Raw genomic sequence first — 56,569 nt, 5'->3', positions numbered from 1 at the left:
TCGAGCAGGGCCCGCCGGCCGAGGTCCTGGACCACCCGCGGCACGAGCGCACCCGGGCCTTCCTGGCCAAGGTGCTCTGACCCGCCGCATCGCCACCACCCCCGTTACTGCCGAAATCCCTTTCACCGAGCAGGAGTTCCGCCATGTCCCTACCCCGTCGCGCCCTGGTGGCCGCCGCCGGCGCGTTCGCCGCCGCCCTCGCCCTGGCCGCCTGCGGCGGCGCGTCCTCGGGAGCCTCGGCGGGACTCGCCCCGGCCAAGGGCACCACGGCGCCGAACGGCACCGCGGTGAACCTGACGCCTCATCAGAACCGGGTGACCACGCCCAAGGTCGACGCGATCGCGGCGCTCGTCCCGGAGGAGATCAGAAGGAGGGGGACGCTGACCGTCGTCGACTCCCTCGGCACCACCCCGCCGCTGGACTTCTACGCCGACGACGACAGGACCATCATCGGCGTCGAGCCGGACCTCGCCTCCCTGGTCGGCAACGTCCTCGGCCTCAAGGTCGAGTTCAACCCGGTCTCCTGGGAGAACATCTTCGTCGGCCTGGACAGCGGCAAGTACGACGTCGGGATCTCCAACATCACCGTCACCGAGGCCCGCAAGGAGAAGTACGACTTCGCCACCTACCGGCTGGACGTCCTCGGCTTCGAGGCGAAGAAGGGCAGCGGCCTCAAGGTCGCCGGCGCCAGGGACCTCGCCGGCCGGTCGGTCGGCGTCGCCTCCGGCACCAACCAGGAGAAGCTGCTGATCTCCTGGAGCGAGGACAACGTCAGGAACGGCCTCGAGCCGATCGACATCAAGTACTTCCAGGGCACCGAGTTCTACCTGGCGCTCTCCTCCGGCCGGATCGACGCCTACGTCGGCCCCAACCCGAGCCTGGCCTTCCACGTCGCGCAGACCGGCGAGACCGAGGTGGTCGGCACCTATTCGGGCGGCGGTGCGGACGTCCTCGGCAAGATCGCCGCGACCACCCGGAAGGACAACGGGCTGGTCCAGGCGCTCAACGGGGCGCTGAACGAGGTGATCGGGAACGGCGCGTACGGCCAGGTGCTCAAGCGCTGGGGCCTGGACAACGAGGCCGTGACGACCTCCGAGATCAACCCGCCCGGGCTGCCCAAGCCGAAGCCCTGATCCGTTCACCCGTTCGCCTCCCCCCGCCGCTATGGTGACCCCGCCGACGGCGAACGCCGTCCGGACGACCTGGAGTTGGGGGAGGACATGCGGCAGGGGGAGGTGCTCGACGGCCGCTACCGGCTGGACGAGTTGCTGGGCCGGGGCGGATTCGGCGTGGTCTGGAAGGCCACCGACCTGCGGCTCGACCGCGAGGTCGCGGTCAAGGTGCTGCTGGAGGAGCACGCCACCGACCGGGAGGCCATCGGACGGTTCGTCCGCGAGGCCCGGACGGCCGGCGGCCTGTCCAACCCGCACATCGTGACCGTGCACGACTACGGCCGGGTCGCGACCGGCGCCGGGGAGACCCACTACCTGGTCCTGGAACTGGTCCGCGGCCGGGCCCTGTCCGCGGTCCTCAAGGACGGCGTCCCGGACCAGGAGGTCGCGCTGAAGTGGATGCGCCAGGTCTGCAAGGCGCTGGACGCCGCACACCGCTCGGGCATCGTCCACCGCGACATCAAGCCCGAGAACGTGATGATCGACGACGGCGGCAAGGCCAAGGTGCTGGACTTCGGCATCGCCCGGCTGCTCACCCAGTCCGCCGTGCTCACCTCCACCGGCAACGTGGTCGGCACCGTCCCCTACCTGGCGCCCGAGTGCTGGTCCGGCGCCGCCGTGGACGGCCGGGCCGACCTCTACGCGCTCGGCGTCATGCTGTACGAACTCTGCGCCGGGCGGCGGCCGTTCCGCGCCACCTCGGCCGCCGAGTACATGTACAAGCACCTGGAGGAGACCCCGCCCCGGGTCCGCAGCACCGACCCGGCGCTGGCCGACCTGGTCGCCGGGCTGCTCGCCAAGCGGCCGGCGGACCGGCCCGCCACCGCCGTCGAGGTGCTGGAGCGGCTGCGCCGGATCCGGCCCGGGGTGCTGCGCCCGGACGACCCCAGCCCGGAGCAGCTGCGCCGCCGGGCCGACCAGGCCTGGCAGCGCGGCGCGCAGGGCGCCCCCGCGGAGGCCGTCGGGATGCTCACCGCGCTCATCCCCGACCTCGCCCGGATCTGCGGCCCGGCCGACCCGCGGACCCTGCGCACCTGCCACGACCTGGCCCTCTGGCTGGCCCGGGACGGCAGCCCGGGCGCCGCCGTCGCGCTGCTGCGCGACCTGGCCGCGGTGGCGGCCGCCGAGCCGGACGCCCGGGCCGACGTGCTGCGCGACCTCGACCGCTGGCACCGGGAGGTCGCCCGGACCGGCCCGGGCCTGCCGCGGGCGCTAAGCCTGGCCGGCCTGCTCGGCGGCGGCCCGCAGGGCGGCTGAGGCGCCCGCGGCGATCGGGTCGCCGTGCCCGAACACCACGGTCTCCACCGGCAGTGCGGCCAGCCGCCGGAAGGCGGCCCGCGCCCGGGCCGGATCGGTGTTGAACACCCCGCACCTGGTCTGCCCCCGGACGTTGGAGACCGCGTCGCCGGTGAACAGCACGCCCGGTCCGGGCAGGTGCAGCGCGATGCTGCCGTCGGTGTGCCCCGGCACGTGGACGACCACCGCGCCGCCGCCGATGTCCAGCACGTCCCCGTCCTCGACCTCGCGGTGCACCGGGCAGGGCTCGGCGGGCGGGATCGGCGGCAGGCCGTCCCACAGCTCCTGCTCGAACGGGCTCAGGACCGGCGGCGCCGCCGGCTGCTCGCGCCGGACGACCGGCGCCTCCAGCCGGTGCGCGACCACCTCGGCGCCCCGGCGCCGGGCGAGCTCGGCGGCCGAGCCGGTGTGGTCCTCGTGGTGGTGGGTGAGCACGATCCGGCGCAGCGCGGACGGCTCCAGACCGACCTTGCGGATGCCCTCCTCGATGCCGTCCGCCGATCCGGCGATGCCGGTGTCGACCAGGGTCAGCCCGTGCTCGTCCCGCCACAGGTAGGCGGTGCCGAACTCCAGTGTGATCATGTGCAACTCGTCGCGTACCCGGGTGATCTCCATGCCCCGGATCCTGCGCGGTCGGCGCCCGCCGTACGCCCGCGTTCGCCGTGGGCGTTCGCGCGTTCGCCCACGGCGGAGCCGCCGTGTTCCCGCCCTCGGCCCGGCCCGGCAGGCTGTCAACCGTGCGGGCCGCCGATTCGGGGCTCCCGGCGGCTGTGGGAATTGATAGGAATTCGCCGCCCGGAACTGTCTGGTTCGCCGACCGGTGGCGTTGATATACCTCGTTGCCGGAGTCGGGTGCGGTGTCCTGCGCCGCCCCGGCGAGCTGCGACGAAAGGCTGGTGACGGATCGATGAAGCTCCTCCGCGTCGGACCCCCGGGCGCCGAGCGCCCGGTCGTGCTGGGCCAGGACGGCACCGGGTACGACCTCTCCGGGCGTGCCCGGGACATCGACGGGGCCTTCCTGGCCGGGTTGGACACCGCCGTGCTGGCACGGGACGTGGCCGCCGGCGTCCTGCCCCGGGTGGACCTCGCCGGGCAGCGGGTGGGCGCGCCGGTCGCCCGTCCGGGCAAGGTGGTCGGCATCGGGCTCAACTACCGCGACCACGCCGCCGAGGCCGGGGCCGCGATCCCGGACGAGCCGGTGATCTTCCTCAAGCCGAGCTACACCGTGGTCGGCCCGTACGACGAGGTGCTGGTGCCGCGCGGCGGCGAGAAGACCGACTACGAGGCCGAACTGGCCATCGTGATCGGCCGCACCGCCCGCTACCTGGCCGGGCACGAGGAGGCCGCGGAGGTGATCGCCGGCTACACGATCGCCAACGACGTCACCGAGCGGGCCTTCCAGTTCGAGCGCGGCGGCCAGTGGGACAAGGGCAAGTCGGCGGAGACCTTCACCCCGCTGGGGCCCTGGCTGGTCACCGCCGACGAGGTGGCCGACCCGCAGCAGCTGCCGTTGCGGCTCTGGGTCAACGGCGAACTGCGGCAGGACGGCAACACCGGGAAGATGGTTTTCCCGGTGCTCGAACTGGTCCGCTACGTCAGCCAGTTCATGGTCCTGGAGCCCGGCGACGTGATCGTCACCGGCACTCCGGCGGGCGTCACCCTGGGCCACCCCGGCACGCCGTTCCTGGCTCCGGGCGACGTCGTCGAGATCGAGGTCGACGGCCTCGGCCGCCAGCGCCAGGTACTCGGGAAGGCCTGACCCTCCCGCGGCGCCGGCCGCCCCGACCCCGACCCCGGGCACGGGGGTCGGGTCACCGGGCCGCCAGCACCTCGCGCAGCCGCTCGGCCCGGGTCGCCTGCGGCCCCTCCAGCGCGAGCAGCGCCGACAGCACCTGCGCGGTCTGCGGATCGTGCAGCGCGGTGGCCGCCGCCATCGCCGTGAACTGGTCCACCAGCCAGTCTCGCAGCTCGCCCACCGGCAGCGCGCGCCCCTCGTCCAGCCAGCTCAGCGACGCGCCCTCGACCACCGAGATCCACGAGCGCACCAGCAGCGTCAGCCGCGCCCCGGCCTCCCGCACGCCGAGGTGCCGCAGGGTCCGCTTGAGCGCCGCCCGCCGGACGTCGTCGACGATCGCCGAGGTGCGGGTCGTCTCCACCACCGAACCGCCGCGCAGCAGCGCCGAGTACCCGGCGTCGTGCTCGGCCACGAAGGCGAAGTAGCCGTCCAGGACGGCCGCCAGCTGCTCGGACGGGGTCCCCGCCAGCGGGACGGCGAAGCGGCTGGTCAGCTCGTCGGCCGCGCTGCGCAGCGCCGCCTCGTACAACTGCTGCTTGCCGCCCGCGAAGTAGCGGTAGACCAGTGGGCGGGAGGCCCCGGCGGCCTCGGCGACGTCGTCCAGGCTCACCTCCTCGGGCGGCCGGGCGGCGAACAGTTCCAGGGCGACCGCGATCAGCTGCTCACGCCGCTGCTGCACCGGCAGTCGCCGGTATCCGGTGCGGCGCGGGCGGACGGGTGCGGCCGGGGCGGGCACCGGGTCGGTTGCCGTGGCGGGGCGGGCTTCCATGGCGGTCAGCGTAATGGGCGCCGGCCCGATCCGGTCCTGTCGCGCGCGGCGGTTTCCCGAACGCGTGTTTGTGAGGTTCCCGCTCGGGGTGCGTCCGTCGGACGCGCCCTGGCCGGGATTCGGCCGGTGCATGTCACCGATCGCCGGTAAAGGCTTGCATTCGGCCCGTGCCACGCCATGATGTCCGAATGGTTGAAGAACTGATCACCTCCGATGCCACCACCCCGCGCCGCATCGCCGACGACTACGTCCGGGCCCTGGCCGAACTCGACCCGCTGACCGCGGTCTACCTGGGGCTCAATCCCGAGGACGACCGACTGCCCGACCTCTCGCCGACCGGCGCCGAGGCGATCGCCGACCTCGGCCGCCGCACCCTGGCGGCCCTCGCCGAGGCCGAACGGGCCGGCGCCGCCGAGGACGAGGCCGAGCGCCGCTGCGCCCGCCTGCTGCGCGAGCGGCTGACCGCCGAACTCGCCGTCCACGAGGCCGGGGAGCACTTCCGCGCGGTCCGCAACCTGGGCTCCCCGGTGCACGACGTCCGTGACGTCTTCACCCTGATGGCGACCGACACCGAGGCCGAGTGGCAGATCGTCGGCCGCCGGCTGGCCCGCATCCCGCTCGCGCTGGAGCAGTACCGCGAGACGCTGGCCGCCGGCATCGACCGCGGCCTGCTGTCCGGCCCGCGCCAGGTGACCACCGTGGTCGGGCAGTTCGGCGAGTGGCTGGCGGGGGACGTGCCCGGTGGCTGGTTCGGCGAGTTCGTCCAGGGCGCGCCGGAGGGCGTGCGCGCCGGGCTGTCCGAGCACGCGGTGGCCGCCGCCGAGGCGCTGGCCGCCCTGCGCGACTGGCTGCGCGACGTCTACGGCCCGGCCGCCGCCGACACCCCCGACACCACCGGCCGGGAGCGCTACCGCCGGTTCGTCCGCTTCTGGACCGGCTCCGACCTGGACCTGGACGAGGCCTACGTGTGGGCCTGGGGCGAGTTCCACGACCTGCTCGCGCAGATGGAGGCCGAGGCCGAGAAGGTCCGCCCGGGCACCGACCCGATGGCCGCGATGAAGTGGCTGGAGGCGGAGGGCCCGGCGGTCGAGGGCGCCGAGGCCACCCGGGCGTACCTCCAGGAGCTGATGGACCAGGCGATCAGGGACCTCCAGGGCACCCACTTCGACCTGGCCGAGCCGGTCACCCGGGTCGAGTCGAAGATCGCCCCGCCCGGCAGCGCGGCCGCGCCGTACTACTCCGCGCCCTCGCTGGACTTCAGCCGCCCCGGGCGGACCTGGCTGCCGACGCTCGGCCGGGAGCGCTTCCCGGTCTGGGACCTGGTCTCCACCTGGTACCACGAGGGCGTCCCGGGCCACCACCTGCAGCTCGCGCAGTGGAACTACGTCGCCGACCGACTCTCCACCTACCAGGTCAGCCTCGGCGGGGTGAGTGCCAACCTGGAGGGCTGGGCGCTGTACGCCGAGCGCCTGATGGACGAGCTCGGCTACCTCACCGATCCGGGCCACCGCCTCGGCTACCTCAACGCGCAGATGATGCGCGCGCTGCGGGTGATCGTCGACATCGGCATGCACGCGGGCCTGGACTTCCCGGCCGACTCCCCGTACCAGCCGGGCCGGCCGGTCAGCCCGGAGGCCGCCCGGGAGTTCTTCGGCCGGTACTGCGGCCTGTCCGCCGACTTCCTGGACAGCGAACTGGTCCGCTACCTGGGCATGCCCGGCCAGGCGATCGGCTACAAGCTGGGCGAGCGCGCCTGGCTGCGCGGCCGGGCGGCGGCGCGGGCGGCGCACGAGGCGCGCGGTGAGGAGTTCGACCTCAAGGCCTGGCACATGGCGGCGCTCTCGCAGGGCTCGCTGGGGCTGGACGACCTGGTCGCGGAGCTCTCCGCGCTGTAGGAACCTCTCCTGCTCCGGGAACCCCTCGGCGACCAGGGCCCCGGGACTCGTCCGCGAGTCCCGGGGCCCTGGTCCGCTGGTCCCGGAAAGGTCGATTCGGCGAGGTTTTGCCTTGCGGTTCGTCCGCGCGGGGGTTTCGCTTGAAGGCGAGTGCGTGACCTCTCCGTACCCTCCGGAAGGCTCGACCAGTGCCTGTGCATCCCGCCACCGTTCATGAGAACGCGGACAGCCGCCGCTGGTGGGTGCTGGCCGTCATCGCCATCGCCCAGCTCATGATCGTCCTCGACGTGACCATCGTGAACATCGCGTTGCCATCGGCCCAGCGGGACCTGGGCATCTCCGACGCCGGCCGGCAGTGGGTGATCACCGCCTACACGCTCGCCTTCGGCGGCCTGCTGCTGCTCGGCGGCCGGCTCGGCGACCTCTTCGGCCGCAAGCGCGTCTTCACCGTCGGCCTGCTGGGCTTCGCCCTCGCCTCCGCCCTCGGCGGCGCGGCGGTCGGCCCGGCCATGCTCTTCGGCTCCCGCGCCCTCCAGGGCGCGTTCGCCGCCCTGCTCGCCCCCTCCGCGCTGGGGCTGCTCTCCACCACCTTCACCAAGCCGAAGGAACGCGGTACGGCCTTCGGCGTCTTCGGCGCGATCGCCGGCGGCGGCTCCGCGATGGGCCTGATCCTGGGCGGTCTGCTGACGGAGTACCTGGACTGGCGCTGGTGCCTGTTCGTGAACGTTCCGATCGCCGCCGCGGCGGCCCTCGCGGCCTTCTCCATCCTGGACCGCGACCACATCGGCAGGGGGCGCCGGGTCAAGCTCGACCTGCCCGGCGCGCTGCTCGGCTGCGGCGGCCTGCTGGCGATCGTCTTCGGCACCTCCGAGGCCGTCACCCGCACCTGGGGCGACCGGCTGGTGCTCGGCTCGCTGGCCCTCGGCGCGGCGCTGATCGCGTCGTTCGTCCTGGTCGAGAAGCGCACCGCGCACCCGCTGCTGCCCCTGCACGTCGTCGCCCAGCGCAACCGCGTCGGCGCCGCCCTCTCGGTCGGCCTGGCGATGATCGGCATGTTCGGCCTGTTCCTGTTCCTCACCTACTACCTGCAGGTCATCAAGCACTTCTCACCGGTGCTGTCCGGCCTCTCCTTCCTGCCCATGACGGCCGTCGTCGTGATCAGTTCGACGGGCTTCGCGGCCCGGCTGATGACCAGGGTGCCGTCGCGCAACCTGATCGGGCCCGGACTGCTGCTCGCCGCGGCCGGCATGGCCTGGCTGACCCAGATGAAGGTGGACAGCCCGTGGGCGGGCCTGGTGCTGCCCGCCGAGTTGCTGCTCGGCATCGGCATGGGCCTGGTCTTCATGCCGTCGATGAGCCTGGCCACCCTCGGGGTCGGCCCGCGCGAGGCGGGCGCGGCCGCGGCCACCCTGAACTCGTCCCAGCAGGTGGGCGGTTCGATCGGCGTGGCGCTGCTCAACACGGTCGCGGCCAGCGCCACGGCGGGGTTCCTCGCCACCCGGATCGCCACCGACCCGGTGGTCCGGGCCCAGGGCACGGTGCACGGCTACGTGGTCGCGACCTGGGTGTCGACGGGCATCCTGCTGCTGGCCGCGCTGATCGCCGTCCTGGTGATCGACCACCGGCCGGCGTCCGGCGCGGCGGCCGTCGCGCGCCCCGCCGAGGTGCTCCCCGTCGATGACCGGCCCGTCGAGGCGCACTCCGTCGACGGTCGGTCCGTCGAGGCCAGGCCCGTCGAGGCGCACTCCGTCGACGGTCGGTCCGTCGAGGCCAGGCCCGCCGAGGTCAGGTCCGGCGACGGCCGGTCGGGCGCCGGGGCGCACGCGGCCGCCCCGGCGGAGTACAGACGGGAAACCTGAAATTTTCAGCAAGGTCTTGCAGTCAACCTCCGGCGCCTGCTTGACTCCTGGCCACCGTCCAGGGATCAAGGAGGCGCCGTCATGCCGCCCGAGTTCGACCTGCTCGTCGTCGGCGGCGCCGGCGTGGACACCATCGTCCGGGTGGACCGGCTGGAGATCCCGCCCGGCGACTCGCAGTTCGTCGAACCCGTCCGCGACTACGTCGGCCACACCGGCAGCGGCGTCGCCCTCGGCGCCCACCACCTCGGCCTGCGCACCGCCTTCCTCGACTTCCTCGGCGACGACCCGCAGGGCGGCCTGGTCCGCGCCGCCTTCGAGCGCCACGGCCTGCACTTCGCGCACCTGGTGAGCCCGCACGGCACCCCGCGCGGGGTCAACCTGGTGGACGCCGCCGGCCGCCGGTTCTCCTTCTACGACGGCCGCCACCCCGCCGACCTGCGGCTGCCGCGCGAGTTCTACCTGCCGTACGCGCGACGCAGCCGGCACGTCCACCTCTCCATCACCGGCGTCAACCGGGACATGTACGCCGACCTCCACCGGCTCGGCCGCACCACCTCCACCGACCTGCACGACTGGGACGGCGCCAACCCGCACCACCGCGACTACGCGCTCGGCTCCGACCTGGTGTTCCTCTCGGTGGCCGGCTGCCGGGGCCGCCACGAACAGGTGATGCGCGCGATCCTCGCCGAGGGCCGCGCCGCCGTCGTCACCGCCACCGCGGGCGCCGACGGCTGCTACCTGCTCACCCGGGACGACGCGCAGGTGCACCACCTCCCGGCGGTCGACCCGGGCCGCCCGGTGGTGGACACCAACGGCGCCGGGGACGCCTTCGTCGTCGGCTTCCTGTCCGCCTGGTTCCGGGGCCGCGCGCCGCTGGACTGCGCCCGGGCCGGTTCGGTCGCCGGCGCCTTCGCCTGCACCACCGCCGGGACGCACACCGCCTTCGTCCAGGCCGGGGAGCTGGGACCGACCGGTCTGAACCGCTTACTCGACGCCGGGTGAGCTTTTTCTCATCGAGATCCCAGCCATCGGTAACGACCTTTCCAGGCTGAGACGGCATAGTCGGTGATCGCACGCCACCACCGAACGAGCCGTCGACGACTGGCAGGAGAGACAGGCATGGGTCAGCACCGCCGCCGGCCGCCGCGCCGCCGCAGCCTTCTGGGTCCGACCCTGCTCGCCGCGCTCTCGGCGGTCCTGGTGGCCGCCGTGGTGACCGGCACGCACGGGCTGAGCCTGTCCGACGCGACGGCCGCCGGGAAGGCGGCGCGCAGCCCCCGGGCCGCCGTCGCGCCGGCCGAGACCACGGCCACGCCCGAGGCGCCCGCCTCACCCGCGCCGGTCGACGCCCCCGCGCCGACCGACGGCCCGTCCGCCGCGCCGACCGACGGCCCGACCACCGACCCCGCCGCCGCGCCGGGCGGCGCCCCGTCGGCCGCCCCGACGCCCTCCGCGGCGGCGACCCCCGCCACCCGCGGCGCCCTCCCCGGCACCACCGCCACCGCCGCCGCCACGCCCGAAGCCGCCACCGTCGGCGCGCTGTTCAGCGGCGCCGTGGCGGCCGGCAACCACTTCTGCACCGCCAGCGTGCTGCACAGCCCGGGCGGCAACCTGCTGCTGACCGCCGCGCACTGCCTCAGCAGCACCGCCGGCGTCACCTTCGTCCCCGGCTACCGCGACGGCTCCGCCCCGTACGGCAGCTGGCAGGTCACCGCCGTCCACACCACCACCGGTTGGTCCCAGAAGGGCGACCAGGACGAGGACTTCGCCATCCTGGAGACGGCGCCGAGCAACGGCCGCAAGGTCGAGGACGTGGTCGGCGGCAACCGGCTCGGCCCCGACGAGCCCTTCGGCGCCACCGTCCGCCTCTACGGCTACCCGGGCGACGCCGAGGAGCCCGTCCTCTGCACCGACACCACCGGCCAGCAGAGCGCCTACCAGCGCGTCATCGCGTGCCCGGCCTACCCGTCCGGCACCAGTGGCGGCCCCTGGATCGACACCGCCACCGGCGACGTGGTCGGCGCCATCGGCGGCTACCAGCAGGGCGGCGACACCGACGACATCTCCTACAGCGCCTACTTCGACCACACCGTCGCCGGGCTCGTCTCCCAGGTCGAGGCCGCCGCCTCCTGAGCCCGGGGCCGGGGGTGCTCCCCGCCCGTCCCGCTCCCCGACCACCCGGCCCACGGCCGACCGTCCGGGGCCGGACATGACGAAGGCCCAGATCCGTGGATCAACTCCACTGATCTGGGCCTCTGTTGCACTTCCTGCGAAGTGCCCCCGGTAGGATTCGAACCTACGCACCCGCCTCCGGAGGGCGGTGCTCTATCCCCTGAGCTACGGGGGCCTGGCTGGTGTCATCGGCGCTTCGGCCTCCGACGTGAAGAACACTACCAGGCTCCGGGCGTGGTCCGTGCACGGGTTTGCGCGACGGCGCCGGAGCCGGACGGGCGCCGGGCGGCGAGGGGCCGGTGGAAGTGCCCAAAGGCCGGACGGGGCGGCGGGGGCGCCGATACCCTCGGTGAGGTGTCGGGAGTGTCCGGGCGGGTCCTCGTGGTGGACGACAGCGAGGTGATCCGCCAGCTGATCAGGGTCAACCTGGAGCTTGAGGGCTTCGAGGTGGTGACCGCCGCCGACGGCGCCGAGTGCCTGGAGGTGGTCCGCCGGGTGAAGCCGGACGTGGTCACGCTGGACGTGGTGATGCCGCGTCTGGACGGCTTGCGGACGGCGGCCCGGCTGCGCGCGACCCCGGGGACCAGCCGGCTGCCGATCGCGATCGTGAGCGCCTGCAGCCCGGCCGATCTGGACCTGGGGGAGGCGGTCGGCGTGGACGGCTACCTCGGCAAGCCCTTCGATCCGGCCGATCTGGTGGCGCTGGTGCGGCGGCTGATGGCCGCCGGGCGGGTCTGACGGGTCCCGCCCCGAGGGTTTCGCCCTGAGCGAACAGGGCGCACGGATCGGGGCCGACACCCCGGTCGGGACGGCGTGGCGGTGTCTCAACCGGCAAACCGGGTGGCGGGCGGGTACCCCGTCTCGCCTACCCTTGGCGTCGTGACACCCGCAGAGCTTTCCCAGGCAGTCCAGGCCGCAGTGAGCGCCGCCGTCGAGGCGGGCGAGCTGACCGTCGCCGTGCCCGAGCACGTGACGGTCGAGCGGCCCAAGAACAGGGACCACGGCGACTACGCGACCAACGTGGCCCTCCAGCTCGCCAAGGCGGCCGGCCGGCCGCCGCGAGCCGTGGCCGAACTGCTCGCCGACCGCCTGCGAGGGATCACCGGCGTCGCCAAGGTCGACATCGCCGGGCCGGGCTTCCTGAACATCACCCTGGACACCGCCACCGCCGGTGCGCTGGCGCGCACCATCGTCGAGGCGGGCGAGGCCTACGGCCGCAACCGGGACCTCGCGGGCCTGAAGATCAACCTGGAGTTCGTCTCCGCCAACCCGACCGGCCCGATCCACATCGGCGGCGTCCGCTGGGCCGCCGTCGGCGACTCGCTGGCGCGCGTGCTGCGGGCCTGCGGCGCCGACGTCACCACCGAGTACTACCTGAACGACGCCGGCGTGCAGATCACCAAGTTCGCCGCCTCGCTGCAGGCCGTCGCGAACGGCCACGAGGCGCCCGAGGGCGGCTACGTCGGCGAGTACATCGCCGATATCGCCAAGGCGATCACCGACGCCGTCCCGGGCGTGCTCGACCTGCCCGAGGCCGAGCAGCTGCAGGTCTTCCGCACCGAGGGCCTGAAGCTCATGGTGGGCGAGATCAAGCGCTCCATGGACGAGTTCGGCACCCACTTCGACGTGTGGTTCTCCGAGAAGTCGCTGCACGACTCCGGCGCCGTCGAGCAGGCCACCAGCCGGCTGCGCGAGCAGGGCCACGTCTTCGAGCAGGACGGCGCGGTCTTCCTGCGCACCACCGACTTCGGCGACGACAAGGACCGCGTCCTGATCAAGGCCGACGGCGACACCACCTACTTCGCCGCCGACGCCGCCTACTACCTGTCCAAGCGCGACCGCGGTACCGAGGTCGCGCTCTACATGCTGGGCGCCGACCACCACGGGTACGTCAACCGCCTGAAGGCCATCGCGGCCTGCGCGGGCGACGACATGAACCACAACATCGAGGTGAAGATCGGCCAGTTCGTGAAGATGCTTCGCGACGGCGAGGAGGTCCGCATGTCCAAGCGGGCCGGCAACATCATCACGATCGACGACGTGGTCGAGTGGATCGGCGTGGACGCCGCCCGCTACACCCTGGCGCGGTCCTCCACGGACTCCACCATCACGCTCGACATCAACATCCTGACCAGCCAGACCAACGAGAACCGGGTCTACTACGTCCAGTACGCCCACTCCCGGATGTGCGCCGTCCAGCGCAACGCCGACGAGCACGGCATCTCGCGCGGTGCGGCCGAGGACTTCAAACCGGAGCTGCTGGCCACCGAGTGGGAGTCCGACCTGCTCGGCCACCTCGGTGAGTTCCCGCGCGTGCTGGCCTCGGCCGGCGAGCTGCGCGAGCCGCACCGGGTCGCCACGTACCTGGAGGAGCTGGCGGCCAAGTACCACCGCTTCTACGACAACTGCCGCATCCTGCCGCGCGGTGACGAGGAGGTCACGGACCTCACGCGCGCCCGGCTGTGGCTGGCCGACGCGACGCGCACGGTCGTCGCCAACGGCCTGACGCTCCTGGGCGTCACGGCGCCCGAGCGGATGTAGGCACCCCCCAAGCGCACAGCGGGGGCGGCTGACGGTCAACGAGGACCGTCGCCGCCCCTCGCCATAGGTCAAGGAACGAGGGACATGAGTCGCTCTGCACACCCCGCAGGCCCCCGTCACGGCGACGTGTTGCCCGAGGGCCACTACCAGGCCCCGCCGGCCGACCTGAACGCGCTCGACCCCAAGGTCTGGTCACGCACCGTCGCCCGCAACGCCGAGGGCGTGGCCACCGTCGGCGGGATCGACGTCACGGCGCTGGCGGCCGAGTTCGGCACGCCGGCCTACGTGCTCGACGAGGAGGACTTCCGGAGCCGGGCGCGCGCCTGGCGGGACGCCTTCGGCACCGACGCGGACGTCTACTACGCCGGCAAGGCGTTCCTCTCCAAGGCGATCGTGCGCTGGCTGCACGAGGAGGGCCTGAACCTCGACGTGTGCAGCTCCGGCGAGCTGGCGGTGGCGCTGGCCGCCGGGATGCCGCCGGCGCGGATCGCGCTGCACGGCAACAACAAGTCGGCGGACGAGCTGGAACACGCGGTGAAGACCGGCGTCGGGCACATCGTGGTCGACTCCTACGAGGAGATCGAGCGCCTGGCCGCGATCACCGCCCGCCAGGGCGTCCGCCAGCAGGTGCTGATCCGGATCACGGTCGGCGTCGAGGCGCACACCCACGAGTTCATCGCCACCGCGCACGAGGACCAGAAGTTCGGGCTGTCGCTGACCGGGGGAGCGGCCGCCGAGGCGGTGCGCCGGGTGCTCGGCCACGACGGCCTGGAACTGCGCGGCATCCACTCGCACATCGGCTCGCAGATCTTCGACACCGCCGGGTTCGAGGTGGCCGCCCGCCGGGTGGTCGGCCTGCTGGCCGAGATCCGCGACGAGCACGGCGTCGAGCTGCCCGAGATCGACCTGGGCGGCGGCCTGGGCATCGCGTACACCAGCGACGACGACCCGCGCGAGCCGGCCGAGATCGCGGCCGCGCTGGCCGAGATCGTGCGCCGCGAGTGCGCCGCCGCGAACCTGAAGGCCCCCCGGCTGAGCGTGGAGCCGGGCCGGGCGATCGTCGGCCCGACGGCGTTCACGCTGTACGAGGTCGGCACCGTCAAGTCGCTGGAGGGCCTGCGCACCTACGTCAGCGTGGACGGCGGGATGTCCGACAACATCCGGACCGCGCTGTACGACGCCGACTACTCGGTCGCCCTGGTGTCGCGCCGCAGCGACGCGGAGCCGATGCTGGTCCGCGTGGTCGGCAAGCACTGCGAGTCCGGCGACATCGTGGTCCGGGACGCCTTCCTGCCGGCCGACCTGGCCCCCGGCGACCTGATCGCGGTGCCCGCCACCGGCGCGTACTGCCGCTCGATGGCGAGCAATTACAACCACGCCCTGAAGCCTCCCGTGCTCGCCGTCAAGGACGGTGCCGCGCGGGTGATCGTCCGGCGCGAGACGGAGGAGGATCTCCTGCGTCTCGATATCGGATGACGGAATTCTTGTCTCAGATCATGGAACGACCGTAGATCCGTCCGGGAAGTCCCCGAGACTGGTACGGACCGAAGTTCCCGGCGGCCCCGAGAATCCCGCCGGAATTACCGAAGCACGATGAATGCAGAGCGGAGTCGGATGATGCGTACGCGCCCGCTGAAGGTGGCGTTGCTGGGTTGTGGTGTGGTGGGCTCCGAGGTGGCGCGCATCATGACGACGACGGCCGACGACCTCGCCGCGCGCATCGGTGCCCCGGTCGAGCTCGCCGGGATCGCGGTCCGCCGGGCCGGCCGGGTCCGCCCGGGCGTGCCCGAGCACCTGATCACCACCGACGCCGAGGCCCTGGTCAACCGGGGCGACATCGACGTGGTGGTCGAGGTCGTGGGCGGCATCGAGCCGTCCAAACACCTCATCCTGTCGGCGTTCGAGCAGGGCGCCTCGGTGGTCAGCGCCAACAAGGCGCTGCTCGCCAAGGACGGCACCGAACTGCACGCCGCGGCCGCCGCCGCCGGGGTGGACCTGTACTACGAGGCCGCGGTGGCGGGCGCGATCCCGCTGCTGCGCCCGCTGCGCGAGTCCCTCGCGGGGGACAAGGTCAACCGGGTGCTGGGCATCGTCAACGGCACCACCAACTTCATCCTCGACAAGATGGACACCACCGGCGCCGGATACTCGGAGGCACTGGAGGAGGCCACCGCGCTGGGCTACGCCGAGGCCGACCCGACGGCCGACGTCGAGGGCTTCGACGCCGCCGCCAAGGCCGCGATCCTGGCCGGCATCGCCTTCCACACCGAGGTCACCGCGGCGGACGTCTACCGCGAGGGCATCACCGAGGTGACCGCCGCCGACATCGCCTCCGCCAAGGAGATGGGCTGCGTGGTCAAGCTGCTCGCGATCTGCGAGCGGGCGGCGGACGGCGAGTCCGTCACCGCGCGGGTCCACCCGGCGATGATCCCGCTGTCGCACCCGCTGGCCTCCGTCCGCGAGGCGTACAACGCCGTGTTCGTCGAGGCCGAGGCGGCCGGCCGGCTGATGTTCTACGGCCCGGGCGCGGGCGGCTCGCCGACCGCCTCCGCGGTGCTCGGCGACCTGGTCGCGGTCTGCCGCAACAAGCTGGCCGGCGCGACCGGTCCCGGTGACTCGGTGTACACGCAGCTGCCCGCCAAGCCGATGGACGAGGTGGTCACCCGCTACCACGTCAGCCTGGACGTGGACGACCGTGCGGGCGTGCTCGCCCAGGTCGCGTCCGTCTTCGCCGAGCACGGCGTCTCCATCGACACCGTGCGCCAGCAGGGCCGCGAGGGCGACGCCTCGCTCGTCGTGGTCACTCACCGTGCCACCGACGCCGCGCTGTCGGCGACGGTCGACAAGCTCCGCGCGCTGGACAGCGTGCGGGACGTGGCCAGCATCATGCGGGTCGAAGGGGAGTAAGGAACAGCCATGAACGCCGTTGCCGAGAACGTCGTCCGAGGCGCGCACACCCACCAGTGGCGCGGCCTGATCGAGGAGTACCGGGATCGCCTGCCGGTCACCGCGGCCACGCCGGTGGTCACCCTGCTGGAGGGCGGCACCCCGCTGGTCCCGGCCCAGGTGCTCTCCGAGCGCACCGGCTGCGAGGTCTACCTCAAGGTCGAGGGCGCCAACCCGACCGGATCCTTCAAGGACCGCGGGATGACGATGGCCATCTCCAAGGCCAAGGAGGACGGCGCGCAGGCCGTCATCTGCGCCTCCACCGGCAACACCTCGGCCTCCGCCGCCGCGTACGCGGTGCGGGCCGGGATGGTCTGCGCGGTGCTCGTCCCGCAGGGCAAGATCGCCCTCGGCAAGATGGGCCAGGCGCTGGTGCACGGCGCCAAGATCCTGCAGGTGGACGGGAACTTCGACGACTGCCTCACCCTCGCGCGTGAACTGTCCGAGAAGTACCCGGTGGCGCTGGTCAACTCGGTCAACCCGGTGCGCATCGAGGGCCAGAAGACGGCGGCCTTCGAGATCGTCGACATGCTCGGCGACGCCCCGGACATCCACGTCCTGCCGGTCGGCAACGCGGGCAACATCACCGCGTACTGGAAGGGCTACCGCGAGTACGCCACCGACGGCCTCGCCGCCCGCACCCCGCGGATGTGGGGCTTCCAGGCCTCCGGCTCGGCCCCGATCGTGGACGGCGCGCCGGTGCTCAAGCCGCAGACCATCGCCACCGCGATCCGGATCGGCAACCCGGCCTCCTGGGACTTCGCGCTCGCCGCGCGGGACGAGTCGGGCGGCCTCATCGACAAGGTGACCGACCGTCAGATCCTGTCCGCCTACCGGCTGTTGGCCGCTCAGGAGGGCGTCTTCGTGGAGCCCGCCTCGGCTGCCTCGGTGGCCGGTCTGCTGGCCAAGGCGGAGGCCGGCCTGGTCGACCCGGGCCAGCGGATCGTCTGCACCGTGACCGGCAACGGCCTCAAGGACCCGGACTGGGCGGTGGCCGGAGCGCCGCAGCCGCAGATCGTCCCGATCGACCCGGAGGCGGCCGCGCAGCGCCTGGGCCTGCTCGACTGACCTCGCGCCGGGCCGCCCACGGCACCTGACGCCCCGACGGGCCGCCCCTTCAGGGGTCGGCCCGTCGGCGTTCTCCGCTGACACTTTTGTGTCAATTACGGCGCGCATTCCGATCCGATTCCGGTACGCATTCCGGCCAGAAGCGGCAACACACCAGATCGAAGGACCACGGGGTGTACCACTGGGGAACCTCTCTTCGATACTCTGGGTTCGGCCGTGTGGCACATGCCCCGGGCCCGGTCTTCTCCAGACCGCGCCGACGACTGTGACCGCCCGCCCCGGAGGGGGCCCGCGGCCCCTTCCCCGCCCTTCGCACCGACGACGCGCTCCGCGCCGCCCGATTTCCCCAGGAGAGTCCACCGCATGGCCGGTCCCGCGTTCCGTGCCGCCGCCGTCCGGGTCCGGGTTCCCGCGACCAGTGCCAATCTCGGCCCAGGCTTCGACGCCTTCGGACTCGCGCTGGGTCTGTACGACGACGTGGTCGTCCGGGTCGCCGACTCCGGCCTCTCCGTCGACATCGCCGGCGAGGGTGCCGACACGCTGCCCCGCGACGAACGCCACCTGCTGGTCCGCTCGATGCGCGCCGCCTTCGACCGCCTCGGCGGCCAGCCGCGCGGCCTCGAAGTGGTCTGCGCCAACCGGATACCGCACGGCCGCGGCCTGGGCTCGTCCTCGGCCGCCATCTGCGCCGGCATCGTGGCCGCCCGCGCCGTCACCATCGGCGGCCCGTCCGCACTGGACGACGACGCGTTGCTGGCCCTCGCCTCCGAGTTGGAGGGCCACCCGGACAACGTCGCGGCCTGCCTGCGCGGCAACTTCACCATCGCCTGGACCGACGAGGAGTCGGCCAAGGCGGTCACCCTGGAGCCCTCCGACCAGGTCGTCCCGGTGGTCTTCGTCCCTGCCGACGAGGTGCTCACCGAGACCGCCCGCGGCCTGCTGCCGAAGACCGTCCCGCTGACCGACGCCGCCGTCAACGCGGGCCGCGCCGCGCTGCTGGTCGAGGCGCTGACCCGGCGGCCCGAGCTGCTGCTCGCCGCCACCGAGGACCGCCTGCACCAGGACTACCGTTCCTCCGCCATGCCGGACAGCGCCGCGCTGGTGGGCGCGCTGCGCGCGGAGGGCGTCCCCGCGGTGATCTCGGGGGCCGGTCCGACCGTCCTCGCGCTCACCGACGAGGCGGGCGCCGACAAGGTGCTCTCCTTCGCCGGGCACCACGGCCACGGCGGCGACCCGGCGTTCGCCGCACACCGCCTGGAGCTCGACCGGATCGGGGCCACCGTGCTCCCGCTGGACGTCTGAGCGGCCCGTTCGGGCCGCTCGTCGGGCCCGGCTCGGCCCCGTGCCGAGCCGGGCCGTCCGGACACGATTGGCAAGCGCAAGGCTGGGGAATGTCTGAGGGGGTCGGTAGTGTTAACCTCATTGCTGCACCAGGTGCCCTCCGGGGCTCGGTGCGCCGCGTCCCGATCCCAGCACTCCACTGCCGTGGAGTCGCGGCGATGTACGGGGCGACGATTCTCCGGGAGCCCACCGCAGCGCGTACGCAGCCTGCCTGCGCGACACGCGGCCGCATCCCGAAGCCGTGACGGCACCTGACTCCCACCCGCGGCCTCCCACCTTGAGGCCAGGACGGGCTGAGCGCGGGCCACCGTCACGCGACGGGGGCCCGGGATTCGCAGGCAGCGTGGGGGTACGCCCGGTCGGCACACGACCGGCCCGCCGCGCCACTCAGCACCACCGTGCTTCATGCACCGCACCTCGCAGCTCTCCCTCGACCGGCTTCCGCCTTTCGAGGGATCACCGCCTCGGACCGACGCAGTCGAGCGTTGGTCAGGACAGCACAACCGGTCGCCGAGCCAGACAGGCCGACGTCCGCTCCAGGGAAGGACCCTTAGTGAGCGACTCCACCGATCTGATGGGCGCGCGCCCGGACGCCGAGGCGTCGGACGCAGCCGCCGCCCCCGCGGCCCCGGCGCGGCGCCGCCGTACCGCCGCCGCGGGCCTGGACGGCATGGTCCTGGCCGAGCTGCAGAAGCTCGCCGCGGACCTGGGCATCACCGGTACCGGACGCATGCGCAAGAGCCAGCTGATCGAGACCATCAAGGAGAAGAGCGGCGGCGACCCGCTGCTCGCCGCCGGTGGTGCCCCGGCTGCCGCCAAGCGCACCGCCGCCAAGGCGGACGCCGAGGCCCCGGCCGAGAAGCCCGCCCGCCGCACCAAGGCCGCCGCCGCCAAGGCCGCCGCCGAGGCTCCGGCCGCCGCCGAGTCGCAGGCCCAGATCGAGATCCCGGTCCAGGCCGCCGCCGAGACCGCCGCGCCGGCCCGCGCCGAGCGCACCCGCCGCCGTGCCACCTCCGCCGCCGGCGCCCCGGTCGCCGAGGTCGCGGCCGAGGCCGCCGTGGTCGTGGCCGAGCCCAAGCAGGCCGAGACCCGCCAGGCCGAGACCCGCGGCTTCGAGGGCCGCGAGGAGGGTCGCCCCGAGACCCGCCGCGACCGCCGGGACCGCCGGGACCGCCGCGACGGCGGCGAGCGCACCGAGCGCACCGAGCGCCAGGACGGCGGCGAGGCCCAGGCCGGTCAGGACGGCGACTCGCGCGAGTCGCGCCGCGACCGCCGCAACCGCCGTGAGCGCACCGACCGCCAGCCCCAGCAGGGCGGCGGCCAGCAGCAGGGCGGCCAGGGCGACGGCCAGCAGGGCCGCCAGGGCGGCCAGCAGACCCAGCAGCCGCAGGCCCAGCAGGGCGGCTACGACGACGACGAGTTCGGCGACGGTCGCCGGGGCCGCCGCGGCCGCTACCGCGACCGTCGGGGCCGCGGCAGCCGCCGCGAGGGCTTCGAGGTCGGCCCCGCCGAGCCGCAGGTCGGCGACGACGACGTCCTGATCCCGGTCGCGGGCATCCTCGACATCCTCGACAACTACGCGTTCGTGCGCACCTCCGGCTACCTGCCGGGCCAGAACGACGTGTACGTCTCGCTCGCCCAGGTCCGCAAGAACGGCCTGCGTAAGGGCGACGCCATCACCGGCGCGGTGCGCCAGCCCCGCGAGGGCGAGCGCCGCGAGAAGTTCAACGCGATGGTGCGGCTGGACTCCGTCAACGGCATGGACCCGGAGAGCGGCCGTGGCCGCCCCGAGTTCAACAAGCTGACCCCGCTCTACCCGCAGGACCGGCTGCGCCTGGAGACCGACCCGGGCGTGCTGACCACCCGGATCATCGACCTGGTGTCGCCGATCGGCAAGGGCCAGCGCGGTCTGATCGTCGCGCCGCCGAAGACCGGTAAGACGATGGTGCTGCAGGCGGTCGCCAACGCGATCACCCACAACAACCCCGAGTGCCACCTGATGGTCGTCCTGGTCGACGAGCGTCCGGAGGAGGTCACCGACATGCAGCGGTCGGTGAAGGGCGAGGTCATCTCCTCGACCTTCGACCGCCCGGCCGAGGACCACACCACCGTCGCCGAGCTGGCCATCGAGCGCGCCAAGCGCCTGGTGGAGCTGGGCCACGACGTGGTCATCCTGCTGGACTCGATCACCCGCCTCGGCCGCGCCTACAACCTGGCGGCGCCGGCCTCCGGCCGCATCCTGTCCGGTGGTGTCGACTCGACCGCGCTGTACCCGCCGAAGAAGTTCTTCGGTGCCGCGCGCAACATCGAGAACGGCGGCTCGCTGACCATCCTGGCCACCGCGCTGGTCGAGACTGGCTCGCGCATGGACGAGGTGATCTTCGAGGAGTTCAAGGGCACCGGCAACATGGAGCTCAAGCTCGACCGGAAGCTCTCGGACAAGCGCATCTTCCCGGCCGTCGACGTGGACGCCTCCAGCACCCGCAAGGAGGAGATCCTGCTCGGCAGCGAGGAGTTGGCCATCGTCTGGAAGCTGCGCCGGGTGCTGCACGCGCTCGACTCGCAGCAGGCCATCGAGCTGCTCCTGGACAAGATGAAGCAGACCAAGAGCAACGCCGAGTTCCTGATGCAGATCGCCAAGACCACCCCCGGCTCCGGCGACTGACCGTAGCCGGACGGCTGTCGGCCACGGAACCCCGGATCGCGCGAGCGGTCCGGGGTTCCGTGCGTCCACTCCGGCTTTGTTCCAGAGTTGGGACATCTGGGGTCCTTTGGATCATCTTGTCCGATTTACTCTGGACCGTATGGCCGAGCACAAGAGGGTCCTGACCCGCCGCCGCAAGATCCTGCGCGTGGCCGCCTGCGCGTTCGCCGCACTCGTCGTCCTCGGCGCCGGAGCGGCCGGGTACGCGTACGTCAAGCTCAACGGGAACATCAAGAGCGTCGACATCAACGCCCGCCTCGGCGACGCCCGGCCCCCGGCCGCCACCAACGGCTCGTTCAACATCCTGGTGCTGGGCTCCGACTCGCGGAACGGCGAGAACGGCGACCTGGCCGGCGGCGACACCGGCGACACCGCCCGCTCGGACACCGCGATGGTGGTGCACGTCAACCAGGACCACTCGAACGCCGAGGTCGTCTCGATCCCGCGCGACACCCTGGTCACCCGGCCCGACTGCACCGACGCGGGCGGCAAGACGGTGCCCGGCGCCAAGCACGCGATGTACAACAGCGCCTTCGAGAGCGGCGGCGCGGCCTGCGCGGTCAAGACCACCGAGCAGTTCACCGGGCTGCGGATGGACCACTACGTGCAGATCGACTTCGCCGGCTTCGCCCGGGTCGTGGACTCCATAGGCGGGGCCACCGTGAGCACCACGGTGGCCATCCACGACAAGGACAGCGGGCTCGACCTGGCAGCGGGCGAGCACCACCTCGACGGGCAGCAGGCGCTGGCCTTCGTCCGCACCCGGCACGGCGTCGGCGACGGCAGCGACCTCGGCCGGATCGAACTCCAGAAGCAGATGGTGAAGTCGCTGCTCCAGCAGGCCGGCGGGATCGGGCTGTTCTCCAACCCGGTCAAGCTCTGGTCGATCGGCGACACCATGACCCGCAGCATCACCACCGACTCCGCGCTGGGCTCGGTGAACTCCCTGGTGGGGCTCGTCCAGGAGCTCCAGGGGATCGGGCCGGACCAGCTCGGCATGGTGACCCTGCCGGTGGTGACCGCGCCCAGCGACCCCAACCGGGTGGTCGAGCAGCAGCCGCAGGCCGGGCAGGTCTGGGCGGCGCTCAAGGCCGACCAGCCGGTCCCGCAGTCCGTCGTCTCGGCGCAGCCGGAGAACCCCGCCCAGGCCGCCCCCACGGCCTCTGCGACGGCCCCGGCGAAGGCCCCCGCCAGGCGCTGAGCGGCGCCCGGAATATCCCGGAACACGACCCGGTTTGGGAAGATGCGGCCGGTCCTGGCAGACTGGTCCGTCGGTCCCGGTTCACGTGCGGCGCTCCAGCCGCCGACCCGGTGCCCTCCCGAAAACTAGGAGAACCCCTTGAAGCCCAACGTTCACCCCGAGTACGTGGTCACCCGTGTGACCTGCACCTGCGGTGCCGAGTTCACCACCCGCTCGACCGAGACCAGCGGCGAGATCCGCGCCGAGGTCTGCTCGCAGTGCCACCCGTTCTACACCGGCAAGCAGAAGATCCTCGACACCGGTGGCCGCGTGGCCCGCTTCGAGGCCCGCTTCGGCAAGCAGCACAGCGCGAAGGCCTAGCGCTCCCTCGGCGCCGGTTCCCGGTGCCCCCGTACTCGTTCCGGGGGCGCTGGGGGCCGGCGCCGTTCGCGTCCCCGGCGTTCGCGCGCCACACCGCCGGTCCGTACGGCCGAACGGTTCTCAACGGTTCTCACGGGAAGAAGGCCCACCCATGTTCGAGGCAGTCGAAGAGCTCCTCGTCGAGCACGCCGACCTCGAGAAGAGGCTGGCCGACCCGTCCGTCCACGCCGACCAGGCCAACGCCCGCAAGCTGGCCAAGCGGTACGCCGAGCTGACTCCGATCACCCGGGTCTACCGGCAGTGGCGACAGGCCGGCGAGGACATCGAGGCCGCGCGTGAACTCGCCGCCGAGGAGCCGGAGTTCCTCGCCGAGGTGAAGGACGGCGAGCAGCGCCGCGAGGGGCTGACCGAGGAACTGCGGCTGCTGCTCGTGCCGCGCGACCCGAGCGACGAGAAGGACGTCATCCTGGAGATCAAGGCGGGTGAGGGCGGCGAGGAGTCCGCACTGTTCGCCGGCGACCTGCTCCGGATGTACCTGCGCTTCGCCGAGCGGATCGGCTGGAAGACCGAGATCATCGACGCCAACGAGTCCGACCTCGGCGGCTACAAGGACGTCTCGGTGGCCGTGAAGACCAAGGGCAACGCCGAGCCCGGCCAGGGCGTCTGGGCCCGGCTGAAGTACGAGGGCGGCGTGCACCGCGTGCAGCGCGTCCCCGCCACCGAGTCCCAGGGCCGCATCCACACCTCCGCGGCGGGCGTGCTGGTCACCCCCGAGGCGGAGGAGGTCGAGGTCGAGATCCTCGCCAACGACCTGCGGATCGACGTCTACCGCTCCTCCGGCCCCGGCGGCCAGTCGGTCAACACCACCGACTCGGCGGTCCGGATCACCCACCTGCCGACCGGTATCGTGGCGTCCTGCCAGAACGAGAAGAGCCAGCTGCAGAACAAGGAGCAGGCGATGCGCATCCTGCGGTCGCGGCTGCTGGCCGCCGCGCAGGAGGAGGCCGAGCGCGAGGCCTCGGACGCGCGTCGCAGCCAGGTCCGTACGGTGGACCGCTCCGAGCGGATCCGGACGTACAACTACCCCGAGAACCGCATCTCGGACCACCGCACGGGGTTCAAGTCGTACAACCTGGACCAGGTCCTGGACGGCGAACTGAACGCGGTGATCCAGTCCTGCGTCGACGCGGACGCGGCGGCCAAGCTCGCCTCGGCCCAACAGAACTGAGACCGGCGCGCCCCAGCCCGAGCGACGGCGCGAGCCGGAGTGCAGAAACAAGAGGTCGTACGGATGAACCTGCTGCTCGCCGAGGTGGCCCAGGCCACCCAGCGGTTGGCCGCGGCCGGCGTGCCGTCGCCGCGCTTCGACGCGGAGGAACTCGCCGCCTACGTCCACAACGTCAAGCGCAGCCAGCTGCACACGGTGCAGGATGCCGACTTCGACGCCCGCTACTGGGAGGCCGTCTCCCGCCGCGAGGCGCGCGAGCCACTCCAGCACATCACCGGGCGGGCGTTCTTCCGCTACCTCGAACTGGAGGTCGGCCCCGGGGTGTTCGTGCCCCGGCCGGAGACCGAGACGGTCGTCGAGTGGGCCATAGACGCCGTCCGCGACATGGACGTGGCCGAGCCGCTGGTCGTCGACCTGTGCTCCGGCTCCGGCGCCATCGCGCTCGCCCTGGCCCAGGAGCTGCCGCGCTCGACCGTGCACGCCTTCGAACTCGACGAGGGCGCGCTGCAGTACACCCGGCGCAACATCGAGGCCAGTCCCGACCGCGCCCGGGTCACCCTGCACGCCGGCGACGCCACCCGGGCCTTCGCCGACGACCGCTCCTGGGACGGCCGCTTCGACCTGGTGATCTCCAACCCGCCGTACATCCCGCTCACCGAGTGGGAGTACGTCGCACCGGAGGCCCGCGACCACGACCCGCAGATGTCGCTGTTCTCCGGCGAGGACGGCCTGGACACCATCCGCGGCATCGAGCGGGTGGCCGCCCGGCTGCTGCGCCCCGGTGGCGCGGTGGTGATCGAGCACGCCGACCAGCAGGGCGGGCAGGTCCCGTGGATCTTCAACGAGGAACGCGGCTGGACGGACACCGCCGACCACCGTGACCTCAACAACCGGCCGCGTTTCACCACCGCCCGCAGGGCGTCGTTGTGAACGGGCGAGCGCACGACCGCCGCTCGCCGGGCCGCACCGTGACGACCGTGCTGTGAACGCTGTGATGAGCCATTCCGGAAGGGGACCGCACCGATGAGCCGCCGCTACGACTGTGCCGACACCGGGGACCGTGCCACCGGCCTGCGCGAGGCCGCCTCGGCCATCCGCCGCGGCGAACTCGTCGTGCTGCCCACCGACACCCTGTACGGGGTCGGCGCGGACGCCTTCTCCCCGGAGGCCGTCGGCGACCTGCTGGCCGCCAAGGGCCGCGGCCGCAACATGCCCTCGCCCGTCCTGGTCGGCTCGCCGACCACCCTGCACGGCCTGGTCACCGACTTCTCCGAGCAGGCCTGGGAGCTGGTCGACGCGTTCTGGCCCGGCGGGCTCACCCTGGTCGCCAAGCACCAGCCCTCGCTGCGCTGGGACCTCGGCGAGACCCGCGGCACCGTCGCCGTCCGGATGCCGCTGCACCCGGTCGCCATCGAGCTGCTGAACGCCACCGGCCCGCTCGCCGTCTCCAGCGCCAACCGGACCGGCGGCCCGTCCCCGTCCACCTGCGACGAGGCGCAGGCGCAGCTCGGCGACGCCATCTCGGTCTACCTGGACGGCGGGCAGGCGGAGCACGCGACCGCCTCGTCCATCGTCGACGTCACGGGCAAGGTCCCGGTCCTGCTGCGGGCTGGCGCGATCAGCGTCGAGCAGCTGAGGGAGGTCGTCCCCGACCTGGAGGCCGGCAGTTGACGCCCACCGCCTCGCTCCATGCCGGGCCCGGCATAGCGCCGTACCTGAGCGTGGGCCCCAGGCCGCTGGACCACTTCCGGATCCTGTTCGTCTGCACCGGCAACATCTGCCGCTCGCCGATAGCCGAGCGGCTCACCCGGCGTGAGCTGGACACCCGGCTCAGCCCCCGGGTCGCCGGACGGATCCTGGTGGAGAGCGCCGGCACCTGGGGCCACGTGGGCGCGCCGATGGAGGACCACGCGGCGACCGTGCTGAACGAGTACGGCGCCGACAGCGGGGGCTTCACCGGCCGTGAGCTGCTGGACGAGCACGTGGTCGAGGCCGACCTGGTGCTCACCGCGACCCTGGACCACCGCGCCCAGGTCATCTCGATGGGCCACGAGGCGGGCCTGCGCACCTTCACGCTGAAGGAGTTCACCCGCCTGGTGCGGACGATCGACCCGGGCACCCTGCCCGACCCGCGCCGCGGCGCCGACGTCACCGAGCGTGCCCGCGCCCTGGTCCGGGCGGCCGCCGCGCTGCGCGGCTGGCTGCTCGCCGCCACCCCGGAGTCCGACGAGCTGGACGACCCGTACGGGGCGCCGATCGGCATGTTCCGCAACTGCGGCGAGGAGATATTCCACGCGGTCGACCCGGTGGTCACCGCGCTCACCGGCGTGCCCGCGCTGCGCTGACCGCTCGCGCCGCGCTGATCCGCCCGCGGCGTGAGCGCGCCGCCGGTCGCCCGCCGCCCCGTCCGCCCCGCCGCCCCGTCCGCCCCGGCGGGCGAACGCCGAATGGCCCCGCGTCGGCGAGCCCCCCGCCCCGGCCGGTCCTACGCTGGAGGAACCGACCCTTCCCGGCCCCCACGCCGGGAGGCGCCCCCACGCCGCCCCGGAGCCCGCCATGACCGTCATCGACGTCCCGACCGTCCCGACCGGCCCGCCCGCGACCAGGGGTCGCCCGTGGGCCTCCGAGGCGCTGCGCCGGGCGGATCCGCAGGTGGCCGACCTGCTGGCGGCCGAGGCCGAGCGGCGGGCCGAGACGATCCAACTGCTGGCGGGGGAGAACCTGACCTCCCCGGCCGTCCTGGCGGCGCTGTCCGGCCCGCTGATCGACAAGTACGCCGAGGGCTACCCGGGCCGCCGGCACCACACCGGCTGCGCCCTCGCGGACGCCGCTGAGCTGCTGGCGATCGACCGGGCCCGCGAGCTGTTCTCCGCCCCGCACGCCAACGTCCAGCCCCGGTCGGCGACTTCGGCGATGCTGGCGGTGTACGCGGCGCTGCTGCGGCCCGGTGACGGGGTACTGGCGATGTCGCTGGAGCACGGCGGCCACCTCAGCTGCGGGTCGCGGGCGAACTTCTCCGGCCGCTGGTTCACCTTCACCGGCTACGGGGTGCGCGAGGGCGACGGTCTGATCGACCTGGACCAGGTGCGCGACCTGGCCCGCACGCACCGTCCGAAGGCGATCGTGGCGGGCTCGATCTCCCACCCCCGGCACCCGGACTGGGCCGCGTTCCGGGAGATCGCCGACGAGGTGGACGCCTATCTGATCGCCTCGATCGCGCAGACCACCGGTCTGGTCGCGGCCGGGGTGGCGCCCTCCCCGGTGCCCTACGCGGACGTCACCGTGGCGGCCACCCACAAGCTGCTGCGCGGCCCGCGCGGGGGCCTGCTGCTGTCCACCGCGGAGCTGGCCGAGCGGATCGACCGGGCGGTGTTCCCGTTCAGCCAGGGCGGGGCGGCGATGAACGAGGTGGCGGGCAAGGCGGTGGCGCTGGCCGAGGCCCGTACGCCCGGCTACCGGGCCTACGCGCAGCGGACGGTGGCGGGGGCACGGGTGCTGGCGGCGGGGCTCGCGGAGGCCGGGATGCGCCCGTCGACCGGCGGTACCGACACCCACCTGGTGACGGCGGACGTGCGCCCGCTGGGCGTCACCGGCGCGGAGGCCGAGCGGCGCTGCGCTGCGGCCGGGCTGCTGCTCGGCAAGTGCGCACTGCCGTACGACCCGGCGCCGGCGGCCGAGGCCTCCGGGATCCGGCTGGGGACCGGCACGGTGACCAGCCAGGGGATGGGCGAGGCGGAACTGGCCGAGATCGCCGGGCTGATCGCGCAGGTGCTCGCCGGGGGTACGGGCGCGCGGGTGGGGGAGCGGGTCCGGGAGCTGGCCCTGGCCTTCGCCGACCAGCGGTGACTCACACCCGGCCACGGGTAACCGAATCTCCTACCCGGGAGAGCGAACCGCGATGCACGCCTTGGGCGTCCGACTCAATAAGGTGTGAGGCGTGGCGACGCACCTCGAACCCCGGGAAGGCAGGGGAGTACCTTCGGTACCTCCCCGTTGGACAGTGACCCAGGAGGCCGGTGGTGCGTGAGTATCTGCTGGTGCTGTTCTGCACCGCCGCCGTCACGTACCTGCTGACCGGCCCGGTCCGGAAGTTCGCCATCGCGGCCGGCGCCATGCCGCCGGTCCGCGCCCGGGACGTGCACCGCGAACCGACACCCCGGCTCGGCGGGATCGCCATGTTCGGCGGGCTGTGCGCGGGCATCCTGGTCGCCTCGCAGCTGGACAACCTGAGCAAGGTGTTCTCCCAGGGCACCGACATCCGCGCGCTGCTGTCCGGCGCCGGGATCATGTGGCTGCTCGGGGTGCTCGACGACAAGTGGGGCGTGGACGCGCTGGTGAAGCTCGGCGGCCAGATGATCGCCGCCGGTGTGATGGTCTGGCAGGGCGTCACGGTGATCACCCTCCCGGTGCCCGGTGTCGGCGCGGTCGCGGTGAGCCCCACCCAGGGCATGGTCATCTCGGTCACCCTGGTCGTCGTCATGGTCAACGCGGTGAACTTCATCGACGGCCTGGACGGCCTGGCGGGCGGCATGGTCTGCATCGCCGCGATGGCGTTCTTCCTGTACAGCTACCGGCTCTGGTACGGCTACACGATCACCGACGCGGCGCCCGCGGTGCTGTTCAGCGTGCTGCTGATCGGGATGTGCCTGGGCTTCCTGGCGCACAACATGCACCCCGCGCGGATCTTCATGGGCGACTCCGGCTCGATGATGCTGGGCCTGATGCTCGCCGTCGCCGCGATCTCCATCACCGGCCGCGTCGACCCGGACCTGATCACCAGCGAGACCGGTTCGCAGACCGCGACCGTGCACGCCCTGGTGCCGATCTACATCCCGCTGCTGCTGCCGCTGACGGTCATCGCTCTGCCGCTGGCGGACCTGCTGCTCGCGGTGGTGCGCCGCACCTGGGCCGGCCAGTCGCCGTTCGCCGCGGACAAGCGCCACCTGCACCACCGGCTGCTCCAGGTCGGGCACTCGCACAGCCGGGCCGTGCTGATCATGTACTTCTGGGCCGCGCTGATCGCCTTCGGCACGGTGGCCTTCTCGGTGACCAACACCGGCCGCACGGTGGTGCTGACGCTCGCCGGGCTCTGCCTGGTCGGCCTGGTGGTGCTGCTGACGCCGCGCTTCCGGCCGCGCGCGCCGAGGGCGGTGCAGTCCTTCGTCCCGCCGCGCTACCGCCGCCAGCAGTCCGCGCCGATGGCTGAACTGTCGGCGAAGGACAAGGAACTTCTGGGTGAAGCCGGTCGGGGGTCCTCGGCGCTCGGCGATCACCACGGTCGAGCCACCGGCCGCCGGTAGCAAGGCAGTTGATCTTCCGTCAAATGGCCTCACCCGTTCGGCTGTACCGTTGCGCCGTCGGTGTGACAGGTGCCACACATTCATGGTAAAGCTCTCATCAAATAGTTTGTGATACCGTTCACGAGTACCGAGAACACGCCGAAAGACCTGACAGGTGGAGGACTTCCGTCCCTGGTCGGTCTCCCTCGACGGGCCCGCCGCTCCAGCGGGCGGCCCGGGCGGCGGCCTCTCGGTCCGGTGTCACCCACCACCTTCTGTGCCCCGTCCCCCGCCACATCGACATGCCGCCGGAGCTGCCGACATGCCGTCCACCGACGCCCGGATCCTCCGAGGCGCCGCGATTCCCACTGCGGTAGCCGGGATTATCGCCATGGCGATCTCGTTCGCCGTCGCCGGTGGGAAGGGGCTGCTCGGCGCCCTCTTCGGCGCACTGCTGGTGATGGCCTTCTTCAGTTCCGGCCAGTTCGCGCTCGACCGCCTGACCAGGTCGAACCCGCAGATCATGATGGCTGCGGCGCTCCTGGTGTACACCACCCAGATCCTGTTGGTCGGCATCGTCCTGGCCGTCTTCAAGGACACCGAACTCTTCAACCGGCAGGCCTTCGCCTTCACGCTGCTCGGCTGCGCGCTGATCTGGACGGGGTTCCAGGTGCGTGGTGCGCTGAAGGCCAAGACCTTCTACGTGGACCCCGACGCCTCGGAAAAGAAGGGCGACAAGCCCTCCGACTCGGGGCGTCAACAGTGACGAGGCCTGACTGTCCCCCCAACGAGGGGGGCGGTGTTTATGCCGCACTGACGGACTGCTATCGTCCGTCGCAACAACGGAGTACGGGAAGAGGCCAGGTCTGTCCGAACAGCGGACGGATCGCCCCCCGGATCCGCGCAGTCTTCGATGATCCCGCTGTGGTGCGGCGCACCGTCGCGCGGGATCGGCGAGAAACCCATCAAGTTCCAGTGCCGCTCCGTGGTCGCAGGCCACGCCGACACACCGAGGTTGCCGTAACCATGCGTCACGACGAAGGAGTCCGTGGTGAGTGCTGATCAGCTCACGTTCCTCGCCTCAGGCAGTTGCCACTTCGGGGACGCTGGCTGCGGCTTCCCGGCCCCGGGTCTGAACGAGTTCCAGTTCAAGCCGATCTTCTCGATCGGCAGCATCGAGTTCAACAAGCCGATGCTGCTGTCGATCATCGTCGCGCTGCTGGTCGTCGTCTTCTTCTGGGCCGCCTTCGCCAAGCCGCGCCTGGTCCCCGGCAAGCTGCAGCTGGTCGGCGAGATCGGCTACGACTTCGTCAAGCGCTCCATCGTGCTGGAGACGATCGGCAAGAAGGGCGAGAAGTACGTCCCGATGCTCGTCTCGATGTTCTTCTTCATCTGGTTGATGAACATCATGTCGATCATCCCGTTCGCACAGTTCCCCGTGTCGGCGGCGATCGCGTTCCCGGCCGGCCTCGCGGCGGTCGTGTGGATCACCTACATGACGCTGACCTTCAAGAAGCACGGCTTCGTCGGCGGTCTCAAGAACCTCTGCTGGCCCTCGGGCATCCCCGGCTGGGTCATGTTCATCCTGGTGCCGATCGAGTTCTTCTCGAACATCTTCGTGCGCCCCTTCACGCTCGCGGTCCGAGCCTTCGCGAACATGTTCGCCGGCCACCTGCTGATCGTGATGTTCTCCATCGCCTCCTGGTACCTGCTCAGCCCGTCCCTGGGCGCGCTCTACGGTTCGGCCTCGTTCGTCGTCGCCGTCGCGCTGACCGCCTTCGAGCTGCTGGTCCAGTTCCTGCAGGCCTACATCTTCGTGATGCTGGCCAGCAGCTACATCGCCGGTGCCCTCGAAGAGGCGCACTGAGCCAGGGGGCCTCGGCCCTCCCTGAACCAACCTCCCGGATCGCCCGGTGGCCAATCACCACCGGATCACCACCCCTGCAAAGGACAACGTCAATGAGCATCCTCGCTGAGGGCACTGTCTACGGTTCCGTCGCCTCCATCGGCTACGGCCTCGCCGCCATCGGCCCCGGCATCGGCGTCGGTCTCATCTTCGGTAACGGTGTCCAGGCCATGGCCCGTCAGCCCGAGGCCGCTGGTCTCATCCGCTCCAACATGTTCATCGGCTTCGCGCTGACCGAGGCGCTCGCCCTCATCGGCATCGTCATGCCGTTCGTCTTCGGCAACAAGTAACCCGCCGTAGACCCATTCGAGGAAGGTCCAGATATGAGCATCGCGGCTTCGCTCGCGGCCGAGGAGAAGATGAACCCTCTCCTCCCCGCGTGGCCCGAGATCATCATCGGCCTGCTCTGCTTCTTCATCGTCTTCGGTCTGCTCGGCAAGAAGCTCCTCCCCAGCATCGAGAAGGTGCTGTCGGAGCGTCGGGACGCCATCGAGGGCGGCATGGAGCGGGCCGAGGCTGCCCAGGCCGAGGCCCAGGCCCTGCTTGAGCAGTACCGCGCCGAGCTCGCCGAGGCGCGTCACGAGGCTGCCCGCATCGTCGAGCAGGCTCGCGAGCAGGGCGCCGCCCAGCTCGCCGAGATGCGCGAGGAGGGCCAGCGCCAGCGCGAGGCCATCGTCGCCGCCGGCCACGCCCAGATCGAGGCGGACAAGAAGCAGGCGACTGCCGCCCTGCGCCAGGACGTGGGTTCGCTGGCCTCCCAGCTGGCCTCCCGCATCGTGGGTGAGTCCCTGGAGGACCACGCGCGGCAGAGCGGCGTGATCGACCGCTTCCTGGACGAGCTGGAGGCCAAGGCCACCGTTGCTCAGGGTGCGGCCAAGTGATCGGCGCCAGCCGCGAGGCCCTCGCCGCCGGCCGGCAGAACCTGGAGAGCCTGACCGACTCCACCTCGGTGGACGCGGCCAAGCTCGCCGAGGAGCTCACCGCCGTCACGGCCCTGCTGGACCGTGAGGTGTCGCTGCGCCGAGTCCTGACCGACCCGTCCCGGTCGGGCCAGGACAAGGCCCAGCTGGTCTCCTCGCTGCTGACCGGTCAGGTCTCCGGCGAGACCGTGGACCTGGTGTCGGGCCTGGTCCGCTCCCGCTGGTCGGGCTCGCGCGACCTGGTGGACGGGATCGAGGAGCTCGCCGCGTACGCCGAGATCATCGTCGCGGACAAGACCGGCGCCCTGGACGACGTCGAGGACGAGCTGTTCCGGTTCGGCCGGGTGGTGGGCGGCTCGCACGAGCTGCGCGCCGCGCTGACCGAGCCGAAGGCCGGCGCCGCCGCCAAGGCCGCGCTGATCGGCAAGCTGCTCGGCGGCCGTGCCCACGCGGGCACCGTCCGGCTGGTCACGGCCCTCGTCAACGCGCCGCGTGGCCGTAGCCTGGAGCAGGGCCTGGAGTCCTACTCGAAGCTCGCCGCCGCGCGCCGCGGCCGCGTGGTGGCCCTGATCACCACCGCGGTGCCGCTGTCGGACACCCAGAAGGAGCGCCTGTCCGGTGCTCTGGGCCGGATGTACGGCCGCCAGGTCCACCTGAACATCGGCGTCGACCCCGAGGTCGTCGGCGGTGTCCGGGTGCAGATCGGCGACGAGATCATCGAGGGCACCGTGTCGAGCCGCCTCGAAGGCGCTCGTCAGTCGCTCGAAGGCTGAGCACCGAAGCAGCACATCCGACCCTCGGTCGGGAAACCGGCTCCCCATGGAGTCGGCACATCGGACGGCCGGTTCGGCAGACCCGGCCGAGAGTCGAATACTTGCGGCCCTCAATGGCGGGCCGAGGATCGCAAACTAGGAGAGCAGGGAAGCCTGATGGCGGAGCTTACGATCCGTCCGGAGGAGATCCGGGACGCGCTGGCCGACTTTGTCCAGTCGTACCAGCCGGACGCCGCTTCTGTGGAAGAGGTCGGCACGGTCACTGACGCGGCGGACGGTATCGCGCATGTCGAGGGCCTGCCCTCGGTCATGGCGAACGAGCTGCTGAAGTTCGAGGACGGCACGCTCGGCCTCGCGCTGAACCTCGACACCCGCGAGATCGGTGTCGTCATCCTCGGTGAGTTCGGTGGCATCGAAGAGGGCCAGACCGTGCGCCGCACCGGCGAGGTCCTCTCGGTTCCGGTCGGCGACGGCTACCTCGGCCGCGTCGTGGACCCGCTGGGCAACCCGATCGACGGTCTGGGCGACATCGCCTCCACCGGTCGCCGCGCCCTGGAGCTGCAGGCCCCGGGCGTCATGGCCCGCAAGTCGGTCAAGGAGCCGCTGCAGACCGGCATCAAGGCCATCGACGCGATGACCCCGATCGGCCGCGGCCAGCGCCAGCTGATCATCGGTGACCGCCAGACCGGCAAGACCGCGGTGGCCGTCGACACGATCATCAACCAGCGCGACAACTGGCGCTCGGGCGACCCGAAGAAGCAGGTCCGCTGCATCTACGTCGCCGTGGGCCAGAAGGGCTCCACCATCGCGTCCGTCCGCGGCGCCCTGGAGGAGGCCGGCGCGCTGGAGTACACCACCATCGTGGCTGCTCCCGCCTCCGACCCGGCCGGCTTCAAGTACCTCGCCCCGTACACCGGTTCGGCCATCGGCCAGGAGTGGATGTACGACGGCAAGCACGTCCTGATCATCTTCGACGACCTGTCGAAGCAGGCCGAGGCCTACCGCTCCGTCTCCCTGCTGCTGCGCCGCCCGCCGGGCCGCGAGGCCTACCCGGGTGACGTCTTCTACCTGCACTCCCGCCTGCTGGAGCGCTGCGCCAAGCTGAACGACGCCCTGGGCGGCGGCTCGATGACCGGTCTGCCGATCATCGAGACCAAGGCCAACGACGTCTCGGCGTACATCCCGACCAACGTCATCTCCATCACCGACGGCCAGTGCTTCCTGGAGTCCGACCTGTTCAACGCCGGCATCCGCCCGGCCGTGAACGTCGGTATCTCGGTCTCCCGCGTCGGTGGCTCCGCCCAGATCAAGGCCATGCGCTCGGTCGCCGGCCGCCTGCGTCTGGACCTCGCCCAGTACCGTGAGCTGGAGGCCTTCGCCGCCTTCGGTTCCGACCTGGACGCGGCCTCCAAGGCGCAGCTGGAGCGCGGTTCGCGGATGGTCGAGCTGCTGAAGCAGGGTCAGTACCAGCCGTTCCCGGTCGAGGAGCAGGTCGTCTCCATCTGGGCCGGCACCACCGGCAAGCTGGACGACGTCCCGGTGGCGGACATCCGCCGCTTCGAGCGCGAGTTCCTGGACCACGTGCGCCTGCAGCACAAGGACCTGCTGGCCGGCATCGTCGAGACCGGTCTGCTCGCCGACGGCACCGTCGACGCGCTGACCGCCGCGATCGACTCGTTCAAGCAGGGCTTCACCACCGCCGACGGCAAGCTCCTCGGCGAGCAGGCCTGAGTCCGGTAGCGAGGGAAAGGACGTAACGACCCATGGGAGCACAGCTTCGGGTCTACAAGCGCCGGATCCGCTCTGTCACCGCGACGAAGAAGATCACCAAGGCGATGGAGATGATCTCCGCGTCGCGCATCGTCAAGGCGCAGCGCGCGGTGGCCGCCTCCACCCCGTACGCCGACGAGCTCACCCGGGCGGTGACGGCGGTGGCCACCCGGTCCAACGCCAAGCACCCGCTCACCACCGAGAACCCGCAGGCCAAGACGGCCGCAGTCCTGCTGATCACGGCGGACCGCGGTCTGGCGGGCGGTTACTCGACCAACGCCATCAAGGCGGCGCTCACGCTCTCCGAGCGGCTCCGCGGCGAGGGCAAGGACGTGGTGACGTACATCATCGGCCGCAAGGGCGTCTCGTACTACACCTTCCGCGACTTCAAGGTCGCGGAGTCGTGGACGGGATTCTCCGACAAGCCGACGTACGGTGACGCGAAGGCCGTCGCGGCCGACCTGATCGAGGCCTTCACGGCCGAGACCGGCGGCGTGGACGAACTGCACCTGATCTCGACGAAGTTCGAGTCGATGCTGACGCAGACCGCGGTCGAGGCCCGGCTGCTGCCGCTGAAGCTGGACGAGGTCCAGCTCAGCGACGAGCGGCCGGCCAAGGCCGAGATCTTCCCGCTGTACGACTTCGAGCCGTCGGCGGAGGGCGTCCTCGACGCGCTGCTGCCGCGGTACGTCGAGAGCCGGATCTACAACGCGCTGCTGCAGTCGGCCGCCTCCGAGCACGCCGCCCGTCGGCGCGCGATGAAGAGCGCGACGGACAATGCCGGAGAGCTCATCAAGTCGCTCACGCGGCTTGCCAACTCGGCCCGTCAGGCCGAGATCACCCAGGAAATCAGCGAGATCGTCGGCGGTGCCAACGCCCTCGCCGACGCTAGCCGCGGGAGCGAATGAGAATGACCACCACTGTTGAGCCGACCACGGCGACGGGCCGCGTCGCGCGGGTCATCGGCCCGGTCGTCGACGTGGAGTTCCCCGTCGACGCGATTCCGGACATGTTCAACGCCCTGCACGTCGAGGTGGACAACCCCGACGGCACGGGTCTGAAGACCCTGACCCTCGAGGTCGCCCAGCACCTCGGCGACGGCGTGGTCCGCGGCATCTCGATGCAGCCGACCGACGGCCTGGTCCGTGGCGCGCAGGTCACCGACACCGGCGCGGCCATCTCCGTGCCGGTCGGCCAGATCACCAAGGGCAAGGTCTTCAACGCCCTCGGCGACGTGCTGAACGTCGACCAGGCGGAGTTCGACAAGCAGGTCGAGGTCCGCTGGCCGATCCACCGCAAGGCCCCGGCCTTCAAGGACCTCGAGTCCAAGACCGAGATGTTCGAGACCGGCATCAAGGTCATCGACCTGCTCACCCCGTACGTCCAGGGTGGCAAGATCGGTCTGTTCGGTGGTGCCGGTGTCGGCAAGACCGTTCTGATCCAGGAGATGATCTACCGCGTCGCCGAGAACTTCGGTGGTGTGTCGGTGTTCGCCGGTGTCGGTGAGCGCACCCGTGAGGGCAACGACCTCATCGACGAGATGGTCGACTCGGGCGTTCTGGACAAGACCGCGCTGGTCTTCGGCCAGATGGACGAGCCGCCGGGCACCCGTCTGCGCGTCGCGCTCTCCGCGCTGACCATGGCGGAGTACTTCCGCGACGTCGAGAAGCAGGACGTGCTCCTCTTCATCGACAACATCTTCCGGTTCACCCAGGCCGGTTCCGAGGTGTCGACCCTGCTCGGCCGCATGCCCTCCGCGGTGGGCTACCAGCCGAACCTGGCCGACGAGATGGGCCTCCTGCAGGAGCGCATCACCTCGACCCGTGGTCACTCGATCACCTCGATGCAGGCGATCTACGTCCCCGCGGACGACCTGACCGACCCGGCGCCGGCCACCACCTTCGCCCACCTGGACGCGACCACCGTTCTGTCGCGTCCGATCTCGGAGAAGGGCATCTACCCGGCCGTCGACCCGCTGGACTCCACGTCCCGCATCCTCGACCCGCGGTACATCGCGCAGGGCCACTACGACACGGCCCTCCGCATCAAGGGGATCCTGCAGAAGTACAAGGACCTCCAGGACATCATCGCGATCCTCGGTATCGACGAGCTGTCCGAGGAGGACAAGGTCACGGTCCACCGTGCCCGTCGCATCGAGCGCTTCCTCTCGCAGAACACCTACGTGGCGAAGCAGTTCACCGGTGTCGAGGGTTCGACCGTGCCGCTGTCGGAGACCATCGAGGCCTTCAACGCGATCGCGGACGGCAAGTACGACTCCATCCCGGAGCAGGCCTTCTTCATGTGCGGTGGCATCGAGGACCTCGAGAAGAACGCCGCCGAGCTGGCGAAGAAGTAGTCGCGGCCGGTAGCAGCTGAGTGACCGTGAGGGGTGGCCCCCGAGCCTGGGGACCACCCCTCGCGTCGCATCGGCTGTGATTCCGGTCAAATCCGTGCCGCCGGTTTCATGCCGGAGGCGCGCGGCCGTTATTCTTACCGAAACTCCCGAGTAATCGGGGGTTGCATGAGCCTAGGAGCCCACGTTGGCTGAGCTGCACGTCGAGCTGGTCGCAGCCGACCGCAAGGTGTGGTCCGGTGCGGCCACCATCGTCGTCGCCCGTACGGCCTCCGGCGACACCGGCATCATGCCGGGTCACACCCCGGTGCTGAGCGTGCTGGAGACCGGCCCGGTCACCATCCGCACGGTGGACGGCGGCACCGTGATCGCCGCGGTGCACGGCGGCTTCATCTCCTTCGCCGACAACAAGCTGTCTCTGCTCGCGGAGATCGCCGAGCTGGCGGACGAGATCGACGTCGCCCGTGCCGAGCGCGCGCTGGAGAAGGCGAAGTCGGACCTGGACGAGCACGCCGAGCGGCGTGCCGAGGTGCGCCTGTTCGCGGCGCGCGGCCTCAAGGCCCACGTCTGAGTACGCCGGACCCTGGTTTAGCGGGGTCGACCGACGGTCCCGGGGACGCGTGAGCGTGACCCCGGGACTGTCGTCGTAGTTGGTAGGTCAACGCGGTCGCTTGATACGACCGATACGGGGAACGCGGGTAGCGAGGAGGTAGGTGAGCATGGTCCTCGCGCTTGTGGTGTGTGCGGCGGTCGTGGCGCTGGGTGTGATCGGCCTGGTGGCGTTCGCGGTACGACGCCGCTTGATCCAGCGGGTCGGCGGCACGTTCGACTGCAGCTACCGGCTCAAAATGCCCGCCGACGCCTCGACGCAGCCCGACCTCGACGAGAACGGCAAACCCACCTCGGCCCCGGTCCCCCAGACCGACGGCAAGGGGTGGGTTTTTGGTATCGGCCGCTACAGCGGCGACTCGATCGAGTGGTTCCGGGTGTTCTCGTACGCCCCCCGCCCGCGCCGGGTGCTGCCGCGCCGGGAGATCGAGGTGCTCGGCCGGCGCTACCCGGAGGGCCAGGAGGAGCTGGCACTGCTCTCCGGCTCGGTGGTGCTGCGCTGCCTGCACAACGGGGAGCCGCTGGAGCTGGCGATGAGCGAGGACGCGCTCACCGGCTTCCTCGCCTGGCTGGAGGCGGCCCCGCCCGGGCAGAGGGTCAACGTCGCGTAGCGACGAGACCCTCGGGATGGGGGCACCCCCGGCCGGAGGCTGGGGGAGGGTCAACGTCGCGTAGCGACGAGACCCTCGGGATGGGGGCACCCCCGGCCGGAGGCCGGAAGAGGGTTAACGTCGCCTAACCTGCCCGGCTACGCTGGCCGCATGGTCAATCTGACGCGCATCTACACCCGTACCGGCGACGACGGCACCACCGCGCTCGGCGACATGAGCCGGACCACCAAGACCGACCCCCGGCTGGTGGCGTACGCCGACACCAACGAGGCGAACGCGGCGATCGGGGTGGCCGTCGCCGCCGGATCGCTGCCCGAGGACGTCGTCACCGTGCTCGTCCGGATCCAGAACGACCTGTTCGACGTCGGCGCGGACCTGTCCACGCCGGTGGTGGAGGACCCGAAGTACCCGCCGCTGCGGGTGCTGCAGTCGTACGTCGACCGGCTGGAGGGGGACTGCGACCACTACCTGGAGCAGGTCGAGAAGCTGCGCAGCTTCATCCTGCCCGGCGGCACGCCCGGCGCGGCCCACCTGCACCTGGCCTGCACGGTGGTGCGGCGGGCCGAGCGGGCCACCTGGGCGGCGATCGCGGAGCACGGGGACACCGTCAACCCGCTGACCGCGAAGTACCTCAACCGGCTCTCCGACCTGCTGTTCATCCTGGCCCGGGCGGCCAACAAGGAGCGCGGCGACGTGCTCTGGGTACCCGGCGAGAACCGCTAGGGCCGCTGGAGCGGCGCGGCCGGAACCGCTAGAGCTGCTTCTGCGCGGCGTCGGCCGGCGGCTGCTTGGGCCAGATCGAGTAGCAGCCGGCGACGATCACGTTGACCACCGCGGCGATGCCCAGCTTGAGGTACCACTGGAGGAAGGTGCCGTAGTGCGCGGCGCCTGCGGACAGCGGCACCAACAGGGTGATCAGGCTCAGCGTGATCGCCGCCGAGGCCACCGTGCGGCGGCAGATCTGCCACTCGTGCCTGGTGTGCTCGGGGCCGTACTTGGGCGAGGGCAGGGGCTTGGGGCCGCCGGCGAAGCGGTACGCGAAGTGCCGGTCGGCCCAGCGGACCAGCGAGGGGCCGTACCCGATCGAGAAGCCGGCGTAGCTCGCCGCGAGGGCGTGCGTCCAGCTCGCGGTGGCGCCGCCGCGCAGGTCGAGCACGGTGAGCACGTACAGGGTGAGGTCCACGACCGGCAGGCCGATCAGCAGCGCGGTGCTGGTGCGGCGCCGGCGCAGCAGGTAGCGGGCGGCGAGGCCGAGGCCGAGCAGGATCCAGAAGGAGATCTCGGCCGCGACGATGAGGGTGACGATCACGATGTGCTCCCGGACGGGTCGGCGGTGTCACCAGCCTCGCGCGGGCGCCCGCCGGTGTCGTCGTCGTCCGGTGCCGTCCCGGTCTGCATCTTTCGATGTAGCGGGCTCCTCCGCACACCGGAGCCGGGCGGTCCGCCGGGGATGGTGAGATGGGGGTGTGCCCCTCCCGTCCCTCACCCCGCGCCGGCAGGACCGGCTGATCGCCCTCTGCGGTCTGCTCGGCGGCGTGGTGCTGATCGTCTTCAAGGTGTACGACCGCGCCGGCCAGGTGCCGCTGTGGGCGGTGCTGCCGCCGATGCTGGTGATGTCGGCGCTGGAGCTGGTCCGGCGGACCAGGCCGGTGCTGGCGGTGTCGGTCGGCGGGCTGGCCTTCGCGGCGAGCCTGTTCGCCGGCAGCCTGCTGGCGACGCTGATCATGTACACCGACCTGCTGTACGCGGCGGTGATCTACGGCAGCCGCCGGATGTCGCGGGTGCTGCACCTGACCGGCGGGTCCACCGTGCTGGTGCTCTCGACGCTCGCGGCGATCTACGGCGGCACGGCGGGCGCGCTGCTGGTGGCGGTGGTCGGTTCGATGATCTTCCTGGCCCCGGTGTGGACCGGCGACGTGGTGCGCAAGCACCGGCAGGAGGCGGAGGCCGAGCGGCTGCGGGCCGAACAGACCGCGCTGCTCTCGGAGATGGACCGGCGCGAGGCCGTCGGCGCCGAACGGGCCAGGATGGCACGGGAGTTGCACGACGTGGTGGCCAACCACCTGTCGGCGATCGCGATCCACGCGACCGGTGTGCAGTCCGTCGCCCGGCGCCGTCGGCTGGCCGAGGACGACCCGCTGGTGGAGGTGCTGGCGGTGATCCGGGAGAACAGCGTCCAGGGTTTGGCCGAAATGCGTCGCATGATCGGACTGCTGCGCGACAGCGGCGGGGGAGAGGCCGACGAGTCGTACGCGGCGCCCGACCTCGCCGCGGTGGACGCCCTGCTGGCCAAGGCCAGGGCGGCCGGCCAGGACATCGGGCTGGACTTCGACCTGGCCGAGCACGGCGAGCGCGGGGACGTCCCGGTGCCGGTCGGCCTGGCCGCGTACCGGATCGTCCAGGAGTCGCTGACCAACGCGCTCAAGCACGCCGGGCCCGGACTCGTCCGGCTGCGGCTGGAGTTCGGGCCCGAGGAGCTGCGGATCGCCGTCGACAGCCCGTACCGCGGCGAGGCCGGCCGTGGACTGCCCGGCGCCCGGGCCGGGTTGGTGGGCATGGCGGAGCGGGCCGGGTTGCTCGGCGGCAGCTTCGAGGCGGGCCCGCGGGACGGACACTGGAGCGTGCGCGCGGTGCTGCCGCGCGGGCGGGAGAGCGAGGGACGGGCATGACGATCCGGGTGCTGGTGGCCGAGGACCAGGCGGCGGTACGGGCGGCGCTGGTGATGATCCTGCGGGCCGAGCCGGACGTCGAGGTGGTCGGGCAGGCCGCCGACGGCGAGGAGGCCGTCCGGCTGGCGCTGGAGCTGCGGCCGGACGTGGTGCTGATGGACGTGCAGATGCCCCGGCTGGACGGCGTGTCGGCGACCCGGCAGGTGGTCGCCGCCGGGGCCGCCCAGGTGCTCGTGCTGACCACCTTCGACCTGGACGAGTACGTCTACGGCGCGCTGCGGGCCGGCGCGGCCGGGTTCCTGCTCAAGGACCTGGAGGCGGACACCCTGGTCGAGGGCATCCGGACGGTGGCGCGCGGGGACGGCATGCTGGCGCCCTCGGTGACCAGGCGGCTGATCGGCACCTTCGCCCGCCCGGAGCGGTCGGTCGGCCCCGAGGCCCGGGCGACGGTGGCCGAGCTGACCCCGCGCGAGCGGGAGGTGCTGGCCTGCCTCGGGGCGGGCCTGTCGAACGGTGAGATCGCGGCCCGGCTGGAGATGGCGGAGGCGACCACCAAGACGCACGTCAGCCGGATCCTGGCGAAGCTGCGGCTGCGCAGCCGGGTGCAGGCGGCGATCCTGGCGCAGGACCTCGGGCTGACCATCTGACCGTCCGATCAGCCGACCGCGGCCGGTCTGGGTCGGCTGACCAGGTCGGTTGCAGATCACACTCCCGATTGCTACTGCGCGGGCGGATTGGGCATTAGAGTCCCGGCAACGAGCGACGCGGCTCGATGGCGGTGACCCCTGCCCTGAGCCGCCTTCAGGGCCCGCCCCAGGGCGGCGACGGCATCGGGAGACCCAGCCATGAGCAATGCGTCCAGCAAGCAGATCGCCGTGATCGGTGCCGGCCTGATGGGAGCCGGCATCGCCCAGGTGTCCGCGCAGGCGGGCCACCCGGTGGTGCTGCGGGACGTCACCGAGGAGGCCCTGCAGCGCGGGCTCGCGGGCATCCGCGCCTCCTACGACAAGTTCGTCGCCAAGGGCCGGCTGAGCGCCGAGGACGCCGAGGCCGCGCTGGGCCGGATCACCACCACCACCGACCTGGGCGCCGTCGCCGAGGCCGACATCGTGGTCGAGGCCGTGTTCGAGCAGCTGGACGTCAAGGAGGGCGTCTTCCGGGAGCTCGACAAGCTCGCCAAGGACGGCGCGGTGCTGGCCTCCAACACCTCCGCCATCCCGATCACCCGGATCGCGGCCGCGACCCGGCGCCCCGAGTCGGTCGTCGGCGTGCACTTCTTCTCGCCGGTGCCGCTGATGAAGCTGGTCGAGCTGGTCCGCGGCTACAAGACCAGCGACGAGACGCTGGCCGTCGCCCGGGCCTTCGCCGAGGGCGTCGGCAAGGAGGTCGTGGTGGTCAACCGCGACGTGGCCGGCTTCGTCACCACCCGCCTGATCACCGCGCTGGTCGTCGAGGCCGCCAAGCTGTACGAGTCGGGCGTCGCCACCGCCGAGGACATCGACACCGCCTGCCGCCTCGGCTTCGGCCACCCGATGGGCCCGCTGGAGACCGCCGACCTGACCGGCGTGGACATCCTGCTGCACGCCGCCCGCAACATCTACGACGAGACCCAGGACGAGAAGTTCGCCGCCCCGGAGATCATGGCGCGCATGGTCACCGCCGGTGACCTCGGCCGCAAGAGCGGCCGCGGCTTCTACCCGTACCAGGGCGCGTGAGCCCCCGTCGGAGCAGGTGAGCGACGACGCCGGGCGACCGGGCGGGCCGTGCGGTCGGAGCACCGTGCGCCCGCCCGGTCGGGTCGGGTGAGTTTCCTCACGCCGGATGCCGCAGACGGGTGATTTGGGCGGTAATCGAGCGTAGGTGTGGAGACTTACTGCGTATATTCCCTCGGACGAGTGAAGTTGCTTCAGATCTGACCGGAACCAGCAACCTGCGGTACTGGTCCACCGTCAGATGAGGGGGAACCCGGCATTCCGACCGGGCCCGGGCGAGGGGCCACGGCCCGCCCGGATGGACACCCCGCCCCGGAACAAGCCCTACCAGACCGGCCAGGCGAAGGAGGAGAGCATGCGCATCACCGGCGACCACCGGGCGCTGGCCATCGAAGGCCGCCTCGACGTGCGCACCGCCGCCGATGCCCGGGCCCGGCTGCACCAGGCCGTGGACGGCGGCTTCGGCGACCTCGTGCTCGACCTCGCCCGGCTGGAGTTCTGGGACGCCACCGGCCTCGGTGTGATCATGGGCACCCACCGCAGGGCCGGCCGGATCGGCCGCCGGCTGGTGCTGCGCTCCGTCCCGGCCCAGCTCCAGCGCCTGCTGGTGGCCACCAAGCTGCACCGCATCCTGGCCGTCGACGGCGGCATCGCCGAGGCCCACGGGATCATCCTCTAGGGCCTGCCCGGCAAGATCGTCCGGACCGGCCCTGGGCCCCTGACCAGCACCCGGACCGGCCGCAGGGCCGCCCCCGGTCCAGCCCCGGACCGGACCGCCCTGCACGGCCGGGTCAGTATGTGCAAGAGTCTGCCCGTCAGATGACGGCCGCCTCAGCCAGCTGCCCCCCAGCCCGCACGCGGCCGCGACCGAGACGTCAGCCGGCCGGCGCGGGGCGCCGTCGGCCGAGCACGATGCGGAGCAGAACGTGGCACAGCCATCCGGGGAGTTCCGGCAGGAGGCCGCCCGCACCCGAGGCGGCGAACTCGTCTCCGGCGGGCTGCTGGTCGGCGTCGGTGCCCCGGACGGCTCCGAGGTCAGGCCCTGCCCCGAGGAGTGGCGGCCCCGCCCGCGCCGGATCGAGCGCAGCGAGCCCGCCCGCGGCCCGGTCGGCGGCGTCGGCCGCGCGGTCGGCCCGCTGGCCCTCGGCGCCGGGCCCGCCGACCTGCCGCTGCTCGACCGCGAGGCCGACGTCGCCGAACTCCTCGGCCTGCTCGCCGAGGGCCGTTCGATACGCCTGGTCGGCCAGGCCGGCTCGGGCCGCAGCGCGCTGCTGTCGGCCGTCGCCGAGGCCGCCGCCGACCTCGCCCCCGGCGGCGTCGTCCAACTCTGCGGGCACCGCCGCACCGCCGCCGACCTGCTCCAGGACCTCTTCGCGGCCACCCACCACGCCCCCGGCTACCGGCCGGACCCCGGCCAGCTGGCCGCCCACCTCGCCGAGGTCGGCGCGATCGTGGTCGTCGACGGCGCCGAGCAGTCCGGCGCCGAACTGGAGGAGCTGCTCGCCGCGGCCCCCGGCTGCGCCTTCCTGATCTCGGCGGCCCCGGGCAGCCCGCCGCTGCCGCCCGGCTCCCGGCTGCAGGACCACCTGGTCGCCGGGCTCTCCCGCTCCGCCTGCCTCGCCCTCGCCGCCCGCCAGGCCGGGCGGCCGCTGGACGTCGCCGAGAAGGCCTGGGCGGTCGACCTCTGGTTCGAGTCCGAGGGCCTGCCGCTGCGCTTCGTCCAGGCCGCCGCGCTGCTGCGCCAGCGGGACGTCTCGGTGGACGCGCTGGTCGCCGCCGAGGAGGACCGGATGGGCGTCTTCGGCGCGGTCGAGGAGCCCGTCCACGACCCCGATCCGGCGGTCCGTGAGAACGCGCTGCGCCGGACCGTCCCGCTGCCGTCCGTCGCCGAGACCGCCTCGCCCGCCGTCCGGCTCGCCGAGGGGCTGAGCGAGCCCGCGCAGGCCGTCCTGCGGCTCGCCGTCGCGCTCGGCGGCGAGTGCCCCACCGCGCCGCACCTGCCCGCGCTGATCGACGTCGGCCAGGGCGAGAGCGCCCTCGCCGAACTCGCCGACGCCGGGCTCGCGGTGTCCATCGGCGGGCACCACCGGCTGACCGCCGGGGTGCTCGACCTGCTCGCCCCGCACTGGCCGGCCCGCGGCTGCCTGGACGGCGCGGCCCAGCACTTCGCCTGGTGGGTCGGGCACAGCTCGGTGTCGCTGGCGCAGGTCGCGGCCGAGGCGGAGGTGGTGATCGGCGTCCTGCTCGCGGACCGGGCCGCCGGCCGGCACGACGCGGTCGTGCGCCTGGCCCGGGCCGCCGCGCCCGCGTTGGCGCTGTCGCTGCGCTGGGGCGCCTGGGAGCGGGTCCTGCAGCTGGGCCTGGAGGCGGCCCGCCGGACGGGCTCCGGCACCGACCAGGCCTGGTTCCACCACGAGGCGGGCGTGCACGCGTTCTGCGTCCGGGAGCCGTCCCGGGCGATGGCCGAGCTGGAGACCGCGCTCACCCTGCGGGCCGCGGCCGGCGAGCAGCGCGGGGTCGCCGCCGCGCGCCGGATGCTGGACCTGCTGCGCGCCGACGGCCGGCAGCTGGCGCCCGCCGCGCCCGCCGCGTCGGCGCCCTCCCGGCGGCCCGTCATCCGCGCGATAGCCAAGGTGCCGTCCAGCCTGCGGTCCGGGACCAGGCGCCGGGTGATCGCCGCGTCGGCGGCCGTCCTGGCGCTCGGGGCCCTCGGGACGGCGGTGGCGATGAGCGCCACCGGCCCGGAGCAGCACCAGGGGAACGATCCGCACAGCCGGCTCGACGATCCGGACGGCACCCAGACCGGGCCGCTCCCGGCGCCGCGCACCGGCAGCGCACCGGCCACCACCGGCACCGCCGGTCCGGCCGCGGGCTCCGCCCCGGCGGCGGACGGCACCAGCCCGGAGCCGTCGGCGAGCGGCAGCGCGTCGCGCTCGCCGAGCGCGTCGCCGTCGAAGAAGCCGAGCAGGTCGGCGAGCGAGAGCCCGTCCGACAGCTCACCGCCGCAGCAGCCGCAGCCGCCCGCGTCGGGCCAGTCGCAGCCGCCGGTCCAGCAGCCCGGCCCGCAGCCGGGCGGCGGCGAGAACGGCGGCTCGAACGGCGGTGGTCAGTCCGGCGGTGGCGGCGGCACCGGGACGTCGCCCTCGCCGAAGCCGAGCAGCAGCTCGCCCTCGCCGACCCAGAGCGCCACGGCGACCCCGACGGCCAGCGCCACCGCGACCGGCACGCCCAGTCCGACGTCGACGACGTCCGCGAGGTGACCGGGCTGCGGGGAGACCGGTCAGCAGCGACCGGTCAGAACAGCTTGAGCTTGTCGTCGTCGATGCCGCGCAGCTCGTCGTAGTCCAGCACCACGCAGCCGATGCCCCGGTCGGTGGCCAGCACGCGGGCCTGGGGCTTGATCTCCTGCGCGGCGAAGATGCCCTTGACCGGGGCCAACAGCGGGTCCCGGTTGAGGAGTTCGAGGTAGCGGGTGAGCTGCTCGACGCCGTCGATCTCGCCGCGGCGCTTGATCTCGACGGCCACCGTGGCGCCGTCCGAGTCGCGGCAGAGGATGTCGACCGGGCCGATCGCGGTCGGGTACTCTCGGCGGATCAGGGACCAGCCGGCGCCGAGCACCTCCATCCGGTCCGCGAGCAGCTCCTGGAGGTGCGCCTCGACGCCGTCCTTGATCAGGCCCGGGTCCACCCCGAGTTCGTGGGAGGAGTCGTGCAGCACCTCCTCCAGCGTGATGATGAGCTTCTCGCCGGCCTTGTTCTCCACCGTCCAGACCCCGTCCGCCTCCTTGAGCGCGCACGGCGGGGACATCCAGTTGAGCGGCTTGTAGGCGCGGTCGTCGGCGTGGATGCTGACGCTGCCGTCGGCCTTGACCAGGATGAGCCTGGTGGCGGAGGGCAGATGGGCGGAGAGCCGACCGGCATAGTCGACTGAGCAGCGGGCAATTACGAGACGCACGGTCGACCACGCTAGCCCACCGGGGCCAGTTGATGCGATTCCACGACGGCCGGGTGAAGAAAGCGCGAACCCCGCGAACATGGAGGTTCGGCAATTCCGCTGCCCGCCCGTCGCGGTCTGGCGCCCATCCCCTCTGGTCGCTACCGTGTGTGACGGCACGCATGCGGGATCGCTGTCAACGGGGATGGAGACTTCAGATGAACGATCCGACGGGATCCGGCCAATCTGGTGCACCACCGCGTATTTCCGAAGCAATCCTCAGGAATGACCGGCCCGCTCCGCCGTTGACTGCCACGCTGTTCCGAGCGCGGTCGGTGTCCGGGACGTCACGTCCCGTGGCGCCGCCGCTTTCGCAGGGTGCCGAAAACGCCCGTTCCACGGCGTTCCGGGCACCACGCGCGATCCGCCCACCCTCACTGTGAGCTTGGACTACGCATGACCACCCGGGCGCCGCGCGGGTGGACCTCGAGAGGAGAATCCATGTCGCTCGACGTCTCACCGGCCCTGCTGGAAAAGGCCGAGCGGGGCGAGGTCGACGAGCGGGAATTCGTCGACTGCGTCCGCGTCTCGCTGCCGTACGCCTGGGACCTGATCAGCTCGTTGGTCGCCCAGGCGAAGGTCGACGGTACCGATTTCGCCGACAACCAGGTACCGCCGCCCAGCGAGCAGGCCCGCGGCCAGCTCCTGCGGGCCCTCGCCAGCGACGCCATCCGGGGTGCCCTGCAACGGCACTTCGGGGTGCGGCTGGCCTTCCAGAACTGTCACCGGGTTGCGGTCTTCCTGCCGTCGGAGGCCAACGAGGCGCGGCACGCGCGCTTCACCTCGGTCCGGGAGCAGCTGCTCAACCAGTCCGAGCAACTGCGGGACTGCTGACCGGACGGCACCGCTGATCCGGTGCCGGTACCGACCGGCCCGGAAGGTCGTCGGGCCGCCCCCGTCCCCCGGTGCGGGGGGAGGGGCGGCGGCCCGGACCGGCCCGGGGCGGGCGCGGGATCAACCCAGCTGCGGCAGTACCTCGGAGCCGAGCCGGGCGATGTTGTGCAGCGTCGCCTCGCGGTCGCCGCTGCCCTCCGCGAGGAGCGCGAAGCGGCGGATGCCGGTCCGCTCGGCGGTGGCCAGCAGCCGGTCGGCGCACTGCCGCGGCGTGCCCACCGCGTGCAGGTCGCAGAGGAGTTCGGTGTACTGCCGCGGGTCGCGCATCTTGCGCTCCCGGCCGTCCACGGTGCGGTGGGCGCCGAGCCCGTACTCGAACCAGCCCGGCATGGCGTTCAGCAGGGTGGCCCGGGCCGCCGCGGTGCGGTCGTCGACCTGCGCCACCCCGGCCGCGACGTGCCGGCGGTTCACCCGGCGCAGCTGCTCCTCGCCGCGCCCGGCGGCCAGCCAGGCGGTGCGGTACAGCTCCAGCATGTGCAGCTTGTCGTCGTCGCCGGAGTGCATGCCGAGCAGCATCGGCAGGCCGCGCTCGGCGGCGAGCTTCACCCCGCCCGGCGAGGTGCAGGCGACCACCATCGGCGGGCCGGCCACCGGCCGCCCGGTCGGGTCGAGTTCCTCGCCGAGGCCCTCGACGTCCTGGCGCTGGCGCGGGAAGCGCACCGGGCCGGACTCCTCGCCGAGGCCGAGCCAGCTGCCCAGCCCGGGGCGGCGGAGCGGTTCGGTGGCGCGCGGTACCACCGCCACCTCGGGGAAGGCGAACTGCGGGCCGTCCGCGCCCACCCGGGAGCCGCGCAGCCAGCGCAGCAGCAGGTCCAGCCGCTCCGGGAAGCCGCTCTCGAAGGCGTCCACGCCGCCGCCGAACACGTCCAGGTCGATCCACGGCCCGCCGCGGCCCACCCCGAGCGTGAAGCGCCCGTCCGAGGTGAGGTGCAACAGCGCGGCCTGCTCGCCGAGCGCCACCGGGTGGGCGGTGGAGAGCACGCTGACCGCCGTGCCGACGCCGATCCGGCGGGTCCGGCCGAGCAGCAGCGCGGCCAGCGTGACGGCGTTGGGGCAGACCCCGTACGGGACGAAGTGGTGCTCGGCCAGCCAGACGCTGTCCAGACCCGCGCGCTCGGCCTCGACGGCGGCCCGGACGGTGCGGTCCAGCGCCTCGCGGTGGCTCTGCCCGGGGAACTGGGCGGACAGCAGGAACGCGCCGACCCGTACCGGCGCGGTCCCCGGCGGGAGCGCGCCCGCCCGCTGGGGGGTGGGCAGCGGGTCGCCCGCCGCGGCCGTGATCGGGGGGACGGCGGTCAACACCGGACCGGGGGCGGGCGGCCGGACCCCGACGGGCCGACGGGTCTCGGCACGGGGACTGGTCTTGGTCATCGTTGGGCCTCCTCGGGTGCGCGCAGGGTCTGCGGGCCCCGCCTGTTCCCCTTGTGGGTATCCGATGTCATGTGCCAATGGCACGCGGAACCCCGTATTTCCTCGAAGATCGGGTGGATCTCGGCAAAAAGGCGGGAGCGCCGGAGGATGCCGTGATAGTGGCCTTCGGGAGGGATGGACGGCCGTAGGCTGGAACGGCCACGAGCCCCTGGAAGAGAGGTAGTCCGACGTGTCGCCGCGCCGCAACCGGATCAAGAGCGCCGACCCCCGCGAGAGCGCCGAGTCGGCCGCCCCACTCGGTGGATCGCTGCGCCGCACCGAGAGCTACCAGGGCGACGACTGGGTGGTCCAGACGGTCGCCGGGACGGCCGGGCGGCACTACCGCTGCCCGGGCTGCGACCAGGAGATCCCGCCCGGGGTGGGCCATGTGGTGGCCTGGCCGGCGTACGGTGCGGGCGTGGACGACCGGCGGCACTGGCACCGCGCCTGCTGGGGCGCGCGGGAGCGCCGGGCCTCCAACATCCTGCGAGGCCGCGGCGCTCCGCGGTACTGAACCGCCTCAGGCGTCCCGGCTCTTGAGCACCAGCGCGCCGCCGACCAGGGCGGCGAGGGTCCAGGCCAGGCAGATCACGAAGCCGGTCCACGGCCCGTACGGCTGGCCGTGCTGCTCGTACACCAGCAGCATCCGCGAGCCCGCGTAGTCCGGGAAGTAGTGGGCCAGGGTCTTGACCTTCGGCACCGCCGAGAGGATCGGCGAGAGCAGGAAGAAGAACGGCACCAGCACGCCCAGCGCCAGCGTCTGGTTGTGCAGCATCGCGGTGACGCCGGCCGAGAACAGGCAGAGCAGCGTCAGGTACAGCGCGGCGCCGAACACCGCGCGCAGCACGTGCGGTTCGCCGAGGCTGGTGGAGTGCGAGCCGAGCAGCGCCTGGCCGAGGAAGAAGGTGACGAAGGCCGTCACCACCGAGACCACCAGGGCCATCGCGCCGAGCACCGTCGCCTTGCCGGTGAGCAGGGTGCCGCGCTGCGGGACGGCGGCCAGGGTGACCCGGATCATGCCGGTGCTGTACTCGTTGCCGATCGCCAGCACGCCGAAGACGATGATGGCGAGTTCGCCGAGCATGATGCCGGAGAAGGAGGTGCCGGTCGCGTCGAACGGGGACTGGTCGCCCCGGCGGAACTCGGTGAAGTTGTTGTTCGTGAGCAGGGACAGCAGCGCGCCGATGCCGACGGTGACGACGAAGGTCAGCGCGAGCGTCCAGACCGTCGAGCGGACGCTGCGGATCTTCGTCCACTCGGAGCGCAGGATCGCCGGGAAGGACGTCATCTCAGTTCTCCTCCTGCCGTGCCGCCGCGGACTGCCGGGTGCCGTCCGCCGTCCAGCCGGCGCCCCAGACGCCGGGTGCGCCGGCCGCGTCCCGGCCCGGCCCGTCGCCCGCGTGGTACTCCACCGAGTCGGCCGTCATCTGCATGAACGCCTCCTCCAACGAGGCCTGCTGCGGGCTGAGTTCGTGCAGGACGACGCCGTGGGCCGCGGCCAGGTCGCCGAGCCGGGCGAGGTCGCCGTCGACCACCTCGTAGGAGCCGCCCGGCCCGGGCTCGGGCCGGATCCCGGCGCCGGCCAGGGCGTCGAGCAGCCGCTCGGGGTGCGGGGTGCGCATCCGTACGGCGGAGCGGGAGTTGCGTCGGATGAACTCCGGCATCGGCAGGTCGGCGAGCAGCCGGCCCTTGCCGATGACCACCAGGTGGTCGGCGGTGACGGCCATCTCGCTCATCAGGTGGGAGGAGACGAAGACCGTCCGGCCCTCGGTGGCGAGCCGCTTCATGAGGTTGCGGATCCAGAGGATGCCCTCCGGGTCCAGGCCGTTGACCGGCTCGTCGAACATGACGATCTCCGGGTCGCCGAGCAGCGCGGAGGCGATGCCCAGGCGCTGTCCCATGCCGAGCGAGAAGCCGCGGGCCCGCTTGCGGGCGACCGGGGTGAGGCCGACCAGGGCGAGCACCTCGTCCACCCGGCGGGTCGGGATGCGGTTGCTCTGGGCGAGCCAGAGCAGGTGGTCGCGGGCGGTACGGCCGGGGTGGACGGCCTTGGCCTCCAGCAGTGCGCCGATGTACTTGAGCGGCTCGCTGAGCTGCCCGTAGCGCTTGCCGTCGATGGTGACCCGGCCGCTGGTGGGGCGGTCGAGGTCGAGGATCATGCGCATGGTGGTGGACTTGCCGGCGCCGTTCGGACCGAGGAATCCGGTCACCACCCCCTGCGGGACCTGGAAGCCGAGCCGGTCCACGGCGAGGGTCTTGCCGTAACGTTTCGTCAGGTCGTGCAACTCGATCATTCGCGCTCCCTTACTCTCCGTCAGGCTAGGACAAAGCGGATATCGCGGCCCGCTGAGTGGGCCCGCCGGGCGTGCCGGAATACGGTGGGCCCATGACCCAGCTCCCCTCCGCCCTGTCGGTCCGCGAGAGCGGTACCGGAACACCGATCGTGCTGCTGCACGCCTTCCCGCTGAACGCCTCGATGTGGTCCGCCCAACTGGACGCGCTGCCCGGACTGACCGGCGACGAGGCCCGGGTGCTCGCCCCGGACCAGCGCGGTTTCGGCGGCACCGAGCTGGGGGCCGACGAGCCCTCGCTGGACCTGGTCGCCGACGACCTCGCGCTGCTGCTGGACGCGGCCGGGATCGGGCGAGCGGTGGTCGGCGGGCTCTCCATGGGCGGCTACGTGGCGCTGGCCTTCGCCCGCCGCCACCCGGACCGGCTGGCCGGCCTGCTACTCGCCAACACCCGCGCCACCGCCGACACCGACGCGGTGCGGGCCAACCGGGAGCGGATCGCCGCCGCCGTCACCGCCCGGGACAGCGTCCGGCTGCTGCTCGACGAGCAGGTCGCGGCCGGGCAGCTCGGGCCGGACTCCGGTCATCTGCTGGACCGGGTGCAGGCACTGGTCGCGGCCGCGCCGCCGGCCGCCGTCGCCTGGGCCCAGCGCGCCATGGCGGTCCGGCCGGACGCACTGGACGTCCTGGCCGGGTTGCGGGTGCCGGTCGCGGTCGTCGCGGGCGCGCAGGACCCCCTGGTGGCGCCGGAGGAGGCCGAGCTGATGGTCCGGGCCCGGCCGGACGCCGAACTGACCGTCATCCCCGGGGTGGGCCACCTGAGCGCCCTGGAGGCGCCGGAGGCGTTCGACACCGCCGTCCGCGACCTGCTGGCCCGGGTGGCGGCCGGATGAGGGAGGACGCGACCGGCTGGGACTTCTCGGCGCTGGAGGTGACCGGGCGGATGCCCGTGACCAACCGCGGCGAGGGACTGGTCGAACTGACCCTGGAGCCGCTCGGCGAGGACTACTGGCTGCGCCCTGGGGAGACCTTCATCGTCACCTCGTACGGCGACCACGGATCCGGCCACCCGTTCGAGGTGCAGTACTGGCCCGACTCGGTGTCGGTCTGGTGCACCTCGTGGTTCGGCACCGTCTCGGACGACGAGGGCAACCAGCTCAGCAGCGGGCACCAGCGGCCCGACGGGGCCTATCCGCGGTGATGCCCACTCATCCGAGATGATGACGGCGGAAAAGACGGCAGGCCCTCACCCGGGCGGGTGAGGGCCTGCCGGCGTCGGCGTCAGCGCGACTGCTGGGCGGGCACGCCCATGGTGTCGTCGCCCGGCAGCGAGGCGGCGGCCACGGCCGCGCCGGTCAGCGTCGCCAGCATCTCGCGGACGTTGGTCAGCTGGGCGTTGATGCTGTCGCGGCGGTTGGTGAGCGCCGCCAGCTCGCGCTCGGATTCGCTGCGGATCCGGTCCGCCTTGGCGTTGGCGTCCGCCACGATGTCCTCGGACTGGCGCTGGGCCGTCTCGACGGTCTGACGGGCGCGGCGCTCGGCGTCGGTGCGCAGCTTCTCGGCCTCCAGGCGCAGCTGCTCGGCCCGGTGCTCGATCTCGGCCAGACGCTTCTCGGCCTTGGCCTGACGGGCGGCCAGGTCGCGCTCGGACTGCTCGCGACGCTTGGCCAGGTTGGTCTCGAACTCCAGTGCGGCCTGGGCGGCCTTGGTGCGGGTCTCCTCGAAGAGGGCGTCCGCCTCCTCGCGCTTGTTCTGGGCGTCCTTGTTGGCCTCGGCGCGCAGCTGGGCGCTGTCGCTCTTGGCCTTGTCGACGATCCGCAGACCCTCGTCCTCCGCCTTGGCCTTGCGGTCCTTGGCGTAGTTCTCGGCCTCGGTGCGGACCTGCTGGGCGGCGGCCTCGGCGAGCTCACGGTGCTGCTCGGAAGCGCGGTGCGCCTCGTCGCGCAGGTCCTTGGCCTCCTCCTCGGCGAGTCGCAGGATCTTCTCGACCCGGGCGCCGAGACCGGCGTAGGAGGGCTCCGCCTCGGTGACCGCGGCCTGCGCGGTCTGGGTCTCCAGGTGGAGCTCCTCGATGCGCTTCTCCAGCGCACTGATCCGGGTCAGGGCACTGTCACGGTCGGCCACCAGCTTGGTGATCCGCTCGTCGACCTGGGCGCGCTCGTACCCACGGCGCACCAGGTCGAAGCCGTGAGGGGAGTGACTGTCGCTCATGGGGTTCTGGGCTTCCTGTCGTCAAACCGCTGAGGTGGTTGGGGGAATCCTGACACGGTACCGGAGTGTCGACGGCGAGATGCCGTTGTCCCGCGGACAATGTCCGCTCAATCGGGTGGTGCGTTCTTGGAACGATTGCCGCCCGACCGGGGGGAGCCAATTCCGGCACCCGCCTTGGCGCCCCCGTCCTTCTTGGTGTTGCTTCCCCCGTTGGCCTGGACCACCGGTGACGGTGCCTCGAACGCCTCCAGCGCGGACAGCACGTCCTGGACCCTGGAGATCTCGGTGTTGATGTCCTTGCGACGGCGCACCAGCTCGTCCAGCTCGCGCCGGCCCTCGTCGGTGACCCGCTTCGCCTCGGCCTGCGCCTCGGTGAGCAGCCGTTCGGCCTCCGCCTTCGCCAGCTCGACCTGCTCGTCCGCGCCGCGGTCGGCGTCCCGAAGCCGCTTCTCCGCCTCGGTGGCGGCGCTCTCCAGCCGCTCCTCGGCCTCGGCCTCGGCCGACTGCAGCTTGGCCTCGGCCTTGACGATCAGCGCCTCGGCGCGGTCGGTGGAGTCGGCGAGCTTGGTCTCCGCCTCCTTCAGCAGGCCCTCGGCCTTGCGGACGGCCGAGATCCGGACCTTGCTGGCCTCCGCGGACGCCTCCGAGGTGAGCTCGCCCGCGCGCTCCTCGGCGGCCGCGACCAGGGCCGCCGCGCGCTCCTCGGCCTCGGCGACGGTGGCCACCGCCTGCTCCTCGGCCTCGGTCAGCTGCTCCTGAGCGGCCGTCACCAGCGCGTCGACCCGCTCGCCGGCCGACTTCATGGCCGCCGCGTTCTCCTTGCGGGCGCGCTCGTGCAGCGCCTCCACCTCGGCGTCGGTGCGCTCGCGCAGCTCCTCGGCGCGCTCGCGGATCGCGGTGGCGTCCCGGCGGGCCTCGGCGAGCAGCGTGTCGGCGTCGGACCGGCCCTTCTCCACCTCGGCCTGGCCGGCCGCCTCGCCGGCGGCGACCAGCCGGTCGGCCTCCTTGCGGGCGGCGGCGACCATCGCGTCCGCCTGCTCCTCGGCGGCGGCGGTGGTGGCCAGCGCGGTGGTCTGGGCGTCCTCGCCGAGCGCCTCGGCGTCCGCGAACGCCTTCTCCAGGACGGAGTTGGCCTGCTCGCGGGTGGCCCGGTCGAACTGCTCGGCGGCCTCCCGGGTCTCCGCGTCGTACGCGTCGGCGCGGCCGTGGGTGGCGGCGTCGTACTCGTCGGCGAGGGTGCGGGTGGCGAGCGCGTACTCCTCGGCCTCGGTGCGCAGGGCCGCGGCCAGCTCCTCGGCGTCGGCGACCAGGGCGGCCGAGCGCTCGTCGGCGGCGGCCATCGTCCGCACGGCCTGGGCCTCGGCGTCCGCGCGCAGTTGCTCGGCGTTCTCCCGGGCCGCGCGCAGCACGGCGTCGGCCTCCGCCCGCAGGTGCTCGTCGTAGGCCTGGGCCTCGGCGCGCTGCCGGCCCAGCTCGGCCTCGTGGGCCTCGCGCTCGGCGGCCAGCTCCAGTTCGGTCCGCTCGCGCAGGGCGGTGGTCTCGGCGTCGGTGCGGGCGCGCAGTTCGGCGGTCTCGTGGTCGGCGAGTTCGCGCTGCTGGGTGGTTTCGCGGTCGGCGAGTTCGCGCTGTTCGGCGGTCTCGTGGTCGGCGAGGGCCCGCTGCTCGGCGGTCTCCCGCTCGGCCAGCTCGCGCAGTTCGGCGGCGGCCTGCTCGGTCCGGTCGAGGAGCTCGGCGGCCTCCCGCTCGACGGCGGCCCGCCGCTCGGCGATCTGCTCGGCGGCGGCCTCGTGCATGCCGGCCACCGACTGGCGGACCTCGGCGGCCTCCTCCTCGGCGGCCGTGACCAGGGCGGCGCCCTCGGCCCCGGCGGCGGCGACCAGTTCCTCGCCGTCGATCCGGGCCTGCTCCAGGACGGCGGCGGCCTCGGCGCGGATGCCGTCGGCGGTGGCGCGAGCCTCGGACAGCTCGCGACCGGCCTCGGCACGGACCGTCTCGGCCTGCTCGGAGGCCAGCGCCAGGTCGGCGGCGGCCTTCTCCCGGACGGCCTTGGCGTCCCGGGCGGCCTCGGCCTGACGCTGCTCGGCGGCGCTCCGGGCGCTCTCCAGCAGGTCCTCGGCCTCGGCGCGCTGGGCGGTGGTCTCGGCGGCGGTGCGCTCGGCCAGTTCGGCGGCGGCCTGCTCGGCCTCGGCGCGGACGTCGGCGGCGTACGCCTCGGCGGCCGTGCGCTGCTCGGTGGTCTCGCGCTCGGCGAGTTCGCGCAGTTCGGTGGTCTCGTGGTCGGCCAGCTCGCGCTGCTCGGCGGTCTCGCGGTCGGCGAGGGCGCGCAGTTCGGTGGTCTCGTGGTCGGCCAGCTCGCGCTGCTCGGCGGTCTCGCGGTCGGCGAGGGCGCGCAGTTCGGCGGCGGCCTGTTCGGCCTCGGCGCGCTGGGCGGTGGTCTCGGCGGTGGTGCGCTCGGCCAGTTCGGTGGCGGTCCGCTCGGCCTGCTCGTGGGTGGCCTGGGCGGCGGCCAGGAGCTCGGCGGTCTCCTCGCGCTCGCGGCGCAGGCCGGCGGCGGCCTCCTCGTGCTCGCGCCGGCTCTCCTCGCGCAGCGCGTTCGCGGCGGCCTCGGCCTCGCCCCGGGTACGGGCGGCCTCGGCGTCGGCCTCGGTGCGGACGCGCTCGGCGTCGGCCACCGCGGCGTCCCGGACGGCGTTCGCCTCGGCCTGCGCGTCGGCGGTGACGGCGGCCGCGGCGGCGCTCGCCTCGGACCGGACCCGCTGGTCGAACTCGGCCGCGTCCCGGCGGAGTTCGGCGGTCTCGCGCTCGGCGGCGGCGCGGTTCT

52 protein-coding genes and 1 tRNA gene (2 of these 53 cut by a window edge) are annotated in these 56,569 nt (G+C 72.6%); 43 read left to right on the top strand and 10 right to left on the bottom strand.

Annotated features, from left to right (window positions below; all coding sequences use genetic code 11):
• The 3 genes from ACIO5E_RS17235 to ACIO5E_RS17225 form a co-directional block, all read left to right on the top strand.
• A protein-coding gene (locus tag ACIO5E_RS17235; RefSeq protein ID WP_400668218.1) for an amino acid ABC transporter ATP-binding protein crosses the window boundary here: on the top strand, positions 1-80 show its final stretch. It extends 715 nt beyond the left edge of the window; 80 of the gene's 795 nt are visible here — the last part of the coding sequence; its start codon lies off the left edge, out of view; the stop codon is at positions 78-80.
• A 63-nt stretch (positions 81-143) separates the two neighbouring features.
• On the top strand, positions 144-1,133 hold the full coding sequence (locus tag ACIO5E_RS17230; RefSeq protein ID WP_400668216.1) for an ABC transporter substrate-binding protein: 990 nt from the start codon (positions 144-146) through the stop codon (positions 1,131-1,133).
• A gap of 87 nt (positions 1,134-1,220) precedes the next feature.
• Complete coding sequence (locus ACIO5E_RS17225) at positions 1,221-2,429, top strand: serine/threonine-protein kinase (RefSeq protein ID WP_400668213.1); 1,209 nt, start codon at positions 1,221-1,223, stop codon at positions 2,427-2,429.
• On the opposite strand, the gene ACIO5E_RS17220 is transcribed toward ACIO5E_RS17225, so the two are convergent.
• Positions 2,385-3,083: an MBL fold metallo-hydrolase gene (locus ACIO5E_RS17220; RefSeq protein ID WP_400668210.1), complete on the bottom strand. Its 699-nt coding sequence runs from the start codon at positions 3,081-3,083 to the stop codon at positions 2,385-2,387. The two genes, ACIO5E_RS17225 and ACIO5E_RS17220, sit on opposite strands and share 45 nt — an antisense overlap.
• Before the next feature lie 292 nt (positions 3,084-3,375).
• Here ACIO5E_RS17220 and ACIO5E_RS17215 point away from each other — a divergent pair, with 292 nt between their 5' ends.
• Positions 3,376-4,227: a fumarylacetoacetate hydrolase family protein gene (locus ACIO5E_RS17215; protein WP_400668207.1), complete on the top strand. Its 852-nt coding sequence runs from the start codon at positions 3,376-3,378 to the stop codon at positions 4,225-4,227.
• Between the two features lie 52 nt (positions 4,228-4,279).
• Here ACIO5E_RS17215 and ACIO5E_RS17210 read toward each other — a convergent pair whose 3' ends face one another.
• The gene (locus tag ACIO5E_RS17210; protein WP_400668205.1) at positions 4,280-5,032 is read right to left on the bottom strand and encodes a TetR/AcrR family transcriptional regulator; all 753 of its coding nucleotides are present in this window, start codon (positions 5,030-5,032) and stop codon (positions 4,280-4,282) included.
• A gap of 188 nt (positions 5,033-5,220) precedes the next feature.
• Between ACIO5E_RS17210 and ACIO5E_RS17205 the strand changes: the two genes are divergently transcribed.
• The 4 genes from ACIO5E_RS17205 (at position 5,221) to ACIO5E_RS17190 (ending at position 10,919) form a co-directional block, all read left to right on the top strand.
• Positions 5,221-6,927 (top strand): DUF885 domain-containing protein, encoded by a 1,707-nt coding sequence (locus tag ACIO5E_RS17205; protein WP_400668203.1) that lies wholly within the window; start codon positions 5,221-5,223, stop codon positions 6,925-6,927.
• A 194-nt stretch (positions 6,928-7,121) separates the two neighbouring features.
• Positions 7,122-8,786 carry an MFS transporter gene (locus ACIO5E_RS17200; RefSeq protein ID WP_400668735.1) on the top strand — a complete coding sequence of 555 codons (1,665 nt, stop codon included), beginning with the start codon at positions 7,122-7,124 and terminating at the stop codon, positions 8,784-8,786.
• Between the two features lie 81 nt (positions 8,787-8,867).
• On the top strand, positions 8,868-9,788 hold the full coding sequence (locus tag ACIO5E_RS17195) for a carbohydrate kinase family protein (RefSeq protein ID WP_400668200.1): 921 nt from the start codon (positions 8,868-8,870) through the stop codon (positions 9,786-9,788).
• Positions 9,789-9,905: 117 nt separating this feature from the next.
• Positions 9,906-10,919 (top strand): trypsin-like peptidase domain-containing protein, encoded by a 1,014-nt coding sequence (locus tag ACIO5E_RS17190; RefSeq protein ID WP_400668197.1) that lies wholly within the window; start codon positions 9,906-9,908, stop codon positions 10,917-10,919.
• Positions 10,920-11,061: 142 nt separating this feature from the next.
• Here ACIO5E_RS17190 and ACIO5E_RS17185 read toward each other — a convergent pair.
• Positions 11,062-11,133 (bottom strand) — tRNA-Arg (locus ACIO5E_RS17185).
• Between the two features lie 188 nt (positions 11,134-11,321).
• Here ACIO5E_RS17185 and ACIO5E_RS17180 point away from each other — a divergent pair.
• The 26 genes from ACIO5E_RS17180 (at position 11,322) to ACIO5E_RS17055 (ending at position 39,291) form a co-directional block, all read left to right on the top strand.
• Positions 11,322-11,696 carry a response regulator gene (locus tag ACIO5E_RS17180; protein ID WP_400668733.1) on the top strand — a complete coding sequence of 125 codons (375 nt, stop codon included), beginning with the start codon at positions 11,322-11,324 and terminating at the stop codon, positions 11,694-11,696.
• A 141-nt stretch (positions 11,697-11,837) separates the two neighbouring features.
• Positions 11,838-13,499, top strand: coding sequence for an arginine--tRNA ligase (gene argS, locus ACIO5E_RS17175; protein ID WP_400668194.1), 1,662 nt, complete (start codon positions 11,838-11,840; stop codon positions 13,497-13,499).
• 84 nt (positions 13,500-13,583) lie between these two features.
• Entirely contained in the window at positions 13,584-14,975 is a 1,392-nt protein-coding gene (gene lysA, locus ACIO5E_RS17170) for a diaminopimelate decarboxylase (protein WP_400668192.1), read from the top strand.
• 138 nt (positions 14,976-15,113) lie between these two features.
• Entirely contained in the window at positions 15,114-16,406 is a 1,293-nt protein-coding gene (locus ACIO5E_RS17165) for a homoserine dehydrogenase (RefSeq protein ID WP_280676060.1), read from the top strand.
• A 9-nt stretch (positions 16,407-16,415) separates the two neighbouring features.
• Positions 16,416-17,513 (top strand): threonine synthase, encoded by a 1,098-nt coding sequence (gene thrC / locus ACIO5E_RS17160; RefSeq protein WP_400668188.1) that lies wholly within the window; start codon positions 16,416-16,418, stop codon positions 17,511-17,513.
• A gap of 363 nt (positions 17,514-17,876) precedes the next feature.
• On the top strand, positions 17,877-18,815 hold the full coding sequence (gene thrB / locus ACIO5E_RS17155; protein WP_280676055.1) for a homoserine kinase: 939 nt from the start codon (positions 17,877-17,879) through the stop codon (positions 18,813-18,815).
• A 592-nt stretch (positions 18,816-19,407) separates the two neighbouring features.
• Positions 19,408-21,519: a transcription termination factor Rho gene (gene rho / locus ACIO5E_RS17150; RefSeq protein WP_400668184.1), complete on the top strand. Its 2,112-nt coding sequence runs from the start codon at positions 19,408-19,410 to the stop codon at positions 21,517-21,519.
• A gap of 139 nt (positions 21,520-21,658) precedes the next feature.
• On the top strand, positions 21,659-22,759 hold the full coding sequence (locus ACIO5E_RS17145; RefSeq protein ID WP_400668182.1) for an LCP family protein: 1,101 nt from the start codon (positions 21,659-21,661) through the stop codon (positions 22,757-22,759).
• Positions 22,760-22,897: 138 nt separating this feature from the next.
• Positions 22,898-23,119, top strand: coding sequence for a 50S ribosomal protein L31 (rpmE, locus tag ACIO5E_RS17140; protein ID WP_030057539.1), 222 nt, complete (start codon positions 22,898-22,900; stop codon positions 23,117-23,119).
• A 151-nt stretch (positions 23,120-23,270) separates the two neighbouring features.
• Positions 23,271-24,347: a peptide chain release factor 1 gene (prfA, locus tag ACIO5E_RS17135; protein WP_400668178.1), complete on the top strand. Its 1,077-nt coding sequence runs from the start codon at positions 23,271-23,273 to the stop codon at positions 24,345-24,347.
• 63 nt (positions 24,348-24,410) lie between these two features.
• On the top strand, positions 24,411-25,277 hold the full coding sequence (gene prmC, locus ACIO5E_RS17130; RefSeq protein WP_280676043.1) for a peptide chain release factor N(5)-glutamine methyltransferase: 867 nt from the start codon (positions 24,411-24,413) through the stop codon (positions 25,275-25,277).
• Between the two features lie 93 nt (positions 25,278-25,370).
• A complete protein-coding gene (locus ACIO5E_RS17125) occupies positions 25,371-26,018 on the top strand; it encodes an L-threonylcarbamoyladenylate synthase (protein ID WP_280676041.1) in 648 nt (215 codons plus the stop codon).
• Between the two features lie 32 nt (positions 26,019-26,050).
• Complete coding sequence (locus ACIO5E_RS17120) at positions 26,051-26,692, top strand: protein-tyrosine-phosphatase (RefSeq protein WP_280676600.1); 642 nt, start codon at positions 26,051-26,053, stop codon at positions 26,690-26,692.
• 211 nt (positions 26,693-26,903) lie between these two features.
• Positions 26,904-28,193: a serine hydroxymethyltransferase gene (gene glyA / locus ACIO5E_RS17115; RefSeq protein ID WP_400668173.1), complete on the top strand. Its 1,290-nt coding sequence runs from the start codon at positions 26,904-26,906 to the stop codon at positions 28,191-28,193.
• A 173-nt stretch (positions 28,194-28,366) separates the two neighbouring features.
• Positions 28,367-29,647 (top strand): MraY family glycosyltransferase, encoded by a 1,281-nt coding sequence (locus tag ACIO5E_RS17110; protein ID WP_400668170.1) that lies wholly within the window; start codon positions 28,367-28,369, stop codon positions 29,645-29,647.
• Between the two features lie 370 nt (positions 29,648-30,017).
• Entirely contained in the window at positions 30,018-30,392 is a 375-nt protein-coding gene (locus tag ACIO5E_RS17105; protein WP_400668167.1) for a hypothetical protein, read from the top strand.
• Positions 30,393-30,677: 285 nt separating this feature from the next.
• Entirely contained in the window at positions 30,678-31,493 is an 816-nt protein-coding gene (gene atpB / locus ACIO5E_RS17100; protein ID WP_400668164.1) for a F0F1 ATP synthase subunit A, read from the top strand.
• Positions 31,494-31,585: 92 nt separating this feature from the next.
• A complete protein-coding gene (gene atpE / locus ACIO5E_RS17095; RefSeq protein WP_030282059.1) occupies positions 31,586-31,822 on the top strand; it encodes an ATP synthase F0 subunit C in 237 nt (78 codons plus the stop codon).
• Between the two features lie 33 nt (positions 31,823-31,855).
• Positions 31,856-32,413: a F0F1 ATP synthase subunit B gene (locus ACIO5E_RS17090; RefSeq protein ID WP_400668162.1), complete on the top strand. Its 558-nt coding sequence runs from the start codon at positions 31,856-31,858 to the stop codon at positions 32,411-32,413.
• Entirely contained in the window at positions 32,410-33,225 is an 816-nt protein-coding gene (locus ACIO5E_RS17085; RefSeq protein ID WP_400668159.1) for a F0F1 ATP synthase subunit delta, read from the top strand. Before ACIO5E_RS17090 ends, ACIO5E_RS17085 begins: the two co-directional genes overlap by 4 nt.
• Positions 33,226-33,381: 156 nt before the next feature.
• On the top strand, positions 33,382-34,956 hold the full coding sequence (atpA, locus tag ACIO5E_RS17080) for a F0F1 ATP synthase subunit alpha (protein WP_280676026.1): 1,575 nt from the start codon (positions 33,382-33,384) through the stop codon (positions 34,954-34,956).
• A gap of 32 nt (positions 34,957-34,988) precedes the next feature.
• Positions 34,989-35,903, top strand: a complete 915-nt coding sequence (locus ACIO5E_RS17075; protein WP_400668155.1) for a F0F1 ATP synthase subunit gamma — start codon at positions 34,989-34,991, stop codon at positions 35,901-35,903.
• A gap of 2 nt (positions 35,904-35,905) precedes the next feature.
• Positions 35,906-37,351: a F0F1 ATP synthase subunit beta gene (gene atpD, locus ACIO5E_RS17070; RefSeq protein WP_280676022.1), complete on the top strand. Its 1,446-nt coding sequence runs from the start codon at positions 35,906-35,908 to the stop codon at positions 37,349-37,351.
• A 184-nt stretch (positions 37,352-37,535) separates the two neighbouring features.
• A complete protein-coding gene (locus tag ACIO5E_RS17065; protein WP_280676020.1) occupies positions 37,536-37,919 on the top strand; it encodes a F0F1 ATP synthase subunit epsilon in 384 nt (127 codons plus the stop codon).
• A gap of 148 nt (positions 37,920-38,067) precedes the next feature.
• Positions 38,068-38,568: a DUF2550 domain-containing protein gene (locus ACIO5E_RS17060; protein ID WP_063347798.1), complete on the top strand. Its 501-nt coding sequence runs from the start codon at positions 38,068-38,070 to the stop codon at positions 38,566-38,568.
• 150 nt (positions 38,569-38,718) lie between these two features.
• The gene (locus ACIO5E_RS17055; RefSeq protein ID WP_400668150.1) at positions 38,719-39,291 is read left to right on the top strand and encodes a cob(I)yrinic acid a,c-diamide adenosyltransferase; all 573 of its coding nucleotides are present in this window, start codon (positions 38,719-38,721) and stop codon (positions 39,289-39,291) included.
• A 28-nt stretch (positions 39,292-39,319) separates the two neighbouring features.
• Here ACIO5E_RS17055 and ACIO5E_RS17050 read toward each other — a convergent pair whose 3' ends face one another.
• The gene (locus tag ACIO5E_RS17050; protein WP_400668147.1) at positions 39,320-39,877 is read right to left on the bottom strand and encodes a hypothetical protein; all 558 of its coding nucleotides are present in this window, start codon (positions 39,875-39,877) and stop codon (positions 39,320-39,322) included.
• Between the two features lie 157 nt (positions 39,878-40,034).
• Between ACIO5E_RS17050 and ACIO5E_RS17045 the strand changes: the two genes are divergently transcribed.
• From ACIO5E_RS17045 to ACIO5E_RS17025, 5 genes are all read left to right on the top strand, one after another.
• Positions 40,035-41,237 carry a sensor histidine kinase gene (locus tag ACIO5E_RS17045; RefSeq protein ID WP_400668144.1) on the top strand — a complete coding sequence of 401 codons (1,203 nt, stop codon included), beginning with the start codon at positions 40,035-40,037 and terminating at the stop codon, positions 41,235-41,237.
• Positions 41,234-41,884 carry a response regulator transcription factor gene (locus ACIO5E_RS17040; RefSeq protein WP_280676011.1) on the top strand — a complete coding sequence of 217 codons (651 nt, stop codon included), beginning with the start codon at positions 41,234-41,236 and terminating at the stop codon, positions 41,882-41,884. Before ACIO5E_RS17045 ends, ACIO5E_RS17040 begins: the two co-directional genes overlap by 4 nt.
• Before the next feature lie 198 nt (positions 41,885-42,082).
• On the top strand, positions 42,083-42,952 hold the full coding sequence (locus ACIO5E_RS17035) for a 3-hydroxyacyl-CoA dehydrogenase family protein (protein ID WP_400668141.1): 870 nt from the start codon (positions 42,083-42,085) through the stop codon (positions 42,950-42,952).
• A gap of 352 nt (positions 42,953-43,304) precedes the next feature.
• Positions 43,305-43,628: an STAS domain-containing protein gene (locus ACIO5E_RS17030; RefSeq protein WP_280676598.1), complete on the top strand. Its 324-nt coding sequence runs from the start codon at positions 43,305-43,307 to the stop codon at positions 43,626-43,628.
• Between the two features lie 247 nt (positions 43,629-43,875).
• Positions 43,876-46,209, top strand: a complete 2,334-nt coding sequence (locus ACIO5E_RS17025; protein WP_400668139.1) for an ATP-binding protein — start codon at positions 43,876-43,878, stop codon at positions 46,207-46,209.
• Positions 46,210-46,243: 34 nt separating this feature from the next.
• Here the strand turns inward: ACIO5E_RS17025 and nucS are convergent, their stop codons facing one another.
• Complete coding sequence (gene nucS, locus ACIO5E_RS17020) at positions 46,244-46,903, bottom strand: endonuclease NucS (RefSeq protein WP_280676005.1); 660 nt, start codon at positions 46,901-46,903, stop codon at positions 46,244-46,246.
• A 480-nt stretch (positions 46,904-47,383) separates the two neighbouring features.
• On the opposite strand from nucS, the gene ACIO5E_RS17015 reads away from it, so the two are divergent.
• The gene (locus ACIO5E_RS17015) at positions 47,384-47,776 is read left to right on the top strand and encodes an SCO5389 family protein (RefSeq protein ID WP_400668136.1); all 393 of its coding nucleotides are present in this window, start codon (positions 47,384-47,386) and stop codon (positions 47,774-47,776) included.
• A 120-nt stretch (positions 47,777-47,896) separates the two neighbouring features.
• Here ACIO5E_RS17015 and ACIO5E_RS17010 read toward each other — a convergent pair whose 3' ends face one another.
• Positions 47,897-49,207, bottom strand: coding sequence for an LLM class flavin-dependent oxidoreductase (locus tag ACIO5E_RS17010; RefSeq protein ID WP_400668134.1), 1,311 nt, complete (start codon positions 49,205-49,207; stop codon positions 47,897-47,899).
• Positions 49,208-49,436: 229 nt separating this feature from the next.
• Here ACIO5E_RS17010 and ACIO5E_RS17005 point away from each other — a divergent pair, with 229 nt between their 5' ends.
• A complete protein-coding gene (locus tag ACIO5E_RS17005) occupies positions 49,437-49,760 on the top strand; it encodes an ATP/GTP-binding protein (protein WP_400668131.1) in 324 nt (107 codons plus the stop codon).
• Between the two features lie 6 nt (positions 49,761-49,766).
• Here ACIO5E_RS17005 and ACIO5E_RS17000 read toward each other — a convergent pair whose 3' ends face one another.
• Together ACIO5E_RS17000 and ACIO5E_RS16995 are read right to left on the bottom strand one after the other, a co-directional pair.
• On the bottom strand, positions 49,767-50,534 hold the full coding sequence (locus ACIO5E_RS17000; RefSeq protein ID WP_400668128.1) for an ABC transporter permease subunit: 768 nt from the start codon (positions 50,532-50,534) through the stop codon (positions 49,767-49,769).
• A gap of 1 nt (position 50,535) precedes the next feature.
• Entirely contained in the window at positions 50,536-51,540 is a 1,005-nt protein-coding gene (locus ACIO5E_RS16995; RefSeq protein WP_400668126.1) for an ABC transporter ATP-binding protein, read from the bottom strand.
• 92 nt (positions 51,541-51,632) lie between these two features.
• Between ACIO5E_RS16995 and ACIO5E_RS16990 the strand changes: the two genes are divergently transcribed.
• Together ACIO5E_RS16990 and ACIO5E_RS16985 are read left to right on the top strand one after the other, a co-directional pair.
• On the top strand, positions 51,633-52,430 hold the full coding sequence (locus ACIO5E_RS16990; RefSeq protein WP_400668123.1) for an alpha/beta fold hydrolase: 798 nt from the start codon (positions 51,633-51,635) through the stop codon (positions 52,428-52,430).
• A complete protein-coding gene (locus tag ACIO5E_RS16985; RefSeq protein WP_400668120.1) occupies positions 52,427-52,738 on the top strand; it encodes a hypothetical protein in 312 nt (103 codons plus the stop codon). Before ACIO5E_RS16990 ends, ACIO5E_RS16985 begins: the two co-directional genes overlap by 4 nt.
• Before the next feature lie 80 nt (positions 52,739-52,818).
• On the opposite strand, the gene ACIO5E_RS16980 is transcribed toward ACIO5E_RS16985, so the two are convergent.
• Positions 52,819-53,748, bottom strand: a complete 930-nt coding sequence (locus ACIO5E_RS16980; protein ID WP_063347784.1) for a hypothetical protein — start codon at positions 53,746-53,748, stop codon at positions 52,819-52,821.
• A gap of 107 nt (positions 53,749-53,855) precedes the next feature.
• A protein-coding gene (locus ACIO5E_RS16975; protein WP_400668117.1) for a hypothetical protein crosses the window boundary here: on the bottom strand, positions 53,856-56,569 show its 3' portion. Its footprint extends 1,927 nt past the window's final position; 2,714 of the gene's 4,641 nt are visible here — the last part of the coding sequence; the start codon falls outside the window, past its right edge; the stop codon is at positions 53,856-53,858.

It is taken from the genome of Kitasatospora sp. NPDC087314 (genome assembly GCF_044744365.1).
Taxonomy (GTDB): domain Bacteria; phylum Actinomycetota; class Actinomycetes; order Streptomycetales; family Streptomycetaceae; genus Kitasatospora.
The sequence above is the reverse complement of the archived record's forward strand: the minus strand, read 5'-3'. Positions and strand labels throughout refer to the sequence as shown.

Excerpts from the sequence above, each read along its gene's own strand:
- ACIO5E_RS17145 (WP_400668182.1), top strand. The coding sequence starts at position 21,659 with ATGGCCGAGCACAAGAGGGTCCTGACCCGCCGCCGCAAGATCCTGCGC.
- ACIO5E_RS17015 (WP_400668136.1), top strand. The coding sequence starts at position 47,384 with ATGTCGCTCGACGTCTCACCGGCCCTGCTGGAAAAGGCCGAGCGGGGC.
- ACIO5E_RS17055 (WP_400668150.1), top strand. The coding sequence starts at position 38,719 with ATGGTCAATCTGACGCGCATCTACACCCGTACCGGCGACGACGGCACC.
- ACIO5E_RS16995 (WP_400668126.1), bottom strand. The coding sequence starts at position 51,540 with ATGATCGAGTTGCACGACCTGACGAAACGTTACGGCAAGACCCTCGCC.
- ACIO5E_RS17090 (WP_400668162.1), top strand. The coding sequence starts at position 31,856 with ATGAGCATCGCGGCTTCGCTCGCGGCCGAGGAGAAGATGAACCCTCTC.
- ACIO5E_RS17010 (WP_400668134.1), bottom strand. The coding sequence starts at position 49,207 with ATGACCAAGACCAGTCCCCGTGCCGAGACCCGTCGGCCCGTCGGGGTC.
- ACIO5E_RS17195 (WP_400668200.1), top strand. The coding sequence starts at position 8,868 with ATGCCGCCCGAGTTCGACCTGCTCGTCGTCGGCGGCGCCGGCGTGGAC.
- ACIO5E_RS17125 (WP_280676041.1), top strand. The coding sequence starts at position 25,371 with ATGAGCCGCCGCTACGACTGTGCCGACACCGGGGACCGTGCCACCGGC.
- ACIO5E_RS17165 (WP_280676060.1), top strand. The coding sequence starts at position 15,114 with ATGATGCGTACGCGCCCGCTGAAGGTGGCGTTGCTGGGTTGTGGTGTG.
- ACIO5E_RS17220 (WP_400668210.1), bottom strand. The coding sequence starts at position 3,083 with ATGGAGATCACCCGGGTACGCGACGAGTTGCACATGATCACACTGGAG.
- thrB (WP_280676055.1), top strand. The coding sequence starts at position 17,877 with ATGGCCGGTCCCGCGTTCCGTGCCGCCGCCGTCCGGGTCCGGGTTCCC.
- ACIO5E_RS17210 (WP_400668205.1), bottom strand. The coding sequence starts at position 5,032 with ATGGAAGCCCGCCCCGCCACGGCAACCGACCCGGTGCCCGCCCCGGCC.
- ACIO5E_RS16990 (WP_400668123.1), top strand. The coding sequence starts at position 51,633 with ATGACCCAGCTCCCCTCCGCCCTGTCGGTCCGCGAGAGCGGTACCGGA.
- glyA (WP_400668173.1), top strand. The coding sequence starts at position 26,904 with ATGACCGTCATCGACGTCCCGACCGTCCCGACCGGCCCGCCCGCGACC.
- ACIO5E_RS17225 (WP_400668213.1), top strand. The coding sequence starts at position 1,221 with ATGCGGCAGGGGGAGGTGCTCGACGGCCGCTACCGGCTGGACGAGTTG.
- prfA (WP_400668178.1), top strand. The coding sequence starts at position 23,271 with ATGTTCGAGGCAGTCGAAGAGCTCCTCGTCGAGCACGCCGACCTCGAG.
- ACIO5E_RS16985 (WP_400668120.1), top strand. The coding sequence starts at position 52,427 with ATGAGGGAGGACGCGACCGGCTGGGACTTCTCGGCGCTGGAGGTGACC.
- lysA (WP_400668192.1), top strand. The coding sequence starts at position 13,584 with ATGAGTCGCTCTGCACACCCCGCAGGCCCCCGTCACGGCGACGTGTTG.
- atpE (WP_030282059.1), top strand. The coding sequence starts at position 31,586 with ATGAGCATCCTCGCTGAGGGCACTGTCTACGGTTCCGTCGCCTCCATC.
- ACIO5E_RS17230 (WP_400668216.1), top strand. The coding sequence starts at position 144 with ATGTCCCTACCCCGTCGCGCCCTGGTGGCCGCCGCCGGCGCGTTCGCC.
- ACIO5E_RS17030 (WP_280676598.1), top strand. The coding sequence starts at position 43,305 with ATGCGCATCACCGGCGACCACCGGGCGCTGGCCATCGAAGGCCGCCTC.
- ACIO5E_RS17000 (WP_400668128.1), bottom strand. The coding sequence starts at position 50,534 with ATGACGTCCTTCCCGGCGATCCTGCGCTCCGAGTGGACGAAGATCCGC.
- ACIO5E_RS17035 (WP_400668141.1), top strand. The coding sequence starts at position 42,083 with ATGAGCAATGCGTCCAGCAAGCAGATCGCCGTGATCGGTGCCGGCCTG.
- atpA (WP_280676026.1), top strand. The coding sequence starts at position 33,382 with ATGGCGGAGCTTACGATCCGTCCGGAGGAGATCCGGGACGCGCTGGCC.
- ACIO5E_RS17205 (WP_400668203.1), top strand. The coding sequence starts at position 5,221 with ATGGTTGAAGAACTGATCACCTCCGATGCCACCACCCCGCGCCGCATC.
- ACIO5E_RS17190 (WP_400668197.1), top strand. The coding sequence starts at position 9,906 with ATGGGTCAGCACCGCCGCCGGCCGCCGCGCCGCCGCAGCCTTCTGGGT.
- ACIO5E_RS17060 (WP_063347798.1), top strand. The coding sequence starts at position 38,068 with ATGGTCCTCGCGCTTGTGGTGTGTGCGGCGGTCGTGGCGCTGGGTGTG.
- ACIO5E_RS17040 (WP_280676011.1), top strand. The coding sequence starts at position 41,234 with ATGACGATCCGGGTGCTGGTGGCCGAGGACCAGGCGGCGGTACGGGCG.
- thrC (WP_400668188.1), top strand. The coding sequence starts at position 16,416 with ATGAACGCCGTTGCCGAGAACGTCGTCCGAGGCGCGCACACCCACCAG.
- prmC (WP_280676043.1), top strand. The coding sequence starts at position 24,411 with ATGAACCTGCTGCTCGCCGAGGTGGCCCAGGCCACCCAGCGGTTGGCC.
- ACIO5E_RS17075 (WP_400668155.1), top strand. The coding sequence starts at position 34,989 with ATGGGAGCACAGCTTCGGGTCTACAAGCGCCGGATCCGCTCTGTCACC.
- ACIO5E_RS16980 (WP_063347784.1), bottom strand. The coding sequence starts at position 53,748 with ATGAGCGACAGTCACTCCCCTCACGGCTTCGACCTGGTGCGCCGTGGG.
- atpD (WP_280676022.1), top strand. The coding sequence starts at position 35,906 with ATGACCACCACTGTTGAGCCGACCACGGCGACGGGCCGCGTCGCGCGG.
- ACIO5E_RS17215 (WP_400668207.1), top strand. The coding sequence starts at position 3,376 with ATGAAGCTCCTCCGCGTCGGACCCCCGGGCGCCGAGCGCCCGGTCGTG.
- ACIO5E_RS17105 (WP_400668167.1), top strand. The coding sequence starts at position 30,018 with ATGGCGATCTCGTTCGCCGTCGCCGGTGGGAAGGGGCTGCTCGGCGCC.